This window comes from Caldanaerobius polysaccharolyticus DSM 13641, from assembly GCF_000427425.1.
GTDB classification, from domain to species: domain Bacteria; phylum Bacillota; class Thermoanaerobacteria; order Thermoanaerobacterales; family Caldanaerobiaceae; genus Caldanaerobius; species Caldanaerobius polysaccharolyticus.
This window is the reverse complement of sequence record NZ_KE386495.1, coordinates 959,428-1,017,098: the sequence shown is the minus strand read 5'-3', so window position 1 is coordinate 1,017,098 and position 57,671 is coordinate 959,428. Positions and strand designations below refer to the sequence as shown.

At 38.0% G+C, this 57,671-nt stretch carries 54 protein-coding genes and 2 pseudogenes (2 of these 56 only partly in view); 7 read left to right on the top strand and 49 right to left on the bottom strand.

Annotated elements, in window-relative coordinates; all coding sequences use genetic code 11:
- The 16 genes from CALPO_RS0111485 to CALPO_RS0111410 form a co-directional block, all read right to left on the bottom strand.
- On the bottom strand, positions 1 to 75 hold the beginning of the coding sequence (locus CALPO_RS0111485) for a YitT family protein (protein ID WP_026487451.1). It extends 771 nt beyond the left edge of the window; only the first 75 of its 846 coding nucleotides appear in the window; it begins with the start codon at positions 73 to 75; the stop codon falls past the left edge of the window.
- Positions 75 to 830 carry a WecB/TagA/CpsF family glycosyltransferase gene (locus tag CALPO_RS0111480; RefSeq protein ID WP_026487450.1) on the bottom strand — a complete coding sequence of 252 codons (756 nt, stop codon included), beginning with the start codon at positions 828 to 830 and terminating at the stop codon, positions 75 to 77. The genes CALPO_RS0111485 and CALPO_RS0111480 overlap by 1 nt, the downstream gene beginning before the upstream one ends.
- On the bottom strand, positions 823 to 1,923 hold the full coding sequence (gene csaB / locus CALPO_RS0111475) for a polysaccharide pyruvyl transferase CsaB (RefSeq protein WP_026487449.1): 1,101 nt from the start codon (positions 1,921 to 1,923) through the stop codon (positions 823 to 825). The genes CALPO_RS0111480 and csaB overlap by 8 nt, the downstream gene beginning before the upstream one ends.
- A gap of 25 nt (positions 1,924 to 1,948) precedes the next feature.
- Positions 1,949 to 2,380 (bottom strand): hypothetical protein, encoded by a 432-nt coding sequence (locus CALPO_RS0111470; RefSeq protein ID WP_035172805.1) that lies wholly within the window; start codon positions 2,378 to 2,380, stop codon positions 1,949 to 1,951.
- A 75-nt stretch (positions 2,381 to 2,455) separates the two neighbouring features.
- Positions 2,456 to 2,806, bottom strand: a complete 351-nt coding sequence (locus tag CALPO_RS0111465) for a type II toxin-antitoxin system PemK/MazF family toxin (RefSeq protein WP_026487447.1) — start codon at positions 2,804 to 2,806, stop codon at positions 2,456 to 2,458.
- 1 nt (position 2,807) lies between these two features.
- Complete coding sequence (locus CALPO_RS0111460; protein ID WP_026487446.1) at positions 2,808 to 3,083, bottom strand: CopG family ribbon-helix-helix protein; 276 nt, start codon at positions 3,081 to 3,083, stop codon at positions 2,808 to 2,810.
- 55 nt (positions 3,084 to 3,138) lie between these two features.
- Entirely contained in the window at positions 3,139 to 4,266 is a 1,128-nt protein-coding gene (gene alr / locus CALPO_RS0111455) for an alanine racemase (protein WP_026487445.1), read from the bottom strand.
- 62 nt (positions 4,267 to 4,328) lie between these two features.
- Entirely contained in the window at positions 4,329 to 5,846 is a 1,518-nt protein-coding gene (locus CALPO_RS0111450; RefSeq protein WP_035172593.1) for a bifunctional ADP-dependent NAD(P)H-hydrate dehydratase/NAD(P)H-hydrate epimerase, read from the bottom strand.
- Entirely contained in the window at positions 5,846 to 6,523 is a 678-nt protein-coding gene (locus tag CALPO_RS0111445; RefSeq protein ID WP_026487443.1) for a TIGR01906 family membrane protein, read from the bottom strand. The genes CALPO_RS0111450 and CALPO_RS0111445 overlap by 1 nt, the downstream gene beginning before the upstream one ends.
- A gap of 100 nt (positions 6,524 to 6,623) precedes the next feature.
- Positions 6,624 to 6,971 (bottom strand): DUF6514 family protein, encoded by a 348-nt coding sequence (locus CALPO_RS13885; protein WP_035172592.1) that lies wholly within the window; start codon positions 6,969 to 6,971, stop codon positions 6,624 to 6,626.
- 153 nt (positions 6,972 to 7,124) lie between these two features.
- Positions 7,125 to 8,093 (bottom strand): Ig-like domain-containing protein, encoded by a 969-nt coding sequence (locus tag CALPO_RS0111435; protein WP_026487442.1) that lies wholly within the window; start codon positions 8,091 to 8,093, stop codon positions 7,125 to 7,127.
- Between the two features lie 41 nt (positions 8,094 to 8,134).
- Positions 8,135 to 12,103, bottom strand: a complete 3,969-nt coding sequence (locus CALPO_RS14515; protein WP_026487441.1) for a glycosyl hydrolase 53 family protein — start codon at positions 12,101 to 12,103, stop codon at positions 8,135 to 8,137.
- A 30-nt stretch (positions 12,104 to 12,133) separates the two neighbouring features.
- A complete protein-coding gene (locus CALPO_RS0111425; protein WP_156940185.1) occupies positions 12,134 to 13,186 on the bottom strand; it encodes a glycoside hydrolase family 53 protein in 1,053 nt (350 codons plus the stop codon).
- A 103-nt stretch (positions 13,187 to 13,289) separates the two neighbouring features.
- Positions 13,290 to 14,855, bottom strand: a complete 1,566-nt coding sequence (locus CALPO_RS0111420) for an ABC transporter substrate-binding protein (protein ID WP_051585975.1) — start codon at positions 14,853 to 14,855, stop codon at positions 13,290 to 13,292.
- Between the two features lie 22 nt (positions 14,856 to 14,877).
- Positions 14,878 to 15,777: a carbohydrate ABC transporter permease gene (locus tag CALPO_RS0111415; RefSeq protein ID WP_026487438.1), complete on the bottom strand. Its 900-nt coding sequence runs from the start codon at positions 15,775 to 15,777 to the stop codon at positions 14,878 to 14,880.
- A gap of 15 nt (positions 15,778 to 15,792) precedes the next feature.
- Positions 15,793 to 16,752, bottom strand: coding sequence for an ABC transporter permease (locus tag CALPO_RS0111410; RefSeq protein WP_245589967.1), 960 nt, complete (start codon positions 16,750 to 16,752; stop codon positions 15,793 to 15,795).
- A 231-nt stretch (positions 16,753 to 16,983) separates the two neighbouring features.
- Between CALPO_RS0111410 and CALPO_RS0111405 the strand changes: the two genes are divergently transcribed.
- Both CALPO_RS0111405 and CALPO_RS13875 read left to right on the top strand, forming a co-directional pair.
- On the top strand, positions 16,984 to 18,516 hold the full coding sequence (locus CALPO_RS0111405; RefSeq protein WP_026487436.1) for a response regulator transcription factor: 1,533 nt from the start codon (positions 16,984 to 16,986) through the stop codon (positions 18,514 to 18,516).
- A gap of 28 nt (positions 18,517 to 18,544) precedes the next feature.
- Positions 18,545 to 20,320, top strand: a complete 1,776-nt coding sequence (locus CALPO_RS13875; RefSeq protein WP_051585974.1) for a sensor histidine kinase — start codon at positions 18,545 to 18,547, stop codon at positions 20,318 to 20,320.
- Between the two features lie 8 nt (positions 20,321 to 20,328).
- Here the strand turns inward: CALPO_RS13875 and CALPO_RS0111395 are convergent, their stop codons facing one another.
- From CALPO_RS0111395 to CALPO_RS0111350, 10 genes and pseudogenes are all read right to left on the bottom strand, one after another.
- Positions 20,329 to 20,787, bottom strand: coding sequence for a DUF441 domain-containing protein (locus CALPO_RS0111395; protein WP_026487435.1), 459 nt, complete (start codon positions 20,785 to 20,787; stop codon positions 20,329 to 20,331).
- A 181-nt stretch (positions 20,788 to 20,968) separates the two neighbouring features.
- Positions 20,969 to 21,367 (bottom strand): annotated as a pseudogene (locus CALPO_RS13870) (sugar O-acetyltransferase); the annotation flags it as partial.
- Positions 21,368 to 21,484: 117 nt separating this feature from the next.
- Entirely contained in the window at positions 21,485 to 21,802 is a 318-nt protein-coding gene (locus tag CALPO_RS0111385) for a PadR family transcriptional regulator (RefSeq protein WP_026487434.1), read from the bottom strand.
- A gap of 5 nt (positions 21,803 to 21,807) precedes the next feature.
- On the bottom strand, positions 21,808 to 22,560 hold the full coding sequence (locus CALPO_RS0111380; protein ID WP_026487433.1) for an RDD family protein: 753 nt from the start codon (positions 22,558 to 22,560) through the stop codon (positions 21,808 to 21,810).
- Between the two features lie 265 nt (positions 22,561 to 22,825).
- Positions 22,826 to 23,305 (bottom strand): GNAT family N-acetyltransferase, encoded by a 480-nt coding sequence (locus CALPO_RS0111375; protein ID WP_026487432.1) that lies wholly within the window; start codon positions 23,303 to 23,305, stop codon positions 22,826 to 22,828.
- Positions 23,306 to 23,342: 37 nt separating this feature from the next.
- On the bottom strand, positions 23,343 to 23,822 hold the full coding sequence (locus tag CALPO_RS0111370) for a GNAT family N-acetyltransferase (RefSeq protein WP_026487431.1): 480 nt from the start codon (positions 23,820 to 23,822) through the stop codon (positions 23,343 to 23,345).
- 147 nt (positions 23,823 to 23,969) lie between these two features.
- Positions 23,970 to 24,155 (bottom strand): hypothetical protein, encoded by a 186-nt coding sequence (locus CALPO_RS0111365; protein ID WP_026487430.1) that lies wholly within the window; start codon positions 24,153 to 24,155, stop codon positions 23,970 to 23,972.
- A 604-nt stretch (positions 24,156 to 24,759) separates the two neighbouring features.
- Entirely contained in the window at positions 24,760 to 25,368 is a 609-nt protein-coding gene (locus CALPO_RS0111360; RefSeq protein WP_026487429.1) for a glycerol-3-phosphate acyltransferase, read from the bottom strand.
- A gap of 46 nt (positions 25,369 to 25,414) precedes the next feature.
- Positions 25,415 to 25,972: a nitroreductase family protein gene (locus CALPO_RS0111355; RefSeq protein WP_026487428.1), complete on the bottom strand. Its 558-nt coding sequence runs from the start codon at positions 25,970 to 25,972 to the stop codon at positions 25,415 to 25,417.
- 93 nt (positions 25,973 to 26,065) lie between these two features.
- The gene (locus tag CALPO_RS0111350) at positions 26,066 to 26,305 is read right to left on the bottom strand and encodes a type I restriction enzyme endonuclease domain-containing protein (protein ID WP_026487427.1); all 240 of its coding nucleotides are present in this window, start codon (positions 26,303 to 26,305) and stop codon (positions 26,066 to 26,068) included.
- A gap of 199 nt (positions 26,306 to 26,504) precedes the next feature.
- Between CALPO_RS0111350 and CALPO_RS0111345 the strand changes: the two genes are divergently transcribed.
- Positions 26,505 to 27,017 (top strand): ferritin family protein, encoded by a 513-nt coding sequence (locus CALPO_RS0111345; RefSeq protein WP_026487426.1) that lies wholly within the window; start codon positions 26,505 to 26,507, stop codon positions 27,015 to 27,017.
- A gap of 79 nt (positions 27,018 to 27,096) precedes the next feature.
- Here CALPO_RS0111345 and CALPO_RS13865 read toward each other — a convergent pair.
- From CALPO_RS13865 to CALPO_RS0111325, 4 genes and pseudogenes are all read right to left on the bottom strand, one after another.
- Positions 27,097 to 28,061, bottom strand: a pseudogene (locus CALPO_RS13865) (IS30 family transposase).
- Positions 28,062 to 28,805: 744 nt separating this feature from the next.
- Complete coding sequence (gene glmS / locus CALPO_RS0111335) at positions 28,806 to 30,632, bottom strand: glutamine--fructose-6-phosphate transaminase (isomerizing) (RefSeq protein WP_026487425.1); 1,827 nt, start codon at positions 30,630 to 30,632, stop codon at positions 28,806 to 28,808.
- A 223-nt stretch (positions 30,633 to 30,855) separates the two neighbouring features.
- Positions 30,856 to 32,199: a phosphoglucosamine mutase gene (gene glmM / locus CALPO_RS0111330; protein ID WP_026487424.1), complete on the bottom strand. Its 1,344-nt coding sequence runs from the start codon at positions 32,197 to 32,199 to the stop codon at positions 30,856 to 30,858.
- 57 nt (positions 32,200 to 32,256) lie between these two features.
- Positions 32,257 to 33,072 carry a Cof-type HAD-IIB family hydrolase gene (locus tag CALPO_RS0111325; protein ID WP_026487423.1) on the bottom strand — a complete coding sequence of 272 codons (816 nt, stop codon included), beginning with the start codon at positions 33,070 to 33,072 and terminating at the stop codon, positions 32,257 to 32,259.
- 85 nt (positions 33,073 to 33,157) lie between these two features.
- Here CALPO_RS0111325 and CALPO_RS0111320 point away from each other — a divergent pair, with 85 nt between their 5' ends.
- Positions 33,158 to 33,628: a general stress protein gene (locus CALPO_RS0111320; protein ID WP_026487422.1), complete on the top strand. Its 471-nt coding sequence runs from the start codon at positions 33,158 to 33,160 to the stop codon at positions 33,626 to 33,628.
- Between the two features lie 46 nt (positions 33,629 to 33,674).
- Here the strand turns inward: CALPO_RS0111320 and CALPO_RS0111315 are convergent, their stop codons facing one another.
- From CALPO_RS0111315 to CALPO_RS0111225, 19 genes are all read right to left on the bottom strand, one after another.
- Positions 33,675 to 34,217, bottom strand: a complete 543-nt coding sequence (locus tag CALPO_RS0111315; protein ID WP_026487421.1) for a 2-oxoacid:acceptor oxidoreductase family protein — start codon at positions 34,215 to 34,217, stop codon at positions 33,675 to 33,677.
- Positions 34,217 to 34,963, bottom strand: coding sequence for a thiamine pyrophosphate-dependent enzyme (locus CALPO_RS0111310; RefSeq protein ID WP_026487420.1), 747 nt, complete (start codon positions 34,961 to 34,963; stop codon positions 34,217 to 34,219). The genes CALPO_RS0111315 and CALPO_RS0111310 overlap by 1 nt, the downstream gene beginning before the upstream one ends.
- A 2-nt stretch (positions 34,964 to 34,965) precedes the next feature.
- Positions 34,966 to 36,024 carry a 3-methyl-2-oxobutanoate dehydrogenase subunit VorB gene (locus tag CALPO_RS0111305; protein ID WP_026487419.1) on the bottom strand — a complete coding sequence of 353 codons (1,059 nt, stop codon included), beginning with the start codon at positions 36,022 to 36,024 and terminating at the stop codon, positions 34,966 to 34,968.
- A gap of 18 nt (positions 36,025 to 36,042) precedes the next feature.
- Positions 36,043 to 36,258 carry a 4Fe-4S dicluster domain-containing protein gene (locus CALPO_RS0111300; protein ID WP_026487418.1) on the bottom strand — a complete coding sequence of 72 codons (216 nt, stop codon included), beginning with the start codon at positions 36,256 to 36,258 and terminating at the stop codon, positions 36,043 to 36,045.
- Positions 36,255 to 36,926 (bottom strand): hypothetical protein, encoded by a 672-nt coding sequence (locus tag CALPO_RS13860; RefSeq protein WP_051585973.1) that lies wholly within the window; start codon positions 36,924 to 36,926, stop codon positions 36,255 to 36,257. The genes CALPO_RS0111300 and CALPO_RS13860 overlap by 4 nt, the downstream gene beginning before the upstream one ends.
- A gap of 103 nt (positions 36,927 to 37,029) precedes the next feature.
- Entirely contained in the window at positions 37,030 to 38,217 is a 1,188-nt protein-coding gene (locus CALPO_RS0111290; protein ID WP_026487417.1) for a CdaR family protein, read from the bottom strand.
- Entirely contained in the window at positions 38,210 to 39,040 is an 831-nt protein-coding gene (gene cdaA / locus CALPO_RS0111285) for a diadenylate cyclase CdaA (protein ID WP_026487416.1), read from the bottom strand. Before cdaA ends, CALPO_RS0111290 begins: the two co-directional genes overlap by 8 nt.
- A gap of 116 nt (positions 39,041 to 39,156) precedes the next feature.
- The gene (locus CALPO_RS13855) at positions 39,157 to 40,623 is read right to left on the bottom strand and encodes an IS1182 family transposase (protein ID WP_035172585.1); all 1,467 of its coding nucleotides are present in this window, start codon (positions 40,621 to 40,623) and stop codon (positions 39,157 to 39,159) included.
- A gap of 122 nt (positions 40,624 to 40,745) precedes the next feature.
- Positions 40,746 to 41,159, bottom strand: a complete 414-nt coding sequence (locus tag CALPO_RS0111275) for an adenine nucleotide alpha hydrolase family protein (RefSeq protein WP_026487415.1) — start codon at positions 41,157 to 41,159, stop codon at positions 40,746 to 40,748.
- A 68-nt stretch (positions 41,160 to 41,227) separates the two neighbouring features.
- Positions 41,228 to 42,211, bottom strand: coding sequence for an AmmeMemoRadiSam system radical SAM enzyme (gene amrS / locus CALPO_RS0111270; protein WP_026487414.1), 984 nt, complete (start codon positions 42,209 to 42,211; stop codon positions 41,228 to 41,230).
- Complete coding sequence (gene amrA / locus CALPO_RS0111265) at positions 42,208 to 43,614, bottom strand: AmmeMemoRadiSam system protein A (protein WP_026487413.1); 1,407 nt, start codon at positions 43,612 to 43,614, stop codon at positions 42,208 to 42,210. The genes amrS and amrA overlap by 4 nt, the downstream gene beginning before the upstream one ends.
- 149 nt (positions 43,615 to 43,763) lie before the next feature.
- Positions 43,764 to 44,333 (bottom strand): ANTAR domain-containing response regulator, encoded by a 570-nt coding sequence (locus CALPO_RS0111260; protein ID WP_026487412.1) that lies wholly within the window; start codon positions 44,331 to 44,333, stop codon positions 43,764 to 43,766.
- A 24-nt stretch (positions 44,334 to 44,357) separates the two neighbouring features.
- A complete protein-coding gene (gene glnA, locus CALPO_RS0111255) occupies positions 44,358 to 45,689 on the bottom strand; it encodes a type I glutamate--ammonia ligase (protein ID WP_026487411.1) in 1,332 nt (443 codons plus the stop codon).
- Positions 45,690 to 45,837: 148 nt separating this feature from the next.
- On the bottom strand, positions 45,838 to 46,572 hold the full coding sequence (locus tag CALPO_RS0111250) for a GltB/FmdC/FwdC-like GXGXG domain-containing protein (protein ID WP_026487410.1): 735 nt from the start codon (positions 46,570 to 46,572) through the stop codon (positions 45,838 to 45,840).
- Positions 46,569 to 47,837: an NAD(P)/FAD-dependent oxidoreductase gene (locus CALPO_RS0111245; protein ID WP_026487409.1), complete on the bottom strand. Its 1,269-nt coding sequence runs from the start codon at positions 47,835 to 47,837 to the stop codon at positions 46,569 to 46,571. The genes CALPO_RS0111250 and CALPO_RS0111245 overlap by 4 nt, the downstream gene beginning before the upstream one ends.
- A 2-nt stretch (positions 47,838 to 47,839) precedes the next feature.
- Positions 47,840 to 48,283 carry a 4Fe-4S dicluster domain-containing protein gene (locus tag CALPO_RS0111240; RefSeq protein ID WP_026487408.1) on the bottom strand — a complete coding sequence of 148 codons (444 nt, stop codon included), beginning with the start codon at positions 48,281 to 48,283 and terminating at the stop codon, positions 47,840 to 47,842.
- 13 nt (positions 48,284 to 48,296) lie between these two features.
- Entirely contained in the window at positions 48,297 to 49,802 is a 1,506-nt protein-coding gene (locus CALPO_RS0111235) for a glutamate synthase-related protein (protein ID WP_026487407.1), read from the bottom strand.
- A complete protein-coding gene (locus CALPO_RS0111230) occupies positions 49,799 to 50,920 on the bottom strand; it encodes a class II glutamine amidotransferase (RefSeq protein ID WP_026487406.1) in 1,122 nt (373 codons plus the stop codon). Before CALPO_RS0111230 ends, CALPO_RS0111235 begins: the two co-directional genes overlap by 4 nt.
- 171 nt (positions 50,921 to 51,091) lie before the next feature.
- On the bottom strand, positions 51,092 to 52,441 hold the full coding sequence (locus CALPO_RS0111225; protein WP_245589949.1) for a citrate/2-methylcitrate synthase: 1,350 nt from the start codon (positions 52,439 to 52,441) through the stop codon (positions 51,092 to 51,094).
- A gap of 176 nt (positions 52,442 to 52,617) precedes the next feature.
- Here CALPO_RS0111225 and CALPO_RS0111220 point away from each other — a divergent pair, with 176 nt between their 5' ends.
- From CALPO_RS0111220 to spoVB, 3 genes are all read left to right on the top strand, one after another.
- Positions 52,618 to 54,369, top strand: a complete 1,752-nt coding sequence (locus CALPO_RS0111220; protein ID WP_026487404.1) for an ABC transporter ATP-binding protein — start codon at positions 52,618 to 52,620, stop codon at positions 54,367 to 54,369.
- 11 nt (positions 54,370 to 54,380) lie between these two features.
- Positions 54,381 to 56,174, top strand: coding sequence for an ABC transporter ATP-binding protein (locus CALPO_RS0111215; protein ID WP_245589948.1), 1,794 nt, complete (start codon positions 54,381 to 54,383; stop codon positions 56,172 to 56,174).
- Between the two features lie 61 nt (positions 56,175 to 56,235).
- A protein-coding gene (gene spoVB, locus CALPO_RS13850; protein WP_051585972.1) for a stage V sporulation protein B crosses the window boundary here: on the top strand, positions 56,236 to 57,671 show its 5' portion. Its footprint extends 103 nt past the window's final position; the window shows 1,436 of its 1,539 coding nt (coding positions 1-1,436); the start codon lies at positions 56,236 to 56,238; its stop codon lies off the right edge, out of view.

Genomic DNA, 57,671 nt, shown 5'->3' with positions numbered 1-57,671 from the left:
AGCAAGGGCTGTAAGCAACGTGCCCAATGAGATACCTATAAAATCAAAGATTTTTTGCCTGATGTTTTCTTTCATTACATCACCTTTTTGCGCTCTTTTAAAATTTGTACCATAAATCGCGGAAGTGCCAACATTCTTTTATACCTCCACGGTTGTGTTACTAAGCGATATAACCACTCTAATCCCAATACCTGGAACGCCCTAGGCGCTCTTTTCACTTTACCGGCTAGCACATCCAAACTCCCGCCAACTGCCATACAAACACCTGAATACAGCTCTCCCTTATACTTGTGAATCCATTTCTCTTGCTTCGGCACGCCCATACCCACAAATAACACGTCTGGCGCTTTTATGTTTATCTCCTCTAATATGACGTCTTCATAATCAGGAGAGAAATACCCATGGTAAGCACCAGTAACCTTAATCCCTTTATACATCTGCTCTACTCTGTTTTTTGCCTGCTCAGCTACACCAGGTTGTCCGCCTAAAAAGCAAATAGAATAATCCTTTTGGTGGCACAGCTTTATTATTTCCATCATCAAATCATACCCAGCCACACGGCACTTCAACGGTTTCCCCAACAGCTTAGACGCAATAACCACTCCTATGCCATCAGGTATATTAAGATCACCGTCGTTTAAAATTCCTTTTAATTCTCTATCTTCCTGGGCTTTCATAATCATTTCCGGATTTGGCGTATAAACAACACGGCATCTTATATCGTCCAATTCCAGTATAAATTTCTCGATTAAATTCACCGCCTCTTTTATATCTATATTGTCTACAGGAACACCTAAAATATTAACGACTTTTCTTTGTCTCTCAATCATTAACCCATCTCTGCCTTTCCAGCACTTTGAAAGCAATTTTGTTGTTTTCCATTGCTTTTAACCTCAATTCCTCAGACTTTCTCTTAAGATAATCAGATATCTCTTTCCTGTGCATAACTACATCTAGATACTGGTTAAACAGCCTTTCGCCATTCACTTCATCGACGTGATTAAGGTATTGCTGGCCTATTATCCCGAAAAAATTATCTATTTTAGGATCATAAGATATTCCAATGACAGGTACTCCATTTAATACAGAGAAAATCATCGCATGTAATCTCATCCCTATCATGTAATCAAATTTGCTCACAATGCCTAATATTTCATACACATCATAACTTCCTTTTACCACATAAGACCTGTCAAAGCAATTAGCTATCTCCTCGCATACGCACAAATCCTCTCCCTTTTGCATGGGCAAAAACACTATGTTAAAATCCTCTACACCCCTTGCTCTCCTTACGAAATCTTTAAAAGCATTTTTCACATTGTTAAAATTATTCCATTTGCGTATAGAAACACCCAGTATTTTTTTATCTAACGGTATACCTTCTCTCTCGTAGATTTTCTCCACATTTACGTAATCGGGAACTTTTAAAAGAAATGCTGGGTCCGCAGTTATAAATATATCCTTTTTTACACCTATCTCATCTAATTGGCATTTTGACAAAAAATCCCTCACTGTTATCACTTGCACCTTATTGCTGACATTTCTGACCAGCAACCTATTGAAATAGCTTCGTATAGGTCCTACGCCGTTAGCGTAATACACCACCGGTTTTTTTAAAAGCCATGCCATGTAAATTATGGTGATGTAATACAGAATGTTTCTGGTACTCGTAATATCCTGTAATAATCCACCACCACCGCTTATAAGCATATCTGAACAGGAGAGGGTTGTCCATATGCTTACTAAATCCATGCGATTTATGGCCCTGACGTTATGTATCTTTTCTGTTTCTTTTGGATTGTCGGATAATACGACGATATCTAAATCCGGTTTCTCACTCCTCATCGAATTTACAATAGCCCTTAAAATCGCCTCATCTCCTGTATTTCCAAATCCGTAATACCCCGATATCAAAACCCTCATCAATACCCTCTCCATCAAAAAATTTTCACTTTATCGTATATTTACCCCTTACCATCACTATTACTGTATCGCTTATCGCTTTTATTCCTCTGCCGTCAGATCTGGGGGTTATTAAAAGATGATTTAAAGGCACCGTAACCCCATTTTTTAAATCCTGTCCACTGGTGACGTCGGAAAGCCCATCAGGACCTGCTATTATCGAAGATTTTCCCGTCCTTACAATAACTTCAGTCCCTGCATTTAAAATAAGGCTTTGAAACTTTTTCAGATATACAATATCAAGATTCTGAGGTGCGCCTTGAACCTGAGAAATTTTACTGTCCACATAGCTCTTGGTTACCAGAGGATCTTCTTGGCTTCCCGGCTCTGTTGTCCCCGCAAAGCTATCTCTATAAAACCACAAAAATCCCACTAATACGACAATTAATCCCACATATACAAACTTTTTAATTTTCAACTTAAATTCCCCCCTAACTACATCTATTATATCAGCAAAACACAAAAAATTAAAGGACATTCATATAGAATATCCTCAAAAATCTATCAATCCCATACTTATCTGAATTGCTTCATTGACCTTTTCCATTACATCACTTTCCAGATGCCCTATTTTTTCCCGCAACCGCTTTTTGTCAATAGTTCTAACCTGCTCTAACAATATTACAGAATCCTTGGAAAGTCCTATATCTGTACCCGTTATCTCGACATGAGTGGGCAGTTTTGCCTTATTTATCTGAGATGTTATCGCAGCAACGATAACAGTAGGGCTGTACTTATTGCCTATATCATTTTGTATTATCAGAACTGGCCTTACACCTCCCTGCTCGGAACCGATTACAGGGCTTAAATCCGCATAAAAAACGTCTCCTCGCCTGATAACCATATCAATCACACTTTGACAATTTTATTTCGTAAGTGGTAATACATTCATTTTCAGCCGTAAACCCTAACTCCGCCAGTTCCATATTTATTGCAGCCATTTCCAGATAACCTTTTTTCATGCTCTCCCTTATTCGCATTTTCTTTTTCTCTTTTATATAAAGCTTCATCGCCTCACGTATAAATTCAGACCTATTGCAATTCTCTATAGACGCAATATGATCGACTTCCTCTAACAAGCTCTCAGGAAGACTGACAAGAATCCTCTTATTGGCGCCCACTCTACTGACCTCCTCATACTGATATATTTCATTATATACTACACTATATATTATGTCAACTGTCAATATAAACCCTGGGAACCCTTCTCCCTACCATACACAGTATCTCATAGTTTATAGTGCCCAACTGGCCAGCGATTTCTTCAATTGTTATCTCGTTACTACCACTCATGCCGAACAGAACCACCTCATCTCCCACTTTAACGTCATTTATTTCTGTGACGTCTACCATCATCTGATCCATGCATATCGTACCTACCACAGGAGCAAATCGCCCCTTTACCAAAACCCTTGACTTGCCTGTCAGCATCCGGGTATAGCCATCGGCATAGCCGATTGGGATTGTAGCTATTACACTTTTTCTCTTGGTTTCAAACCTCCTTCCATAACTTATATACGTACCTGGCTCCACCTCTTTGACGTGGACTACTTTAGCTTTTAAAGACATCGCAGGCTTAACAGAAATTGATCTAGTTACATCTTCTGAAGGGTAGTGGCCGTATAAGATTATACCTGGCCTTATCGCGTCTAAGCTCATATCAGGTAGATCTAATATTGCTGCACTATTGGATACGTGTTTTAACGGGATTTCTAACTGCCCTTTCAAGCTATTTAATAACTGGCAAAAAATCCTGTATTGTCTGTAAGTATATTCTTTATCTCTCTCATCGGCAGAAGCAAAATGAGTAAAAATACCTTCTACTTGTATACCAGGCAATGACGACATCTGCAGTATTTCTCGCCTTGCTCTTTCATAATCTGTATAGCCTATTCTGCCCATGCCTGTGTCTATTTTTACGTGGATTTTTGCCCTTTTATGTCTTGCAACGGCTTCTTCTGATAACATCTTCGCGTAATTTAGGTCAAATACGGTTTGCGTAATATCGTATTGTACTACATACTTAAGTTGCTCTACAGGGGTATATCCTAATATCAGTATAGGTACCTGTATACCGCATTTCCTGAGCTCAATGGCTTCGTCTAATATCGCTACTGCCAGGTATTTTACGCCCTCTTGTATGAGGACCTGGGACACGCGCTTAGAGCCATGCCCATAAGCATCAGCCTTTACCACCGCAATTACTTCTACCCCTTCTTTTAAGTGCGCTTTAATGTTCCTTATATTGTATCGGATATTGCTCAAATTAATTTCAGCCCATACCGGTCTTAAAAATTCATTCAATTTTTTTCTCCTCTCTTACGCGATAAATATATATGTCTATGTACTTGAGTATATTCCTACTATCATTTAATTTTTTGCAATTTTCTAATGGCTTCAGGTATATACCTTATTATATCACCAGCTGTCATTCCATATTCGCCAACTTTTTCTTTCGCTATGTCTCCAGCCATTCCATGCAAAAAAACACCTCCCGCCGCTGCCGACACGGCATCGCACCTTTGAGCAAGGAGCCCAGCAATTATTCCTGTAAGAACATCACCTGCACCAGCTGTAGCCATCCCAGGGTTGCCATTAGTATTTAACACAATTCCTTTTTCTGATGCGATAACCGTTTTTGAACCTTTAAGCACGGTCACGGCTTTATACTTTTGGGAAAATTCAAAAGCAACGCCTATCCTATCACTTTGAATCTCATCCACTGTAGTGCCAACAAGTCTCGCCATCTCTCCTGGGTGCGGTGTTATTATGAAAGGCGCTTTTATAGACCTCAGGAGATCTTGATTTTTTGACAGATAGTTTAAAGCATCTGCATCTAGTACCATCGGCTTATCGCAGATTTCAATAACTTTTGATACCAACTCAGCTGTTAAGTCTGATTGTCCCATACCAGGGCCCATCGCTATTGCATCGCAATTTACTATATGCTCATGTAGATCCTCAAACCTTCTGTAACCTACCTTGATCACTTCCAAGGCCATACCTTCTACAGTTTCCAAGACCTCTTCAGGAACGGCAAGGTAAACCAGACCAGCTCCCGATTTCAGGCAGGATACAGCAGCCATAACGGCAGCGCCTGTCATACCTCGTGAACCGGCAATTATTAATGCTTTCCCGTAATTCCCTTTATGGGAATCCTCAATTCGAGGGGGAAAACACCTCAAAGCCATGCTCTCATCGTTTAACATCACCTTAATATCCTGCACGTTTATAGCTTGCTGAGGTATTCCTATATCGCTGACAACCACTTCTCCTGCCACTTCTGTCCCTGGATGTACCACAAGTCCTATTTTAGGCAATTGAAATGTTATTGTCAAATCAGCTTTAACGCACGAACCGTGTATCTTCCCCGTACTGGCCTCCACTCCTGAAGGGATGTCTACAGAAACCACGCGCTTTCCTGAGTTGTTTATGATCTCAACGGCTTCCCTCACAATACCTTTAATCTCGCCTTTAAAGCCAGTGCCAAAAATAGCATCTACGATGACATCACAATCCTTTACAAACTTTTCTGCAAATTTAAGATTTTCCTTTTGTAATACCTCCATAACGTATACGCCCATTTTGAGTAAAATGTCAAAATTTGTTCTCGCATCGCCTTTTATAGAGTTAATAGCGCTTAAAACAAAGACTTTTACATCGTACCCTTTATTAAATAAATGTCTGGCAATAGCAAATCCATCGCCACCATTATTTCCGCTACCTGCGAAGACAACAGCAGACTTAAATTTCCATCTAGAAATAATGCAGTCTACCACAGAAAGAGCTGCGTTTTCCATTAAAACTATACCAGGTATACCCAGCACCTCTATAGCGTATTTATCTATTTCTCTCATCTGTTCACCAGTTGCAACCTTTACCATCAACGCTTTCTCCTTTCAACACCCAAGATCCTACACGCCATTACGGCTATTATCAGTTCCGCAGTGTAATACGCTAGCACGTAAAAAGCCGCATCGCTAAAAAAACCCTGAGGAAACAGATTAACCAGCATCTCCTTTGAAGGATCTAAAAGCCACAAATCGTTATTAAAAAATATTAAATGAAAATAAGTAAAGTACCTGTCAAAATCCATGCTTAACAATATAAAAACGATGCCTATCATACCAATGGAAACAACGGCTACCCACTTCATAAGTTGATACAACTTAGTTCTTGCCGCAACAACAAAATACACTACAGACATAATCAACAGCACTGTAAAACTATTTCTCACTAAAAAACCCTTTGCGAACAAGTCCTTTACGTCTTTCATATGAGCAATTTCACGCCTATCAAATAGAGGCTTTACCTCTCCTGCCACTTTAACCGTTACATCTATATCGTCTCTTTTTCCTAAAAGATAATCCCTTATATCTTTTGAAATCACCATCAATTGCTCTTGGGATATACCTGTACTCTCAGATACCCTGTACTTCTTAAATTCCGCTTTATAAAAACTATCGCTAAAAGCCACTACTTGCAAATTTGACAAAATAAATGTTACCGCAAACGACAGTACAAATAACATAGCCATAACAGAAAAAACTGCTTTTCTCATAATAACCTCCAAGGCTTACTCCTATATTTTTTATTATAGCATAAAATAATAGTCCACATCACGTGGACCAGTATTTTTTATCAAATAATTAATTATATTTCTATATCGCCATATCTATACTTCTATAAGAGTGGTCACTAATGCTATCAAAGGCGTAGAGCTCAAAGTCATCTATGTACATCTCTACAATATCATCCAACACTTCGTATAAGTGGTAAGGCGAAAGGGCTAAACCGGCAAATCGGTCAACAAGTTGTTCCACTTTATCCCTGTACGGACTGATCTTATCGTAAACCTGAGAAAACTCCCCTCCATCCTTATCAATAGCTGTAATCTTTATACCATACGCCACAACAATCAACACACGGTTCTCAGCAGGTACCCTAACCCGGCTCTCAACCAGCTCGTATTCGTAACTTAAACCTTCACCGATATAAAGCTTGTACAAAATAACTTCCCCCTTTATCAACAATAAGTTAAATCACAGTATATAATTCTACTTACTTTAAAAAATTCCTTCTTATTTTTCAGAATTTTTTTTCGACTTTATTTTACACATATCTTCGACAAAAAACTAGCTGTTGACACAAATTGTCAACAGCTAGTTTTTTTCAAGGATTTGCCTAGCTATTAGTTTCATATCAATCAAATCTACTATTCCATCGTTATTGATATCAGCAACTTTTGCACTACTCCAATTGACATCTTCTGATTTTGTTTGATAATAGTACATTGCAACTGCTAAATCTCCAACATCAAATAAACCATTATTATTTAGATCCATAGACTTGTAATTGACTATTACAGTAGCCTGTGCTCGATACACTGTCCCGCTTACAGTACCATAAACATTAAAAGAATGAATTTGTTGATAATCCAGCGGATCTATCGCATCCCATGTGACATCTACCTGTTTCGTAGAACCATCATTATAAACGGCTGTTACGACAGAAGGAAGTTGTGGCGGATTATTAATCACTGTATTTACGGTAATAGGTTTTATAGAATTAATTGTAGGTGAAGCACCAATCTCACCTACCCTTATAAATGCAAAGTCATCAAAAGTACCCCAATAAGGCGCGTTTGAATCTACTTGAATTCCTATTGTACATGTTCCGGTGGTAACTTCTATATTATTTATTGAATATTGTACCCATTTACCCCAACCCGTGTTAGTAATACTCGCCGTTAGTTGTGGTCCACCGTAATTATTAGCAAACAACTGAATATTTGCCTTGTTTTCCGATGGATCGCCCTCTGCATAAACAGTTAAAGAATATTTACCAGGTGGAATATTTGTAATAGTTTGTGTTACTTTCAATGTATAGCTTGACCCATAATAAATAGCAAGAGAGTTATTACCTGATTTTATTTCTTCAGCTTTTCCAGAAGAATTAATAGAAGCTATATTACTTTGGCTTTGATCGACAGTCCAGCTATCTAAACCTGATTCAAACCCCGGATTTTGTACAAGATTTACAGGATCAGCCCACACTACATTCGTAGGTGAGTTTACAACCATCAAAAACATCGTTAAAATAAACGACAAAAATTTAAAAAGTTTCTTCATATGACTCCCTCTCTCATTCAATTGAACTGATGATACCCGTCCTATTTTTTAATTACTCTGTATATAATTGTAGCAGCTTCAGCCCTAGTGGCGTTATCTTTAGGTGCAATCCTATTGGCCCGACCACATACAATTCCTTCCTTAACTAGCGTAGCTATACTTTCTTCCGCATACTCAGATATATAATTTTTATCTGTAAAATTGACTAAATCATCAGTTGTTCCTGTGGACTGTAATTTTCCTATTGCCTTAAGTGCTCTAAACGTTAATACCATCATATCCTCTCGCGTAATAGGTTCAGTTGGATCAAATTTCTTATTGCCCACTCCCGTAACTATTCCAAGTTTTTTCGCAATCCCTACAGACTCATAATAATAATCTGTCTTATGAACATCGTCGAAATTTTCATCAACTTTAGCAGTTAAACCAAGCGCTGATATAAGCATTGACAAATATTCCGCTCTAGACACCTTCCTAGCCGGGCTAAATGTTGTTTGTGACGTTCCGCTTGTAATACCTTTAGATGCAAGAACTTCTATCGCATTTTTTGCCCAGTCATAATTGCTTATATCATTAAATGTTTTATGAATAAATGCGACTGCATATTTTCCTAAATGTGTTGCTGTAAAGATCAACTTTCCTGATACAGGGTCATATTTAGAGTTTGGTACAGCTATAGCTTTTTCATTATCATTTATGTATAATGCAACGATATGATCTTGATCTTTTAACTCTTCTGCAGTTGGCTTATAAGGAATGGATATGGCAACGGGCGCATCAGGATTGTTCCATAATATATTTGCGCTATCCACTTTTACACTCAAGTCTATCACAGGTCTGGTGCCAATCTGTGTCATTACAGATGCGTCAAATTTTGTCTTGTCTACATTTTTAATGCTCAATATTATATCCTTTGCTCCTTTAACTTCAGCTGAACTAAACATATTAATAGGTATAGTAATTGTAGCAACATCCGTTGCAATTTCAACTTTTTGTTTTTCTATCTTTGAAGAAAAAACAGAGGCGGGTAATTTAATATCATACTGTGTTTGTCCGTCAATTTTCGGTACATCAATTACAGCTGTTTTCACATTGTATTTATCTATTGGGGCATTTTTTAAAGCATTATTCAAATCACTAACGCTAATATTTACCGTTGGAATACCCGTAATAGGATCAATCACAGGTGTTACAATTATTTTCCATGAATCTATCGAATTAAAATTACTTGTACTTCCTTGGCTTTTTGTAGCTGCCCCTTCATTGTCAATCCACCCCTTGCTTTCTACTTTTATATTTACACTTGATAAATTAGGAAATATTACATTTCCCTGGGGTGCAACACCTAATTGTGCATCTGCGACAAATATAACTCCATTTGCAGGTTGCGAAACTTCCTTGGCACGAAATGTAAGCTTCATTACACTAGAATTACCAGTTAGTCCTCCAATATTAATACCTATAATACGAGCAGTCCCCTGTATATTGTCATACACATTGTCTATTACTATAGATTTGCCATCACTATCTATCTTCAAAAGCTCAAATAAGTTCGGATCATAATTCAACGTAATATCTTGAGCATATATAGGCTGTAAAATACCACTTATGCCTATTTTTAACGTAAAATTATTTCCTGGCTCTACCAAAGTAGGAGATGTCAACGTTACAGAAGCTGTTCCACCTACAGCAATGGTCCTGCTGGTTAACGCCGCATCTACTGTAGTACCACCTTTCGTTGTGATTTGGAGCTTAGCTTCTGTTACAGCTATATTACTATATGTTAGTTGATCAACTGTATTTGCTCTGAATGTAAGATTGAATAAATTTTTACCTACTGTTAGTCCTTTGCTGTTTACTGTGTCTATAATCACAGTTCCTGGCGTATCACTGTATATCCTGGAGATTACAGTATCATCATCCGACTTAACAGCTTTTACAAAATCAAAAATCATTGGATCATAACTTAGCGTAATTTCCTGAGCATAAACAGCTTGCGAGACGTCTTTTAAACCATAACCTATTTCAAACGAGTCTCCAGAGTTAACATAAGAGGGCGTTGTCAACACTGTTGATACAGAACCTCCTATCGGACTTCCAGAGGCATCGACTTGAATTAGCTGTACATCATCAAGATTTCCCCAATTACCACTGTTTCCGTCAATGGTTAAACCTATCGTAATTTGACCATTTGTAACCTCAATTAACGAAATAACAGGATGTTGCCAAACAAGCCATCCAGAATTATGAATATCGGCAGTTAATCGAGGACCGCCATAATCACTTGCAAACAGCTGTAAACTGTTCTCCCCTCCGCTACCGTCGACATATGCACTTAATTTATAATAACCATTTTTTAATCCAGTTATTGTCTGTGATATAGTGACTGTAAATGCACTATCATTCCAGTAATTTAATGAATAGCTTCCTGAGTGCGCATTAGCAGCATTCTTATCTATCTTTACAGAAGAGATATCCCCTGAGATATTCCAATGTGATAATGATCCTTCTTCAAATCCCGAATTTTGTACATAGTTTATTATATTCGTTACAGTAATAGTAGCGATAGCCTTAAACTTGACGCCAGGAATTGTACCTGTAACGGTAAAACTACCAGGACGTGCATATTTATCAGGATCAATACTTTCCCATGTTACAGAAGCTTGCCTAACCGATTCATCATCATAAACCAGATTTACTGTAGTCGGAAGTGTCGGTGCTTGACCAACTTCTGTCGATACGTTTACAGGCTCTATAGATAAAATCCTCGGAGCTACGCTACCTTGAGCACCTGATACAAGATTAAAAACATCTATTGAAGGAAGCGCGTTGCCCTGAAAATCGAACATAGCCTGATTTTCCCAAGCATTACCTTCGTCAGTCTTCCATCCTGCACCAGCAACTGGAATCCAATCTGGTTCCCAGTAAAAAACGCCAAGTCCCTTATTGTCGGGTACCTGTGAAACAACCTCCATTATATTCCTTACTGCAGTAGCTTGACCTTGCACAGAAGCTTTATAGCCACCTATAGCTTCTTCTTTAACACCAAAATTGTTTTCAGTTGTGTCTGCATTATCTAAAGTAAACGCATATGCAGTTTCAGCAATAACCACATACTTATTATAGCGTTGACTTATATCATTTATATTGTATTTCAATTCCTCAAGGGTACCGCTCCAATATGGATAATATGAAAGCCCTATTACATCAAAATCCGTAAGTCCCTGTTTATATATCAAGTTATCAAAAAAAGAACGATAAAGTGCATTATCTCCACCCCTTGATAGGTGCAGCATAATTTTTATCTTTTTCTCAGGATCATTTTTGTTTGGATCATTATCCCTTACAGCTTTAATTCCCTGCTCTAATAATGCTGCAAGGCCAGAATAACCGCCAGAACCTGTTCCTGAAATCTTGCCATCAGGCCACAATATACCATTATCTATTTCATTTCCTATCTGAACCATATCTGGGATTACACCATTATTTTTAAGATCTCTTATAACTTTAGCTGTAAAATCATATACATCTTGCTGAAGTTTTTCTCCGCTGTCATTTACCCAAGCAGCCGGTTTGTTTTGTTTACCAGGATCAGCCCAGAAATCACTATAATGGAAATCAAGAAGAATCTTTAATCCTAAATCTTTTGCTCTTTTTGCCATGTATATTGTTCTCTCTTCGTCATTATTTCCTCCACCCAACCAAATTCCATTAGCATCCTTAGGATTGTTCCAGATCCTCAACCTAATCCAATTTACTCCATGGTCTTTTAAAATTTTAAGACAATCCTTTCGTACTCCACTGTCATAAAATTTTCCACCATTTTGTTCTATCTGCGCCAACATCGATACATCAGCGCCTTTTATAAAATCAGATCTAAGACCTCTAATAGGATTTACATAAATTTTTGAAGAGGTTGATTGAACATTTGCATTTGCTACATTTACTGAAAAAAATATTACTACAATTACTATAGCCAATACTATAAAACTTTTAGTTTTATTTGTCATAAGCATTCCTCCCCCTTAATAAGCTAGTATCTAAAATTCCTTAAACACCTGTAAAGCCTTTAGCGCATTACCTTCAAAATCAAATAACGCTTGGTTATACCAATTATTGATTGATATTTTATCTGCTTTATTATTTGGTACCTTTATCCAATCGGGTTCCCAGTAAAACACACCCTTACCTCTACCTTGAGGTATACCTTTAACAATTGCAATAAGGTCTCTTACATACCTGGCTTGACCTTCTGGTGTAGCTTCATACCCTTCGTGCAGTTGACTGGAATCATTAATAATACTCTGAGAACCTTCTACTGTGTTTATTGCAAAAGGATATGCGCATTCCACTACCACAATGTCTTTATTATACCTTAAAGCAAGATCGCTAATGTTATCCTTAAGCATCGATAAGGTCCCGTGCCATAAAGGGTAAAACGACAAACCGATTACATCAAATTCAACGCTTTTTGAAATCAGGTTATCGAAAAACCATCTACTTGTTTCATTGTCTCCTCCTCTATCTATATGAATCATAATCTTTATCCATTGTTTTGAGTCTAAACTGTCTTCCACACCATTTACACCAGCCTTAATTAAATCAGTAAACTTATCCCACTGTTCATCACCGTTATTTTCGCGGCTGAGTTTAGCGTCAGGCCATAACATTCCCCATGTAATTTCATTACCTATTTGAACCATATCCGGCAAAGTACCTTGATCTTTTAAAGCGCATATTACCTCTTTCGTGTAGTTATAAACAGCATCCTTAAGTTCATTGAAAGTCAAGTTCTCCCATGCTGCAGGCTTATTTTGCTTTGCTGGATCGGCCCAAAAATCCGAATAGTGAAAATCCAGTAGAAACTTGAATCCAAGTTTTTTCAAACGCTTTACCATTTCAAGCGTTGATTGCTTATTACAATACTCAAAAGGAGGATTATTCCAAATTCTAAGCCTTATATAATTGATTCCATTATTCTTTAAAATTTCTAAGCAGTCTTTTAATTGCCCATTTTCGTAATATCTAGCGCCACAATCTTCCATAAGTTTTAACCAAGATACATCTGCCCCTTTTATAAATAAGTTTTCCAAAAGCCTCATCTCCTAATCCTTAGTTTATCAAAAACCAATCATATCGAGGTGACAGATGTTATATATCTGCCACCTCTGGTATAATAACTAATCTTTTTCTTTTCTACTTATGCTCTTTCATATATTGATCCGCTTGTTTTTGAATTTCTTCTAGCACTTTATATAAACCAGCTGCTTTTAACTTTTGCCTATAAGTTTCGATTCCTTTAATTGGGTCTGATATCATCCCAAGGTTTAGCGGAAGCCCATATTGAGTAACGACATTGTTGATCGCTGCCATTTCATTTTTTACTTTTGAATCGTCAAAGGTAAAGCCTTCTAATGGATGATGAACAAGATCCTCTTTTGTCCATTTATCAGTTAATTGTTTTACTATTTCAGGCTGATTGGCATCTGTACGATTTATATGCGTATGCCATCCCCAAGAAGAATTATTAATTTCTGAAAAATTAACTGAACCTGGTAAAAGTTTATATTGAGTATCACCCACTGGTTCCCAATGAACTCCTTTAATTCCATAAGTCGCTAAATCATGTATGTCACGATCATATCTTAAAAGGTCTATAGCCATTAACGCTCTTTCGGGATTTTTTGAATTGGCATTTATAGCTATACCATTATTTGTATATGGATTAATTAATTTCTTAACCCCGGGGTGTATATCTACAACTCGTGCTTTCCATTCTGGATGCTCTTTATTCATTGTAGTAACATCAGCTGAAACTGTTCCAAGGTTCCATACCATGGATGCGGCCCTTCCCGCTTTAAAAGCATCATCTCTAGTTTCTTTACTGGAAATAGAATTTTTAGACCATACACCTTTAACTGCCAATTCTCTCATTTTTAACACATAATCTTTAAATTCTGGAGTGTCAACTATAGAAAGTATTTTTCCCGAGCTATCAGTTATTTTATATACAAACAATGGCTCTGATCCCGTACCACGTACCTGAGCAAACTCATTTCCTTCTAACAAATACGGCCATTCAAGATTTTGTCCACCGCCATTGACTATAGGCACAATGCCCTTTTCATTTTTCAAAATAGCATCATAATATTTTTCTAGATCTGCTTCGCTTTTTATATCAGATATGCCGTATTTCTCCATGAGATCTCCTCTTACGCCGATAACATTATATCCATATTCCTTTTGATCATTAGGTACCATATATATTTTCCCGTTTACTTTTGCTTGATCCCACGCAAGCTTAGGCTCATATTTCCATGTATTTGGTGCATATTTTTGTAACATTTCAGGTGTCAATTCTAAAAATCCACCACTAGTAGCTATCTGATTGTAAAAACACCATCCTGCTGCAGTAAAAATTAAATCAAAATCTTCACCAGAGGAAAACAGCAATGGGTATTTACTATTTAAATCTCCCCAAGGTATAAATTGGACATCTAATGTTGCATTAATTTTCTGCTTCATCAACTTATTTACTTCAGCATAAACACGTTCGAAATCTTTTGGTTTATCTCCTAAAAGATACATTTTAAGTGTGACAGGACTTAAACCATTTTTCCCATTACTGGTACTTACACTTGTCCTGGTTTTTGTACAACCAGTAAATAGTGAAGCTATAACCAAAACTAATGCAAGCACAAGACTTATTTTTTTTAAAATTTTTCTCACTTTTAAATGCCTCCCCTTCTTTAATATTTTCATATAATAAACCCCATAACGGGATTTATCCTTTGACAGCTCCAATTGTAATACCTTTAACGAAATATTTCTGAATAAAGGGATATAGGAGTACTATAGGTCCTGTAACTATAACTGTAAGTGCCATCTTTAAAGATTCACTCGGTAAACTTATATTCACACTGATACTACCTCCTGTTTGAGACACTATATTTTTATAAGCTTCAATATTATTAACTATCTTATATAGAAAATATTGTAAACTATATAAGTTTTCATTTTGAATAAACAACATCGAATCATACCAATCATTCCAATAACCCAAAGCGATAAAAAGGCCTACTGTGGCTAGAGCTGGTTTGGCCAACGGCAATATTAATTTTATAAATATGGTGAAATCTCCTGCGCCATCAATTTTTGCAGATTCGGTTATAGCATCGGGTATACCACTCATATAGCTTTTCATAACTAAAATATTAAAAACATTTAATAAGGGCGGTAATAAAAGCGCTAAGTAGCTGTCTTTTAAATGTAAATACTTTACCATTAAAATATACCAAGGCACCAGTCCACCATTAAACAAAGTAGTAAAATAGAAGTAAAAAGCAAATTTGTTTCTCCACTCAAAATCCTTTCTTGTCAACACATACGAAGTCATAGATGTAATAAATAATCCGAGAAATGTTCCAATAACAGTTAAACTTATAGTGACCCCATAAGCTCTCAATACCGCCATTGGGTTTTGTAATGCAACTTTATATGCCTCTATAGAAAAATCTTTTGGAAAAAGGCTAAAACCATACTTTAAAATATACTCTTCCGAAGTAAATGAACCTGAAACGACTATTACAAAAGGTATTAAACACCATAGAGTCACAAAACCTACGGCAATATAGGCAATAATATTGAATATCTTTACATCCAATGGTATTTTCCCTTTTGCCATATATCTCACCACTTTCTAAAACAGCGAATAATCTTTATCATACTTTTTAACTAAAAAATTTGCTAATAATATTGTTACAAAACAAAACACAGATTGATAAAATCCCGAAGCAGCAGCCATACCAAATTCGTTAGTCTGCAAAAGTGACCTAAAAGTAAATGTATCAATAACATCTGTAACATCAAAAAGAGGTCCATTATTGCCAACAAGTTGATAAAACATTTGAAAATCGCCTCTAAATATATTACCTATAGCCAATAATATTAATATTATCATCGTAGGCACCAGACCAGGAATAGTTACATAAATGATTCTCTGAAATATATTAGCTCCATCTATTGCTGCGGCTTCATATATTTCTTGATCTATACCCATAATCGCAGCTAAATACAGTACACTTCCATATCCAACATTTTTCCATGCATTAAATAAGATTATAATGAAAATCCAAGCAACTGGCATAGAATATATATCAACAGGTTTAAAACCTACAAATTTTAATAAAGAATTAAAAATACCGTGTTCATAATTAAAAAAATTATAAACGATAACACTTACTATAACCCACGATATAAAATAAGGAAAAAACATTATCGATTGACTCACCTTTTTAAAATATTTTCCTCGCATTTCAGATATAAATATAGCCATAGCAATCTGAAGAATAGTATTTATTACAATAAACGCTAAATTGTATAAAATTGTATTTCTCGTGACTTTAAAGGCCTGCCCGGATATAAAAAAGAACTTAAAATTATCAAACCCTACCCAAGGACTACCCCAAATACCATCTCTAAAATTAAACCTTTTAAAAGCTAATACTACACCTGTCATTGGTATGTAACTAAATATAAAATAATATATCACAGCAGGCAAAAGCATTAGCAGCAAAGTTTTATATTTTTTAACTTTGTATAAAAAACCTTTTTTCAACCTATTTTGTGTTTTAATTCTGTACAAAAAATTTTCTTCCACCAATTTTCTCTCCTCCTCTTTGTCGCGCTAGTTGCTATATGTTCTGGTATACGTTTTACCACATTTGCTAATTTAAATTTAGCATTTTTAAACTTTAATTAAAACCGTAAAATATTTTAATATTAGTAAAATATTTTACGGTTTTAATAACAAATTGATGTAATCTTAGAAAGGTTATATAATATTTGTGCATACACTTATCCTCATTAAGGTGTCAAGGGAGGGATTTCAATGTTCAACATACTTATTGTAGATGACGAAGTTTTCACACGAGAAAGTATAATTGAACAAATTCCCTGGAATAAATTAGGTATCACAGAGATTCAACAAGCTTACGATGGAGTAAATGCACTTGAAATCTCTTCTAGATTCAAACCTGATATACTATTAACAGATGTGAGAATGCCACGTATGGATGGTATAGAACTATCTTTCAAATTAAGGGAAATTTATCCTTCCTGTGAAATCATTTTCATGAGTGGGTATTCAGACAAAGAATATCTTAAATCTGCTATAAAACTTAAAGCTATAAGTTATGTTGAAAAACCAATAGATATAGAAGAATTACAAACTGCGATTAAAAATGCAATCGCTGTAAAATCAAAAATGTTAAAATTAAATGAAAATATCAAGAAACATATAGCACTTCAAGTAATCACTCAAAATATTGATATTAATGAGCTTAAAGAGCTTTTAGGGAACTATCATTTTAACCAGCTGAGTAAATGCTATTTTATTACAATTTTAATTAATATTGTAAATGTAGATAAAATAGATCAAAAAGCCGTGCTTACTAATATAGAAAAAATAGCTACAAAAAATGATTTTGGAAGCATCTCATGTTTTAAAGATGAAAAAATTATACTCCTTCATCTGTATCACAATGACGAAAGAAAATTTATAAAAGAACAAATAGAAGCGTTATGTTATAATATTTCTCAATTTTTAAAACAATATAGCAACTTTTTTATATGTGTTGGTAAAAAAGTCAGTGGCATTCTTAACATTTTTGAGTCGTATCAAGTTGCATTAAACAATTTATGCAAAACTTTCTTTTATGATTATTGCTCTATAATCAACTGCAATAATAATGAAGGATACATTTATAGTCTTGATAAAAATGTCATTGAAGATTTTTACAAATACCTTTCACAAGAAAATAAATACGAAAGCATTTTTCTAATAAAAAGACTTACCTATGAATTAAAAAAATGCACCAATACTCCTGTTAACTATATAAAAGACATATACTATAGACTTTTCTTGCAATTAACGAAGTATGCAAACGAAAGAAATATAAATTTAATACAAAACGATTTAAACAATACAAGCACATTTGAAATATTTTCTTCATTTTGCAACATTATGGAAATGGAAGAATACCTTATCAAAAAAATTGAATTTGTTTTTAATTATCTAGCTCAAAAATGTGAATATAACACAGTTTCGCGAATAATAAAATATATTCATGATAATTATACAGATGTAAATTTATCATTAACAACAATTAGCAAAAATTTTTATTTTTCTCCTGCCTATGTCTGTAAAACATTTAAAAAGCAAACTGGCAAAACTATAAATAAATACATAACAGAATTGAGATTGTATAAGGCTAAAGAGCTTTTAAAAGATCAAAATATTAAAATAAAGGATATTGCCATTAAAGTAGGATACTCTGATGAAAATTATTTTACAAAATTATTCAAGAAAGATACAGGGTTAACACCTTCAGAATATAGGAGAAAGATTCTTTCAACTTATTAAATAAATTCAAAGAGGAGGCAATTTCACTGTGAATAAAAGGATTTTTTCAAGATTAAAATTAATGCAGAAATTTTTGTTATCTTACTTTATGCTTATAGTAATACCTCTTATGATCTTAACTCTTTTTACGTACAAACAAGTATCCAACATTGTAAAAAACTATATTACTTTCTCAACTGCCCAAGCTATTGATCAAACTTATTCTTTTCTCGCCTATAAATTATATAAAATATCTCAAGTAATAGATATAATACGTAATGATGGTAATTTAACTACTATACTTGCTAAAAATCCAAGTTCATCCAATATCCATGAGCAGATTGCAGATATGACATATTTACGTCAATTTCTTTCCTCTTTACAAGATAATGTCGATATTTATCGAGTAAGGCTTTATTCATTAAACGAATTTATTTACTCTAGCGAAAACGTCAATCTATTTAGCATTGAACAAGCAAAACAGTCAAAATGGTTTTCTATTTTAGAAAAAAACAATGAAAAATATCTATATTGCCCTAGTTCCTATCTTGAAGATATCAACATAATGAACCCGCAACTACTTTCAGTAGCCGCAACTATAAAAAACCCTAATAATTATCATGAGAACATAGGGTACATCCGTGTAGATTTTCAAAAAAAAATAATTGATGAGATTCTTAAGAAGGCAAATACAATTAAAGATAGCCTTACATATATACAAAATTCTAAAGGTGATATTGTAGCATCTTCAGATAATTCTCTTTTAAAAAAATACAAAATTGATAACTCTCTAGCAAGCAAACTTTCTTATCAAGGTGGAACATTAAAATTATTAACGATAAATGGTAATCAATGTCTTATAGCAAGTTCTCTTATTAAAAATACAGATTGGTATATGATAACAATTATACCTTATAGCAAAGTTCTTTCTGGAAGCAATGCAATAAGAAACGAATTGTTTTTAATAATGATAATCATTGGTACAATAGCGTATTCGCTTGCATATTATTTTTCAAATTCAATAAACAGAAGAATATCGAAATTAATAATTGGAATGAGAAATGTCCACGATGGTAATTTAAATATGTTTATTAATGACTCAAGTGAAGATGAAATTGGTGAGCTTATTAAAAATTATAATTTTATGATTAGCAGGATGGCAGTACTTATTGAAGAACAGTACAAATTAGGTAAAGAAATAAAAAATGCAGAACTTAAAGCTTTACAGGCACAAATAAACCCTCATTTTTTATATAATACTCTTGATATGATCAGTTGGATGTCATATAAAAATATGAATGAAGAAATAAGAAGGGTTGTTAAAAGCCTTGCTAAATTTTATAAGCTTAGTCTAAATAAAGGAAAAGATATTATTTCTATAAAAGACGAATTAACTCATGCTGCTCTTTATACTGAAATTCAAAATATGAGATATTCTGGAAGAATTCTATTGAAGATAATGGCAGACGAACGCATATACGAATATAGCATTTTAAAAATTACATTACAACCTATAGTTGAAAATTCTATACTGCATGGAATCCTTGGAAAAGGAGAAGGAAATGGAACGATATCAATAAACGGTAAATTAGAAAATGATGAAATAATATTATCGGTACAAGACGACGGTATAGGGATTCCAAAAGACAAAATTGATAAAATTCTGTCAAATGATTTCGAAAGTGAAGACGAAAACGGGTATGGCCTTAAAAACATAAACCAAAGAATAAAATTATATTATGGCGAGAAATATGGTCTATCTATTAAAAGTGAATATGGCAAAGGAACTACTGTCGAAGTCAAAATTCCTGCAATTAAAATGTAAATCTGCATCTATGTTATATGAAACAGCTTCAAACACAGCGCCAGCATCCCAGCGGTAATCAAAGGCCCTACAGGGACACCACCCAAGAAGGCAGCAGCAACTACTGCACCTAAAATCATAGCAGGCATTATTTCGCTATGGCCTTGAACTGTAAGGTATTTCAAACCAAGACCGCTTAAATATGTAGTAAAAAGCGAGAGAAGTAAAGCGATTACGCCAATCCAAGAAGTAAAAACATTCCTGATATTTGCAAGAGTAATACTTCCATTGGCAATGGGGATTAAGATAGCAGCAATAAGCAAAACCAATCCCCAAAATACTCCGTTTCTCTCAATAACTGGAAAAATATATTGGTCAATTTGTAATAGCTTAACAATCAAAAGTGTACATGCAGCGATTGCTACAGAATTAGCTTTGCCTAATACTGCGACAATTAATATCGCCAGAATTATGATCGTCGACTCCACTTCAATCATCTCCTAATGAGGATTATATTATATACAAAATATATTTATTACTCATGTTTCTTCACTTTACACTTACTCAACAATTATTGGTTACTACTAATTTTTTGCCATTAGTATTTTCGATTACCCCCATTGTACCATATCAAATGTCGTTAATATCCATACTATCACTCTCCTTTTATTATCCTTTTATTACTCCCGGACATATTATTGTTCCGCCACCAATCCAGACATTGTTTCCTATAACAATTGGCTTAGCAAATTCTTTGCCATATAATCTTTCCTTTGGGTCCGTAGGATGCGCAGCGGTATATATTTGGACATTTGGCCCTAATAGTACATTATCTCCAATTTGCACCTTATTAACGTCAAGTATAGTACACCCAAAGTTGGCATAAAAGTTCTCACCAACCTCAATGTTATATCCGTAATCACAATAAAAGGGGGCTTCAACATGGAATGAACCTTTTGCATTAATTAATCGCTTTAAGATTTCCTTTCTTTTTTCTTTTTCACTCGGCCTTGTATGGTTAAACTCAAAGATCAAATCCCTTGCATACTCTCTATCTTTTACTAATTCTTCATCTCCTGCACATTAAAACTCACCTGCTAACATTTTTTCTTTTTCACTTTTCATTATATTCTTCTCCTTTTATTATCCTTCATTTTCTCATGATAACTCATTGTAGCAAGAATGCTATTCTAAAGGAATTCCAAATGATACTACGCTTTTTACAATAGAATGCCATTCATCAATCATTTGAGCAAGATACTCTTTTCCTTTTTCTGTAATTCTATAATATTTTCGGGGAGGGCCATTATGTGAATCTCGCATGGTTATCTCTGTATATCCTTCTGCATTAAGTCGACGAAGAATTGTATAGACTGAACCCTCATAAACATCAGGAAAATGCTGCCGAATTACTTTCATTAACTCATACCCATAAAGCTCATTACCTTTTAACTGAAATAGGATACACATTTCAAGAACTCCTTTTTTCATCTGCGTACCCATAGTGGTTACCTCTTTCCTGGACATTCTACAACACAAGTATGTGCAATTGTATCATGTATAGTATAGTGTTTTTTTGATACTGATGCCCATATCAATGAAATGATAGAAGGTAGTATTTCCAATATAGACGGTAATATAGAGCCTAACATAGAACCTAACGTATTTATTAAATATTTACCAATCCATTCACGTACAATTAGTTGAACAAAATTTGCATTCTCCCCATTAACTGAAACAACTCTTATTTTCATGATTCTTTTACCTATTGTATAACCCTTAAAGATAAACATACATAATGGATTAATCAGAAAAAACCAAAAAACTGACGCAATTATTGCAATGCTCCAGAAAGGCTGTATCCGTGAAATCCACTGATGGCTTGAAATATTTACGGTAGATAAAAAAGTTGGTACCATATTAAAAAGCATTTGTGGCCTAAAATATAAATCTATCGCAGTACGCGGTATAAGCCAAATAAAAGGTAAACCAGCAACAATTATATCTATTATTAGTGCAAGAATACGCTTGTATACAGGAGCATAGCATATAGACAATTGTTTATTTTCTTCTTCTATTAGTGAGTGAGCAATTTCTATAGGATCTCCCAGTTCCGCACTTATTTCTTCTTCAGTTTTTCCCTCTTCTATTCCAGTTAAAAAAAAGCCCTCATAATCAGAAAGAATATCTTTTAATTCATCATCCTTTATTTTGCCTGATAAATATTTCTTTAGCAATTGTAAATACTCGGCTTTCTTCATATTTCAATCCTCCAAAGTACTATTTATTAAATAGTAGCTATTTCAATAATAACACACTACTATTCAATGCACAATAGTATTTAAAAAATTTTAACACAATATACAAAACCTAAATATTATCTTCATATAATATCACCATAACGAAATTTACCCCCAAATTATATTGCGACGCTAATACTGACAGTGTTATGTGGTGGGCTATCTCCTAATGTTAAAAAATATATTACTTCCTTTACAACATAATAAAATATGCCTATTAAAACTACTATAAGTTTAATTCCATTCTTCTATATCTCGTTGTCATCCCCATTGTTTCATAAAATTTAATTGCATCTTTATTAAATTCCCATACAGCTAATTGTAATGATGAGACCCTTTCTGATTTTGCGTAATTTACAATATGTTGAAACAATAATCTTCCAATACCCTTGTTCCTATAACTGGACTTAACACAGAATTCATCTATAAAAGCAAATCTTTTCGGAACTAGCACTGGTATGCTTTGCGTAACCATAATTTTTATCATGCTATATGCTACCAACTCTTTGTTATTGGTATTTTCGACTACAAATAATTTTGCATTATCAGTATGCAATAAATCGTCAAAATGCTCTTTTAATAATGGATTGTCCATATCCATAAAAACATCCGGTCTATTTTTAACATGCAATTTATGTACTTCCCTAGCAAGGTTATTAATGTCATAATAATCATCACTAATCGCTTCTCTTATTACCAAATTCATAAAATCCCTCCTCATTGTACTGACCCCAAAATAATGCTTATTTGAAAAGATTCAATTCAAATTCAATTTCATGCTTTAAAGGTATGTTAAAATTACCTAGTATCGGAATGGATGGCTTTAATTTTCTCGAAATATCCAAAGCGTTATGATATATGCGTACCATATCAAATCCACGTTTTTGATAAAAACGCATGGCGTTAATATTATCATTTGTTGTAATCACTTTTATTTTCGTGCATTTTTCTATAGTTGCCACCTCGATAACTTTATTTACAAGAGCAGTTCCAATACCTTGATTCTCCTTAAGACTATCTAAAGACATGATTTCACATTCATTATTCTTAATCCTATATGTAACTAATCCAATAATCGTTTCATTTTCATATACAACAAAACCCTCTAATACTGTCATATCAACTATTTCTCCTCTAACAACCATCTCAGTAGAAAACCAACGAGATTTTATGAAATCATTTATTTGTTGACGATTTTGGGGTGATATAGTTCTAATATCCACATTATCACTCTCCCTTGTATACCAAAATAAGAAGTATGTGTAATATAAAGAGATCTTCAAGAACTGGCCAATTCGTTTTTTTAGTAAATTTGTATACTTCTTTTAACAAACTAATCATCATTTCTGTTTCTTTATATATCTTTCTATCTATGAAAACCAAGCGATCTCTATAGAACCAACTCTTGCAATATTGATACCGATGACAAAATCATACATTCTCTTAATAAAATAATCAACAGTAGCAATACTTAAAAATTCAATTGATGGAATACCCCAATCTTTTATTCCATCTATGGGCCTGTCAATAATCTCTAGATCAGCATTAGCTATCAAATAAATATGGTTTCTTAACCCTGTTCTGCATAATTTTAATCTTTCATCATCTTTATTAAGCAGTTGAATCGGCTGTGACAGAAAGCTGCAGGAACAGGTGAGAATAAAGAAATGACATAAACATCAGATTTAAGGTTTATATGAAAAGGCCCTATTAATTATCAACACATATACACCTGTTCCTCAAATTTATTTTTTCAAAAGTCTTGTGATGTCCGTAAGCAGCCTTACCAGAATCGTCCTCCTCAATACTATTTATATAATCTGCTGATCTGTTAATAATATCATTAACTACCTGTTCTTCTAAGATTGCTTATCTAAAAAACTGCTTTTCACTAAATAAACAGAAAGACTTTTTTCCCTTTACGGAACGACTTTAATTTTCACGGAAAAACTTCAGACATCTTGGTTTTAAGGCATTGTGATTGTACTATCTGCGTTTTCTTTCTTCCATTTTAGGAAGTTCAGCAATTTGCCTGACTCTCGCCGCTAGCGACCTCAAAATTCCTTTATTATGACTAGAAACCATATTATATATACAATACATACCCCACAATATACCCCACATGCGCAAGATAGCAGCCCCAATTTATCATCCCTTATTCTACTTGGCTAGTTTTACCCTTAAAAAAAAGGCTATATCGTTTTTTCTCTTGTATAACAGCACAACAAAATTAAACAACCACAGCAAAAGCAAATAACTTTCAAAATTACCCATAATCAGTATAATCCCCAAAATAACAAACCCTAAAATATCCAACACTGCATCCACTTCGGGCAGCGAAGGTTTTCCTTTGTTATACATTCTCTCAGCAAGTTTTAAAATACCAAGAATAACAGCATACATAAAAGACCCTTCAAAGCGAGTAGTTGCACTCCAAATCCCAAAGGTAGCAGCTAATGCTTTACCGCCTTTAAACCTCAAAAAAGGAGAAAAAGCATGACCTAAAATAGGCATTATTGCGATAACAGCAATATTATTTCCACTAAAATGCCCTTTTTCAATAAAATATACAAGAGGAAAATAGCCTTTCATAAAATCAAGAGCAGCACCTATTATACCAACTTTAAAACCCGCAGCACACCAAAGGTTAAAAGCGCCAGGATTTCCATCCCTAACTTTCTCCAATCTTTTGCCAACAATAAGTCCTAACCAATAAGAAAACATCAACGAACCACAAGCAAGTTCTATAAGTCCCGGTATAATAATCATACATTATTCCTTCCCTAAAAAGAGTAACGAGTTTTCTTGCCTAATCTTAATTAATGATTTTTACTACCCCATCTTTTCTGGGTGAACGCTCTGTCGGTTCTGCCGCCTTGTATCCAAACACAGCGGCAGCATATGGAATGTATTCGTCAGGTACTCCCCACTCTTTTTTTAAGGTCTTCCCCTCCTCAGAGGTAAACAAGTCTTTAACTACCGCATGCACCCAGTTTGATCCTATCCCCAAAGATGCAGCCGTAATCATCATATTGCCCATAGCAAGCGTACAATCGTAGATGGTTGTAAACATATCATCCTGGCCGAAAACGATAATAAGTGTTGGCGCTGTTTCAAGAGGATTAGGCCTCCTTTGCCCTGGTGGAGGAGCGGGCATATTTTTTGGTCTATTTCTTTGTAAAATTACATTTATTATCTTCAATAGCACATCTTTGCTTTGTATTACGACAAAAAGCCAAGGCTGCTTGTTCATACCAGGCGGAGCATACCTACCCGCCAAAAGAATCATTTCCAATTCTTCAGCTTTTATTTGCTCGGGCTTATACTCTTTTATGCTCCTTCTGCTCAAGATTGATTTGATTGTTTCATTCATAAATTTTACACCCCCTATCTAAATATATATAATACAATAATTTATACATTTAATGAACATTAATTTGCTGTTATCGTATTGATATAAATCCATCTATGCCGCATCTTCAAATAGGGCTACAGCCTGTTCAATAACCATTTTTACTATATTGTCTAGTTCTTCCTGGTCTTTAAAAAAGCACTGTCCTTCGGTCTTATTCTTTATTATCCTCACCAGCTCCCTGGCAATTTCTTTTGCTTCGTCATTTAAAATCGCCTCTTTCCCCTGACTAACAATATCATAAAATGCAACCTCCTCTTCTGTTAAATCCATTTCTTTTGCCCTTTCATCCAAAATTATGAGATCAAACTATCTATGTTTTTGAGACCTTCCGCTTATCCCTTTGCTGTTCACTATGAACTTGAGCCTTAATCTTTTTCCCTTATTTCTTTCCACTCCTTATATATAACTTGAACGCAATTGAACATTGATGAATAACATATTATTAAAACTGTCTACCCATTTAAGTAAGTCCAAATTTAGGAGGTATAAAATGAGTTACACTAATCCATATGGCCAGCCACAAGGAATTGCGATACTTGTTACAAATAAATTAAGGGAGATATTAATAGCTGAAATTGATGCTATAAACGGTTATACTAACCATATTGCAAATTCAAACATGGAAGACATCAATGCAGTTTGGGAAAGTATCATGGGAGATGAAAAAAAACACTATGGTATGATTCTTTCATTGCTTCGTAAATATGACCCAGTACAATATCAAGCATATAAAGATCATATTGGCGATAAATTAGGCCCTAAGTCACCTATGCAAACATATACACCAAATTACGATAAACAGATAATCTTAAATAATGTAAGAGAAGACATAAAAGGCGAATTTGAAGCTGTTATCCTATATGAACAGCATTTAGCTAGTATCCCATATAATGATGTCAGGTATGCATTGTACTCAATAATTAATGAAGAAAAGGGGCATGCCGAGCATTTAACACAGCTATTATTAAAATATGATACAGATAAATATAACGGTCTTAAATAAAAAAATATTAAATTATCTTAAATTGCAATATTAAATGCGACACATTTTTTGGAAACCCGAATGATGTTGGATTTCGAAATCATGAATTTTGAAACTCAGAAGTTAGCCGTTCTATTTCCCTGAAAAAGAGCTTTGCTGGCTGGCGGTAACCAAGGATTTTTCTGGGCAAGGTATTACACCAATTCTGCGCCCGCTCAATTTGTGAAAGCGACAATTCACTGATAGCTGTTCCCTTGGAATCAACCGCCTGACTAGACCATTGTGCCGCTCATTAGTGGCTCGTTCCCAGGCGGAATAGGGGTGAGCATAGTAAATATCAATCCCATGGACGTTTAAATTGGCAAACTCACTACCGTTATCCGCAGTGATGCTCTTAAACACCCGAGAAAACATAAGACCATACTGGCTTTTTAGCTGCTTTAACGCTTCATCCACTGCCTCAGCAGTTTTGCTTGCCAATGGGAGGAGCAGGTGGTAGCGAGTTTTTCTTTCCGTTAGGGTCAGCAGAACATGATCATTAGAGCGTCTTCCGAGAACAGTGTCGATTTCCCAATGGCCGAACTCCTCACGCTTTTCAATGCTATCAGGCCGCATTGCGGACTTTAAGCAAGCAGCGGTCGATATAGTTGTATAGGGTTTTGGTGCAAACCATGGACGAAGGGTCAAAGAGTTTTTCTCGCCGAGCAGCTCCTACAACAGCATCAGGGGACCATTTGACTTGAAGTATCTTTTGCTCAGGATTTGGAGGAAGGATTCAACTTGGAGGATCTTACTTTTTCGGCCACAGAAAGAGCGGTTCTTCTCATATACCGCCTGGCCGGTTTCAGGGAAGTATGCTTCATATGTAGTTAGATCTGTGCGGCGTTGAGTTGTGGTGCCACGTTTTATTTCGCGGTAAATGGTGCTGCGATGACGGCCAAGTTTTTTAGCGATTTGAGTTGGTGAGAACCCTTCTTTTAAAAGGGCGCAAATTTTACCTCTTTCATAAGGTGTAAGGTGTTTAAAAGTACGAGGTAATGTGGTATACTCTTGAGTAAGAGCCATAGCTGAAACCCTCCGTATGTGTTAGTTTTTTACCAATCAACATCATATCGGGTTTCATGCTATGGTTCAACTATTTTTTGGTGTCGCATTTAATTTTACAATTAACCTTTCTTTATCAGTAACATAGAATTCTCCATGCAATCTTTAGTAAAAATTATTTTTCACTCCAGTTTTAATCTCCCCTTACTTCTCAATTTAAATATAACAAGCCGTTATTCTTCATAAAATGGCTTATATCCCTCAATTATTCTCCTTTTCACTTAATTAACAGAAAGACTTTTTTCCCCTTTTGGAACGACTTTATTTTTCACAGAAAAACTTTAACTAAAAACAGTTTCCAAACTTGATCCTTATCTCCTTTTCCCTTAACCCTAACTATGTTAACTTAAAAAAAACTCTTTCCATTCCCATCCCCTCCACCCCGCATAAAATAAGGATGGGGTTTTATGGGAGGTAATAAAGTTTTTCTGTGAAACAGTATTATTTCTCCTATAAATTCCCAAATACCCTTCCAATTTGTGTGAAAAAAGTTGTTCCGAATGGGCAGGGTCAAGGATAAAAGGAAAAAGGGATAAGTGGCGTAAATCTCAAATTTTTCGAGGCCTTACCACTTATCCCTTTACTACTCCGTGTGGACTTAATCCTTAATCCTTTTCCATTATTCCTTCCCAAACAGAACCACTTTTTTCGCATGGGGAAAAGGTATAAATGAGAAATACAACATCAACACCTGGTCATTACCAATTATTCCACCGTGACGCTCTTGGCCAGATTGCGAGGCTTATCCACATCGCAACCCCTGGCTACAGCCATGTAATATGCCAAAAGCTGCAGCGGTATTACCGCTAAGACCGGAGCCACCTCTTCTGCACAATCCGGAATGTAGATTACATCATCAACTGCTTTTTCTACTTCTCTCATACTCTCAGGCGCTACAGCGATTACATGAGCACCTCTGGTGGTAACTTCTTTTATATTGCTTAACATCTTATCGTAAAGGTGTTTCTGCGTTACCAATGCTATGACCAGCGTTCCATTTTCTATTAGTGCCAGAGTACCGTGTTTCAATTCACCGGCAGCGTAAGCCTCTGAATGGATATACGATATTTCCTTGAGCTTTAACGATCCTTCCATCGAAACAGAGTAGTCTAAACCTCTTCCCAGGAAAAACACATCTTTTGCCGTATAGTTATTATCGGCCAATTTCTGTACAGTATCTTGACTATCCAGTATCTTTTGAATTTTTTCGGATAATTGCCGCAACTCTGATTTTAACATCTCTGCATAATCTTCTGTTATGGTTCCTCTTTCCAATCCCAGCTTTATGGCCAGGAGGTACATCGAGACAAGCTGAGTAGTATACGCTTTAGTAGAGGCCACTGCTATCTCAGGACCAGCCCACGTATAAAGCACGTCATCTGCCTCTCTGGCCACCGAACTGCCTACAACATTAGTGACAGCCAATATCCTGGAGCCTTTCTTTTTTGCTTCTCTCATCGCTGCCAAGGTGTCAGCCGTCTCTCCGGACTGGCTTATCACCACCGTCAAACTGTTTTCATCAACTAGGGGATCCCTGTACCTGAATTCTGATGCTATATCGGCTTCTACTGGGATCCTGGCCAGGTTTTCTATGAGATTTTTCCCTACCAAGCCCGCGTGATAAGCAGTTCCACATGCCACAATAAAAATTTTATTGATTTTATTTATATCTTCCCTGGACAGCTTTATATCGTCCAGCTTTACATCGCTGCCTTCAGGCAATCTGCCAGCAAGTGTGTCCCTTACGGCTTTGGGCTGCTCGTTTATCTCTTTAATCATGAAATGCTGGTATCCGCCTTTCTCAGCTGCTGCCACATCCCACTTTACCTCAAAGACCTCTTTTTTAATCTCTTTTCCAAAGCTGTCCATCACCGTGACTTTATCTTTAGTCAAAACCGCAATTTCTCCGTCTTCCAGAATATAGACATTTCTTGTGTACTTCAGTATAGCAGGGATATCTGAAGCCAGGTAATTGCCGTCTTCTCCAAGACCTACTATAAGGGGGCTATCCCGTCTTACCGCAATGACCTTATCAGGCTCATAAGTAGAAAGGATAGCAAGAGCGTAAGACCCTTCTAATCTGCTTACTGCATTTATAACAGCGTCCAAAATATCCCCTTTGTAAAAATAATCTATCAGCTGAGCGATGACCTCTGTATCCGTATCTGAAACAAATTTATAACCTTCTTGCTGAAGTCTCTCTTTTAAGTACAGATAATTTTCAATTATTCCATTGTGAACCACTGCAATAGTACCCTTTGAATTTACGTGAGGATGAGCATTTATATCAGAAGGCTCGCCATGGGTCGCCCATCGGGTATGGCCTATGCCCACAGAGCCTGCAACGCATTCCCTTTTTATCAAATCTTCTAAAGCCGTCAACCTGCCTTTGGTCTTGCGAATTTGTAGCTTGCCGTTCTCGTACAAGGCTACTCCAGCCGAATCATATCCGCGATATTCCAGCCTCTTCAGTCCTTCCAACAATATCGGCGTCGCCTGTTCATCGCCGATATACCCAACTATTCCGCACATCTGCAATCTCCTCCTGTAATTTATCACCACTCGACCTGGTTTAGGCCGCAATTACTTGCGGTTTTGTCAGGTCTTTAACGGCCGTGGTCAAACCGCAGGGCACCCGCCGAATGCTCGATAAACCCTGTCCTCGTCAACCTGATGTCACATTACACCAGGCCCAGGCGCTTATAAAATCCTAAAACTAACATATCTTTTCTCCCTAGCATCACCCCTTTCTAATTTAGCCCAATCGCTGCTCTATAAAAAGAGCCAACCTTTTTGCCTCTGCTTTGAGAACATCGAGATCTTTACCCTCAAGCATAACCCTTATAAGAGGCTCTGTACCCGAAGGCCTTATAAGCACCCTCCCTTCTCCTTTGAGCATTTCCTCTAAATCTTTTATTTTTTCGGATATTTCCTCGTCTTCAGCAAAAACATGCTTTTTACTTTCACTTACTCTAGCGTTTACAATCACCTGGGGGTATACCTCCATCACACTGGCTAAAGAGGATAAAGGTTGTCTTTTTTCCACCATCACTGACAACAAATTTAATGCAGTAACAAGGCCATCGCCTGTGGTATTGTGGTCTAAAAATATCACATGGCCTGATTGCTCTCCTCCTATGGCGTAATCCCCTCGCAACATCTCTTCCAGCACATATCTGTCTCCTACTTTAGTTTTTACTACATCAATTTCATGGCTTTTAAGAGCGATATCCAATCCCATGTTGCTCATTACAGTAACTACTACCGCGTTGTTTCTTAATTTACCTTTCTCTTTCATCGCCAGTGCACAAATCACCATCACTTTATCGCCGTCTACGACTTCTCCTTTTTCATCTACCGCTATAAGCCTATCAGCATCTCCATCAAAAGCCAGACCTACGTCTGCACCTACCTCACGCACATAATCTCTTAGAGCTTTTATATGGGTGGAACCGCAATCTCGATTTATATTCGTCCCATCAGGTTTGTCGTTAATGGCAAATACCTCCGCCCCTAGGTCTTTAAGCAACCGGGGTGCGATCTTGTAGTTAGATCCATTGGCACAGTCCACTGCTATTTTCAAACCATCTAATCTTATATCAAATATACTCTTTAAATAAGCAATATAAACGTCTTGTGCATCATCCATGAAAACCCTGTGGCCAATGTGGCGTCCAACAGGTCTTGGCAACTCATCCTCCCCTTTTACGATTGCCTCAATCTGATCCTCCAGGTCGTCCGACAGCTTATACCCTTCTTTATTAAAGAATTTTATGCCATTGTACTCCACCGGATTATGGGAGGCGGATATCATCACACCAGCATCTGCCTCATAATGCCTTGTGAGAATGGCCACAGAAGGCGTAGAAACAATACCCACGCATAACGCCTGTGCTCCTACTGATAGTATACCTGCCACCAAAGCACTTTCCAGCAAATCTCCTGAAATCCTCGTATCCTTTGCTACAACGATCCGGGGTTTTCTCGCCCCTTCTGTAAGCACAAAAGCTCCTGCTCGGCCTAATTTGTACGCTAATTCTGGCGTAAGGTCTTGATTTGCAATCCCTCTCACGCCATCCGTCCCAAACATCCTAGCCATTATTCCGCTACACCTCATTCCTTTATTAAAAAACAATCTGTTATCTATTATATTATTTTATCGGCAATTTGTAAACAAATCACCTCTTATTACCCTTTGCAGCACTTCAGCCACGCCATTCTCCATATTTGTACTGGTTACGTACTTGGCGCAAGCCTTTAAATCGTCATCAGCATTGCCCATAGCTACGCCACAACCCGCATTACAGATCATCTCCCTATCATTGTCTTGATCTCCTATCGCCACCACTTCTTTTAAATCAATCCCTAATATTCTGCACAGCTTGATCAAGGTACTGCCCTTCGTAACCCCTTGCGGCAGCAACTCTATAAATAACCTATCCGACTGAACACATGTAAAGTTATCAGTATAATTTCCTAAACGCTTAACTAATTCTTTAGACACCTCAGCATCGCCTAAAAATAAAACTTTGACGATGTCCTTTACATCTTCTATGTTTTCAACTTCCCTACAATAAACATGGTCAATATCCATAAAAAGCCTTATGAGTTCGGTAATTTTATACACATATATTCCATGGATTGAAAAAGCTAACATCTCAACAGGGTAATCCTTTGTTTTCCATAATTTAGCAGCTATTTTATAGACATCAGGAGGCAAGAATTCACTGTACATTATCTTACCTGTCTGCGGGTGATATATCATACATCCATTGAAAAGAATTACAGGTACGTCGATATGAAGTTCTTGTATAAAAGGACTGGCTGAATCAATGCCTCGTCCCGTGGCTATGGTAAAAATTCCACCTTTTTCTCTAAATTCCATTACTGCTTTTTTTGTAACAGGCGTGATCATCCTGTTATCGTCTACAAGCGTTCCGTCGATGTCAGCAATGACCATTTTATATCTCATAGATTTCACCTCAAAGTAAATTATAACACAGGAATATTATCGCTCAAATAAGCTAATATTAAAGTGTGAAAAGGAGGCTTGTACTATGTCAAAAGTTATAGGCGTATTTAACTCAAAAGAGCAAGCAGAAAAAGCTATTTCTAGCATGAGGGAAAAGGGATTTAAAGACAATGAAATTTCTATCGTTTCAAAAAGGGAAAATGTCCAAGACAACGGTGGAGAAGCTGGTTTTGACTCGATAGCAGACGGTACAACCACAGGAGGAGTAATAGGAGGCATTGCCGGTCTACTAGCCAGTGCAGGCGCTATGGCCATACCAGGGGTTGGCCCTATAGTGGCCATGGGACCTATTGCTGCTCTCCTGACAGGAGCAGTAGGCGGAGGCATCGCAGGCGGCTTAATTGACATGGGTATACCAGCTGCTGAGAGCCGAAGATACGAAGAAGAGGTAAAAAAAGGCGGCATTCTAGTAATCGCTCAATCCGATGACAATAAAGTAAACGATGCAGCCAACATAATGAGAGCCAATGGCGCATACGACGTAAAAGCAGAATAAAACGAAAACGACAATAAAAGAGGAAATCATTCCTCTTTTATTGTACTTATATTGTACTCAAGCTTAATGCGCCCTGCTTCAGAGCTTGGATGTTTTGGGGTATGTATACGGCTTTTCTCCCTTCCATAACCTTCCGCAAAGCGCTAAACGCACTTTCAAATTTAACAACACCTGTCTGTTTAATAAAAGCACCCAATGCCACCATGTTAGCCACTCTCAGATCACCTAATTCGTTAGCTATATCGTTAGCTTTAATATACACCACGTTTACATCGGTTCTATCTGGTTTCACATCTACGAGGCTGGAATTTACAATTAAAAGCCCTCCTTTTATCAAATTCCTTTGAAATTTTTCCAGTGACGGTCGATTCATAGCTATTACCGACGTAGCTTCAGTGACCAAAGGAGAGCCTGGATCGCCATCGGTTACAACCACGTGGCAGTTGGCTGTGCCGCCTCTTTGCTCAGGACCATAGGAAGGCAACCACGAGACCTTTTTGCCTTCCAGCATTCCTGCATAGGCCAGAAGCTGCCCCATAGACATTATGCCTTGCCCTCCAAAACCTGCCATTATCACCCTCTGTTCCATTAATCCGCCACCTCCGGCGATTTAAATACCTTCAGTGGATAATAAGGTATAAGATTATGTTCTAGCCACTTAATGGATTCTATTGGCGTCAAACCCCAATTAGTGGGGCATGTGGACAAAACCTCAACAAGGGAAAATCCTATGCCTTTTATCTGGTTTACAAAGGCCTCTTTAATCGCTTTTTTCGCAACCCTAATATGTTTGATGTCGTGGACGGAAACCCTGGCGATATACTTTGCACCGTCAAGAGTGGAAAGCATCTCGCATATCCTTATAGGGTATCCGTTTACATCGGCATTTCTGCCATAAGGGGTAGTAAGGGTTTTTTGGCCCAATAAAGTGGTCGGAGCCATCTGGCCACCTGTCATGCCGTATACCGCGTTGTTGACGTATACGACCGTTATCCTCTCACCTCTAGCCGCCGCATGGACGATCTCACCGGTACCGATGGCAGCCAGGTCTCCATCCCCCTGATAAGTGAACACCACGCTATCGGGAATAACTCTCTTTATGCCCGTAGCCACAGCCGGAGCTCTTCCATGGGAAGCTTCCTGAAAGTCGCAATTTATATAGTCGTAAATAAAAACCGAACATCCTACGGAGGCTACTCCAATGGCCTTTCTCTGTATGCCCAATTCATCTATCACTTCTCCAATAAGCCTATGCACTATACCGTGGGTACAACCTGGGCAATAGTGCATTGGTTTGTCTGTCATGCTCCTGGGTTTTTGAAATACAACCGCCAACTTTAACACCTCCCTAAAATTGATTTAGCCATATTTACGATCTCCACCGGTTCAATCACCACTCCTCCAGGTTTACCTAGAAAGTAAACAGGTATTCTACCAGTCGCTGCCAGTAAAACATCTTCGTGCATCTGTTCAAGGCTCATCTCTACTGTAAGCAATGCTTTAACGCCGTTTAATTTTTCAAAAGCCTTATAAGGAAAAGGCCACAACGTTATAGGCCGCAGAAGCCCTAGCCTTATACCTTCACCTGAGGCCATGGATATAGCCGTTTTCACTATCCTGGAGGTTATGCCATATGCTACTACAACCACGTCTGCTCCTTCCGTGTTATAACTTTCATACATAACCTCATTTTGCTTTATCTTCTCGTATTTCTCTTTCAGGTGATAATTATGCCGTTCCAGCGCTTCAGGCTCTATGTAAAGCGATGTGATGAGATTAGGCTTATCTCTATTGCCCATTCCCGTGGTAGCCCATTCTTTGGACCTTGAAAGGTTATCGTCAGAAGGCTTTTGCTTGAACTCCACAGGTTCCATCATCTGCCCTAAAATACCGTCCATCAGCACCATTACCGGATTTCTGTACTTATCAGCCTGATCAAAGGCCTTGCTCATCATATCAGCGATTTCCTGAATAGAAGCAGGTGCCAGAACAATTAAGTGATAATCCCCATGTCCTCCGCCTTTAGTGGCCTGCAGGTAATCAGACTGTGCTGCTGTTATATTGCCCAGCCCGGGTCCTCCTCGCATTACATTGACAATGACACACGGTATTTCCGCACCCGCTATATAAGATATACCTTCCTGCATCAAGCTTATCCCTGGACTGCTGGAGGATATCATGACACGACCACCGGCTCCTCCTGCCCCATACACCATGTTTATAGCGGAAACTTCGCTTTCTGCCTGCAAAAATACGCCGCCGACCTCTGGCAGTCTTTTGGCCATATAAGCCGTTACCTCGTTTTGAGGGGTAATAGGGTATCCAAAATAATACCTGCAGCCACTCATAACAGCTGCCTCTGCCATCGCTTCATTGCCTTTCATCAATACCTTCATATCGTATCACCTCCAGAATCATAATCTTTCTACCTCTATAGCACAATCAGGACATATCATGGCGCAAAAGGCACACCCAATGCACTTAGGCATATCTGCCTCATCAACAGTCGAAGGGTGATAGCCTTTAGCATTTAATTTATCAGACATCTTTACAATTTTTACAGGACATACCGTGGTGCACAGCTCGCAGCCTTTACACAAATCCTGCTTAAACGTTACCTTTCCTTTCACTCGCTACCTCCTCCTCTCAACCAGCTATTAATAATGCCAATATAAAGTTTTTCTCCACCTACCCCTTCTACGTCTTCTAATATTTCCTTTTTACCTACGACGAATTTTATGGGCAAGCCCGTTAACTTAGACAGTTCACGACACAGGATGTCTCCTCTTTTTATGTCTGCTGGCGACGTTTCCTCCATTAAATGGGTATTGTTCACCAAATGGGTCGCCTTAATCCTAGACGCCCGCTCAATACCTGTGAGGTATTCATACGCCTTCAATGCCGTAGATGTCATAGGTCTGTTAGCGTTTACCACATACCACATCTCGTAAGTCATCGCGGAAAGATAATTGAAAAAGTACCCTAAAGCCAGTGCTCCAGCCTCATCGCCGCCTACATCAAAAATCGTCAGCCTATCATCCTGTAGCGATGCAAAAATTCGAGGCGAAATCGCTGGCATATCGGCATTTCTGTAATGATCTTCAGCACTAATGATATTTACGCCGAAATTTTTTAACTTTTCAGTGAAGTCCCTCGCCCTGAAATAAGGGTTTACTACATCCAGGTCCACCAAATTAACGGGCCCTTTGCCTTCTTTTATCGCTTTAAGCGCATAATTCAGCGACAGCTCTGTCTTACCTGAACCGTAATGGCCTACTACTATATAAAGCTCTTTCATACTCATCGCTCCATTTAGTACCTGCTATAAATACCAGCTACTAATATAATACACCTCTTTCAACCGGATTTCAAGCAATAAAAATGAGGTCTCAGCTGAGACCTCATTGCACGTTCACATCCGCTTTATCCGGACTTATGCTTAACACCTGTATATTTTGCGGCACTTCCACCTTTATAGGCACTTTATGTTTTCCTGACATCAACCCGGTTATATCTACATACACCGTAATATCAGAATCCTTAATGCTGTTTAGATCGCCCTCCGTTCCTTTTAAAGTCAGCCTCACTTCGGGCGTCGTGACACTGCCTTTAGCATCATCGGAACTCCTCACTATTATACCCTTTTTTACGTAATCTTTGGTCATAATCTTCTGAATATTCATATTAACAGTGACTTTGTTGCTCTCATTGACGAGGATTACGCCCTCGGGTACATCCAACCTAACCTGGACTTTAGCGCTTTTAGTATACTTAGATATATCCAAAGGCATGGTGTTCAAATTGTTCACCCTGTTGAGTATGTCATCCCTTGCCGCAATAGTTATGTAAGGAGGATCAACGCTGTAATCAACCAACCGCAAATCATCAGGCAATCCCTTGGTGAAATTTACATTGATCGGCACATCTTTCTTTTTATATATGGGAACCGTTACATCTACAATTTTAGGATTGTACTCAACGTTTTTAACTTCTTTACCGTTTTTATCTATCAGAAATACCGGCAATGACAGATTAAGGGTATCTCTTTTATTGCTTATATTAACTTGGGCAGTGGCGCTCTCGATGTTCTTAACCAAACTCTGTGGGCCTTTTACATACACCTCATCAGGTCTTACTATGGGGTCCGTATTTATATACCCCTCTCTTGGAATTCCAGTTACCCTTATGCTCACTTTAGCCTGCTGCTTTACCAGTGTATCAAGATACATCCTTATGGAACTAGGCTGGACGCTTACAATCTGGATGCTCCCAGGCAAACCTATTATATTTACAGGGAAATTATTCCATCCTCTTCCTTTAAACTCGCTCATGTCTAATTGCGCTATAATACTAGAAGAATTTAAAGCTATAATATCGTTTCTCCTCCCCTTTACCTTTACGTCCACCCTCTCCTCTTTTTTATCTAAAACTACCAAACCCGCCTGCTGGATTATGTTTTCGTTTTTTACGTTGACAGGAATATTAGACAACTCGTATGTTATAATAGGATTTTCTGTGCTAGTGACATACATCCATAAAAAAAACGCGATTATGACCGAAAATATCTTCCAGCCCAGATCTTTACTCATGCCTATTCACCCACTTAAACCAGTTATTTCCTTTAAAATCTATCTGCTTCTTTTTTAGTTCACTTAATAGCACTTCCCTAAGCGTCTTTGTATCCAGATACCTGGAAAGCCTGCCGTTTTGCGCCAGCGATATAACACCTGTTTCCTCCGAAACTATAACGCATATAGCATCTGATATTTCGGTAATGCCAATGCCAGCTCTATGCCTCGTGCCTAGCTCTTTACTTATATTGCTGTTTTGAGACAAAGGCAAAAAACACCCTGCTGCCATTACTTTGTTGCCTCTAATCAAGACGGCACCGTCGTGTAAAGGCGTATTGGGAATAAAAATATTTATGAGCAACTCACCCGAAATAAAGGATTCCATTCTAGTACCGGTATTTATTATATCGTTCAATCCTGTCTCACGTTCAATAACGATAAGTGCACCTATACTGGATTTTGATAAATATTTAACGGCCTTTACTATTTCATCTACGATTTCCACACTGCTTTCCCTGTCCGAAGCAGAAAATATAAACTTTGTAAAAACTTTATTCCTACCCAATGACTCCAGCGCATTTCTGAGCTCAGGTTGAAATACGATCAAAAGGGCTATAACTCCCACTGTCATAGCGTTTCTCAACATCCAGTTTATAGTCCTGAGCTGCAACACCTCACTGAGTTTGGTGGCTACCAATAAAATAAAAAGACCTTTTAATAGCTGTTCCGCCCTCGTCCGCCTTATTATCTGGAATACCTTGTACACTATATAAGCAATTATGGCTATATCAATGACGTCGTTAAACCTTATAGACGTTATAATGTTAATCAACTCATTCATTTCATCACTCCTACCGCTTTTCATCTCCTTCATAAATATTATAAACAAGTTTATTTTTAAATTAAATACCTGGTATTAAATTTTTAGAAAAAAATAATAAAAGGACTAAAAAGTCCTCAGATTGACGACAAACCCCACTTTTTATACACGTAAAAAGTGGGGTTTGCTTTGCGTTTGGATATAATTGTATATATTTTAGCAAATATTGGATAAAGTTCGCGCAAAGGTGTGGGATTCTTGCTCCTTTTCCATAGCCATGTCGCTAATTTTTTTAAATTCATGCATGCGAAAACAAGCATCGCCTGCATGGACAATTTCTTTATACCTCTTAACGTTGTCCATCGCAAACCATGCTTCTCTTTCATATCTGCAAATACTCTCTCTATTGTCTCTTTCCTTCTCGCATATACTTCTTTATTATATGGTGTATGCCTTAAATGCTCCGCTTCTTCTACATATCCTTCCCATACGTGCCTATATATCCTTTTTGTATAATCTCTGCTCGCTGTACATCTGTCCCTTAATGGACAGTCCTTGCATTTCTCTGGATTTGATTTGTATTCCCTATATCCTTCTCTGTTAGTCGTAACGTATGTTAATATTTCATTTTGAGGACATATGTAACAGTCATAATATTCGTCATACACGTATTGGTGTTTTTTCATAAAACCATCTTTTGTCATTGGCCTTGTGTAAGGTACTACTGGTATTATCTCTCTGTCAAGCATCGTCTTCATTATGTACGGTGTTTTATAGCCTGCGTCTACCGCTACTGCCTTGGGTTTTCCTGTGTTTTTTATCACCTCATCTAATACTTCTTCGAACATTACGCTATCATGTACGCTTGCACCTGTTACTTTTGCTGCTAAAACAAATCCATTTTTGTCGCAGGCCGTGTGAAAGGAATATGCAAAACATTTCTCTTTCTCATTTTTGTTTAACATCCCACTGTCAGGATCTGTTTTACTAACTTTTACTTCTTTTGTCTCAACTTTTTCTGTTCGCTTTAATGGCTTCTTACCATGTAATTCCCTATCTTTTGCTATTTCTTCTTCTAATTTTGCCTGATAGTTTTTACTCTCTTTTTCTATTATTTCTTTATAATACTTTCTCTTATTAGCACTCGCTTTTACATGGGTTGCATCTATGAATACTTCTTCTGGATTTATGAATTTGTGCTTTATGGCTTCTTCTAGTATCTTTGTAAATATCTTTTCGAAAATGTCTGTGTCTTTAAATCTTCTTTCGTAGTTTTTGCCGAAGGTAGAGAAATGGGGTATTTCCTCGTTTAATCCATATCCTAAAAACCATCGGTAAGCTACATTTGTTTGTATTTCCGCTATTGTTTTTCTCATTGATGGAATACCAAATAGGTACTGAATTAATACTATTTTGACTAATACTACAGGGTCAATGCTTGGGCGTCCATTGTTTTCACAATATTTGTCTTTCACTAGATCATATATGAAATCAAAATCAATTGCTTTTTCTATTTTTCTTACTAAGTGGTCTTGGGGGACTAATTGATCTATCGATATAAGTTCTACTTGGTTTCTTGCGTCATCTTTCTTTATTGTTAGCATCTTTTCCTCTCCTTCTTTTTTGTTCGTTCTTTATTTTTTACAAAAATATAAAAATCAAGGAATCCTTTTTATTATAAGGGATTCCTTGGACTTTGTCTACAGTCTGAGGACTAAAAAGTCCTTTAGTCCACAACCTCAAGGTATATATTGCTCTTCTCTATCTGTTTTTTCAACGGATTTATCACTTCACCATACCTTATAACTTCAAAGACAGAACGAAGCGACTTCCCTACTATTATTTCAGTTATGCTGTTTTCTTTTGCAAACTGCGCTAAGGTCTCATATACCCTTTTACCTGTTAGAATTGTCACTGTACCACCCATTTTTTTTGCAATGTCAAACAAATCTAAGAGTATCTTATGTTCCTTTATATCCTTTGAAATATCATCCGATTTATTGACATAAACCACGCAAAACTCGCCACCAGTCTCCTTTGCCCTTTGCGCTCCTCTCTCGATAAGCCTAATACAACTTCTTTGAGGGGTTATGCACACCATTATCCTGCTTTGAGTTCCAGGATCAAAGTTTTTAATCATCGCTATCCCCTTCCCATAAAAAGACCAACCAACTCCCAATCATATTATATAAAGAAGCTGACTATAAGTCAAATTTGAATTTTTATATTTTTACCACATCTGGAACATTTCTTCTCATCTGTTATGCCCTCAACCTCGACCCAGTCCATCCTCTTTATAAGTAGGTTACCACACTCCGGACAATAGGTGTTGCGATCAATACCCACTACATTGCCTATATACACGTAGTTGAGGTACTCTTTGCCTATCTGATAAGCTTTTAAAAGCGTTTCTACAGGGGTAGCCGGATTTTTCATTTTGTAGGCAGGATAATATCGCGTAAAATGCAAAGGAATGTCTCTATCTATACTAGCAACCCATTTCGCCAGCTCTTTTATCTCTTTTAAGTCATCATTTTCTCCTGTGACGATTAGCGTAGTCAACTCCACATGGCATCTGGCATAAGCAGTTTCCACCGACTTTATTACATCGTTCAATTTCCCTCCACAAAGCTTTTTGTAGTATTCGTCAGAAAAAGACTTCACATCTATGTTCATCGCGTCGACGTATTGAAGTATATCGTTTAAAGGTTGGATACTTATGTAGCCGTTGGTCACCATTACATTTTTTAAACCCCGCTGCTTCGCTAGCTGCGCGCATTCATAGACGTATTCATACCCCACTGATGGCTCATTATAGGTATACGCAATTCCTACATTTCCCTCTTGCATTTCCGCTATGCTTACTAATTCTTCTGGACTTATCAATCTGAAGTCTGCGCGTTTCTGTGAAATGTGCCAGTTCTGGCAAAAAGAGCATTTAAGATTACAGCCAAAAGACCCTATAGAAAGTATATACTTCCCAGGGTAAAAATGGTAAAGAGGCTTTTTTTCTACAGGATCCATAGCTATACCAGTGATTTTACCGTAACTTTCTGCTATAAGATCTCCATCAAGATTTCTTCTAACCCCGCATATCCCATATGCGCTTTCGCGTATCCTACAGCGGTGGGGGCAGAGTTCACATTGTACAACTTTGTCCTCACATCTTTCATAGTACATAGCTTTTTTCATTTATGTCTCACTACCTCAAACCTCTCAATAGTATAGCTTTCTCCACTCCTTATACCTGCTTTTCTAAGGGCTATGGAAATCTGTTTATCCACTGTATCCACGCCCTCTAAATCCGGCAACAAAAGACCCGATTTATAACCGCTCCTCACGATAACACCGTATCTTTTAGGATCCAGTTCGCTTTTTGACCTTACGGCCTCTGGTGGCATTAAAACGTCCACAGAATACTCAAGCTCGTATAACTCGTTTTTTTCTACAGGATAAAACCTAGGGTCTTCAAATCCGGCACTGATGGCGTTCATTATTATCTCCAGAGCTACGTTTTCTCTCTGTGGATAAATCGTGCCTATGCATCCTCTCAAATCGCCATTTTTATGAATCGATACAAATACCCCAGCTTTTTGTTTTAGCATCTCCTCAGGTAAACCGTCAGGCAGCGGCAACGGCTTTTTGTGTTCTACATAGTATTCAAGGCTCTGCCTTGCCAGCTTTACATAAGGATCTTCGTTTTCCCTAATGCGAGCTATCCGATTTTTTTTGATATCATACAGTGTGTCTACAAGGCTTTGTTTTCCAGGTTTTTTTACCAAAAATTCAGCTACGCCGTACCCAACTCCAAAAGGCCCTTCGTGGGATAAAACTCTGGCATCAACCTCATAACCATCCAAGACACCCAACATGACACATACGGATCTAAAACCACATTCAGCCGCTTCCTGGATCAGGTTTCTGTCCATATTAATCACGCCCACGACGTCCATTTTTCCTAGTAGATTCATCAATTTCTCGTCAAAAACCTTACCCTTAGGTGAATAACCATTGGGGCTGTCAGGGGTCAAAACGTGGGAGAGATCCCCGCTGGCAATGAATGTCACATTTTTATCGGATTTCTCCACAGCCTTTTGAATAGCAACTCCAAATTCATAGAGCTGTTCATAGGGTAAAAATCCAAAAGCCATGTGTATTAACTTAAAAAGGGTATACCGTTTAGTGACAAAGTAAAGGGGAACAATTGCACCATGATCCAGCTCTTCTGGCAGAGAATATTTTTTTAAAGCATCGCGGTCTATTTTAACAACGGGAATACCTTTTTTCTCAGCCTCATCAATCACCATATCTACTAAATCTATATCGCTTTCACAAGCTATATCTACCCCAGGAGCTCCAAACCTGGTCAGGGTTCCCCTCAAATGTGATTGCGCATTTATAGACACGGCATCTCTGAATACATACCCATGGGGAGATATGACTATAATGGTATCCGGCCTTAAATCTTTCACCTGATCTGCCACTTTATTTAAGCTAGAAATAGTAGTTTGCAGTTTCTCTTCTTCCCCTCGCCCTACATCCGGAACTATTATAGGAGGATGAGGCATCAAATACGCAGATAGAATTCTACCCATAATTACCACCTCAAAAAAGGTAAATTTCATCGTCTCTATTCTATTATACCACTTTTCATAACCGCAGATTATGGAAAAAGACGAGATCAGACAAATACAAGTTAAATATATAAATATATAAGAAATAAAAAGAGCGGCTGGAAAGCAAATTACGAATACATGATTATTATGGCATCGGCTATCTGCTCCATGGGAATGCCTTTATCCATGCTCCTCTTTCTCATATACTTATATGCGTCGTCTTCAGACATATTTTTTACTTTCATCAACAAACCCTTAGCTTTTTCTATCTTTTTGCGAGATTCCAGCGTGCGCTTTAATTGCTCAATTTCATCAAGCATTTTTGCGATTTTCTTCGAAGTGTATATTATATAATCTATAATCTGTATAAGGCTATTTCTGTCCAAACTCCTGGTTATATAAGTGAAATTGCATTTTTCCCTTAATTCTTCCATGAATTCCTTTCCAATAGTGTTAGAGATAAATAATATGGGAGAAATCCTGCCTTCTTCAAAAATCTTTATTATCTCAAAGCCGTTAATACCGATTATATTGTTATCCACTATTACCAAATCAGGCTTTAAGCTCCTGGCAAGGCGAACCGTAGAAGAACCGTCTTGGGTCTCGTATACGAAATAACCGTTTTGCATCAAAATGGACTTAAGGGTTGCACGCGTGCTATCATTGCTATCGGCTATTATAATCTTGTACTGTGCCACGACCCATACCCCCCCTACGTCCTCTCAATACTTTTGAAGGTATTTATCCAATTCCCATTGGGTCACGTATACCCTGAACTCATCCCATTCTATGCGTTTAGCCTCAATGTACCTTTTCGAGATATGGGGACCCAATGCTGACATTATCAAAGGATCCTCTTCAAGGCAGTTTAAAGCTTCTTCCAGCGTACCAGGTAAACTGCTTATATTCAGCTCTTTTAATTCGCTGTCTGTTAAATCGAATATGTTTCTGTTTACAGGAGCCGGCGGCTTTATTTTGTTCTTAATCCCATCGATACCCGCTTTTAACATCACCGCAATAGCGAGGTAGGGATTTGCAGTAGGATCCGGACTTCGCAATTCGATCCTTGTGGCCATCCCTCTCTTAGCGGGAACTCTGATCAACGGACTTCTATTTCTGGCAGACCACGCAATATGCACAGGCGCCTCATAACCTGAGACCAATCTCTTATATGAGTTCACTGTGGGATTGGTTATTGCAGTGATAGCCTTGGCGTGTTTCATTATACCTCCAATGTAATTATAAGCTATTTCACTTAATTTCAATTCCCCTTCAGGATCGTAAAATGCGTTTTTGCCATCTTTTACTAATGATTGGTTCATGTGCATCCCTGAACCTGCTATACCAAATACGGGTTTTGGCATAAAAGTAGCATGCAATCCATGTTTTTGAGCTATTATTCTAACCACCATTTTAAACGTCAATATTTTATCAGCTGTAGACAAGGCGTCATCATACTTAAAATCTATTTCATGTTGACCTGGCCCTACCTCGTGATGAGAAGCTTCGATTTCAAATCCCATTTCTTTTAACGTTCTCACCATATCCCTTCTGGCATTCTCACCTAAATCTACAGGAGCCATGTCAAAGTAACTGGCTTCATCGTGAGTAATAGTCGTCGCATTCCCCTTTTCGTCAGTGAGGAAAAGATAAAACTCGCATTCAGGTCCCACATTCATTTTAAACCCCATATCAGCGGCTTCTTTTATCACTTTTTTCAGAGCGTTTCTGGGACAGCCTTCAAAAGGCGTGCCATCAGGGTTATATATATCGCAAATCAATCTCGCTTCAACACCATCGTATTTCCACGGAAAAATCACAAATGTAGAAGGATCAGGCCTTAAATACATATCCGATTCTTCTATCCTCACAAATCCGTCTATAGAAGATCCGTCAAACATCAGTTCATTATTTAACGCCCTTTCCAGTTCTTCAATGGGTATTGTAACATTCTTCATTATCCCAAATATATCAGAAAACTGTAAATGTATCAGCTCAACTCCTCTTTCATGGGCAATTCTCAATACGTCTTCCTTAGACAAATAACTGGCCATCTAAAATCCTCCTCCATACACAAAAAGCGTACTCAGAAAAAGCATATTTCATGCCTCTGAGGACGCCCTTGCCCTTTTTTTATCACTATTTTCTTTTATGTCTATTATATCATATCAAAACGCACAGCGCAACCGCCATTTCAAATGGTCAGTGGGTATACAACTTGCCATAAGGCCTCTTGTTGTAAGGATAAAGCTTTATAAAATCTTCTTTCATTATTTCATTAAAATCCACGTTAAACAGCTTCGCGTATTCTTCTACATACGCAGATATTATGCTCATATCCCTATCGTCCAGAGGGACTTTTTTTACTTCTTTTCCCAGCTTATAATCTTCTACATCTCCCCTAATATACATGACGCCGCCGTGCATACCCGTGCCGCAAAAATCTCCTACTATATCCTTTTCTCCCCTATTGAGGCCCAGGAGTATGAGGATACCTCCTGCCATATATTCTCCAAAGAAATCTCCTGCACAACCTCCCACGACAATAGCAGGCACTTTATCCATATACTCTTTCATGTGGATTCCCACTCGATAGCCCACATCGTCTCTTACGTATATAACACCGCCTCTCATAGCATATCCAATCACGTCGCCAGCATGACCATGTACTATGACTTTGCCTTCATTCATGGTATTACCTATGGCATCCTGCCCATTGCCTTTTACTTCTATAGTGAGCCCATCCATAAAAGCCGCCATGTCGTTGCCAGGAGTGCCTTCAATGATAATCTTGGCATCCGAGCTTATGCCATCGCCTATATACCTTTGACCGTTTACATTTTTAAGATAAATTTCTTTTTCTCCCTTTTTTATCTCTTCTTTTATCCTTTCATTTAATTCTCTATAGTACATACCTGACGCATCAATAATCTTCATGCAGGCACCACCATCCCCAGCATCTTTTGCTTCCTGTATTTTTTAGGAAGGTCCACGTACCCAAAATCATCTTTTAATAATTTATCTTTAAACGATGACACATCCACTTTTTCTTTTATAAGATTGGTATATATACCCGCCCTATCGATCTTTCCAATCTCTATAAAACCAACCAATCTGTTGTCCTTTAGCACCAGTTTTTTATAAACCGTGTTTTGCTCGTCTGCCTTGACCAACACCTCATAGTCTTCGGAGGGAGGATTTATCACGCCTGCTGTTATCATGTGCACATCCTCAAAACCTATAGAATTCATGGCAAAACTGCCGTCGTAAATCATGTCACAGCCTGCCATGTTTGCACCTGCCACTTCTCCCTGCATATACGCGTTGGGCCAAATTGGTATAACCCTGTTCTGCTGCGCTAACATATCGTACGCTTCTGCCACATCTCCCGCAGCGTATATTCCCGGTATATTGGTCATCATATGCCTATCAACGATTATGCCTCTATTTACAGCAACATCAGTTCCCTCCACTACCTCTTTATTGGGTACAACGCCAATAGCTATAATTAGATTGTCGCATTCCAACATCTTTCCGTCCTTTAAAATCACGCCTTTTACTTTTCTGTCTCCAACGACTTCTTCTACGGTGTTTTGAGTGATTACGTGTATACCAAAGCGTTCCAGCCTCTTTTGCACCATCAGTCCTCCCTGGACGTCCAGTATAGCGCTAAGCACTCTATCGGCTAGCTCTACAACAGTAACGTCCACGCCCAAGTCCCTTAAACCTTCTGACGCTTTAAAACCTATCAAACCACCGCCAACTACTACGGCCTTTGAGCCAGGTTTTGCGGATTCTTTTAACCTTATTGCGTCATCCATTTTGACAAAGGTATGGATATTTTCCTTATCCAATCCTTTCACCGATGGTATAAACGGCTTGCCTCCCGTAGCCACCAATAATCTATCAAAACCTACCTTTTTTCCGTCTTCCAGCAGCACTTCTTTAGCACGGGTATCCACTTTAGTCGCTTTGCAACCAAGGACAGTAGTGACTTTATTTTTTTGGTAAAAATCCTGTTCTCTATAAATCATCCTGTCTTTTTCAACCTTATTGCCGAGGAAATAGGATATCAATGGCCTTGAATACACGTGATAAGGCTCTTCAGAGATAACCATGATCTCATTGTCTTTATCGTACTTTCTGATAGATTCTATAGCGCCTACTGCTGCAGCAGAATTTCCTATTATAACGTACCTCATCATCAAACCACCCTTTCCTCGTACACCAACGCTTCATTGGGGCAATTGGCAACACATGCGGGCGTACCTGTTTCTGCGCACAAATCGCATTTTGATGCCACCTTTTTATTTGTGTCTCTATTAATAACCCCAAAAGGACATATCATTATGCACGACCAGCATCCAACACATTTGTCGGTATCGCACGTGACCACACCTGTAACAGGATCTTTTCTCATCGCGCCTGTGATGCACGCTTTAGTGCACGGCGCTTTATCACAGTGCCTGCATTGAAGGGAAAAAGAAACCGGTTTGTCCTCCTCTACAACCAACCTGGCCACAGGTCTAGGCTGCTCCAGCTTATACGCCTTTATCACGTCTTTGGATTTAGAATGGGATGTTATGCAGTATACTTCACACAGCTTACAACCAATGCATACTTCTTCCTTCGCGTATACTTTTTTCACGCTTTTACCCCCTTTACTCTCCAGCAGCTTTTATCCCCAGGATTTCCAGCTCTTTTTCGGTCAATCCCACACCTCTAAGCATAAGCCTGTTGCCCTTAAGGCTTTCAATATCGTTTATGCCCATACCTCCGAGGATTTCCTTTATCTCGTGGCTCCAGGCGTTTATGAGGTTTACAAGCCTTCTCGCGCCAATATCGGGATTCAACCTCTTTACCAGGTTGGGGTCCTGTGTTGCTATACCCCAATTGCACTTACCTGTATGGCATTGCTGGCACATATGACATCCCAGGGCTATGAGCGCAGCGGAACCGATGTACACCGCATCAGCGCCCAATGCTATTGCTTTTATTATATCAGTGCTGTTTCTTATACTACCTGCTGCCACAATAGATACCTGGTGCCTTATGCCCTCCGACCTCAAACGGGCATCTACGGCTGCTATTGCAAATTCTATAGGTATACCCACACTATCCCTTATCCTCTTAGGCGCTGCGCCTGTACCACCCCTAAAGCCATCTATAGCGATATAGTCAGCACCGGCTCTGGCAATTCCCGATGCTATTGCAGCCACATTGTTCACTGCAGCGATCTTTACCCCTACAGGCTTCTCATAGTTTGTAGCTTCTTTCAAGGAATAAATAAGCTGTGCCAGGTCTTCTATGGAGTATATATCGTGATGGGGTGCAGGTGAAATAGCGTCACTGCCCACAGGTATCATCCTGGTCTGCGATACATCCTCACTTACTTTCTCGCCAGGCAGATGACCGCCTATCCCTGGCTTTGCCCCCTGCCCTATCTTTATTTCAACGGCTGCTCCTGCATTTAAATAATCCTTATTTACCCCGAACCGTCCTGAAGCTACCTGAACAATAGTATTAGGGCCATATTGGTAAAAATCCTTATGAAGCCCTCCTTCACCGGTGTTATAACATATACCCAGCTCCTTCGCAGCCCTTGCCAAAGAAGCATGAGCGTTATAGCTTATGGAACCATACGACATAGCAGAAAACATGATAGGCGTGTTCAGCTCTATCTGAGGAGGCATTTCCGTCTTAAGCTGGCCGTTTTCATCTACCTCCACCCTATCGGGTTTTCTGCCGATAAAAGTCTTTAATTCCATTGGCTCCCTTAGCGGATCAATGGAAGGATTGGTGACTTGGCTGGCATTTATCACCATTTTATCCCAATAAATAGGGTAATCTTTGGGATTACCCATGGATGCCAGTAAAACCCCGCCTGTTTCCGCCTGCTTATATATATCCCTTATAGCCTCTGATACCCAGTTGGCGTTATCCCTGAAAACCTGGGGATGCTTTATTATGGTAAGCGCCTGAGTTGGACACAGTGTCACACACCTTAAGCAATCCACGCACTTCATGTCATCTGCCATCATCTTATCAGCATCTTCATCGTAATAATGCACTTCAAAGGCACACTGCCTCATGCACACCTTGCAATTGATGCACCTATCATAATCCCGTATTACTTTAAATTCAGGGGTCAAAAGGCTCAGGCTCATGCCGGCACCTCCTTCGCTGATTTCTCCTCTGACTGTTCGCTTTCTACATAACCTATAACGGGTTCACCGCCTTTAGGTATCCATACCCTTTCCGGCTTTTTTATAACTTCCCTTATAGCCGACTCTTCACTGGCAACCATCATCAAATCGCCTTTGGACGCAGCTGTTAAAGGCCTCAGCTTCAATCTATCGTTTATAGCCACTATCCCCTGAGAATGGGATAATATTATGGAAAAAGGCCCATTTAAAAGCGCTCTTCCGTATACGATCTTAAGGCTTTTATACAACTTCTTATCTTTTTCATCCATCCTGTCCACGGCACGCCATAGAGGAGATGCCACTATCTTGCATGCCAATTCAAATGACAGATTGTGTTTTCTCACAAGAAGGTCAAATATATATGCCGCTACCTCTGTATCAGTCTGAAGAGTACACTTGTAGCCAAACTGCTCTAAGAACTCCCGATTTGCCTCATACGAAGACAACTCGCCATTGTGAACCACAGCAAAGTTCAAAATGCTAAAGGGATGTGCCCCTCCCCACCAACCAGGGGTGTTGGTGGGGAATCTGCCATGAGATGTCCAGATATAACCATAATAATTTTCCAACTTATAAAAATTAGAAACATCTTCAGGGTAGCCCACTGCTTTAAAAACGCCCATATTCTTGCCGCTGGAAAAAACATAAGCCCCTTTTATATTGCTGTTTACGTAAAAGACAAACCTTGAAGTAAACTCATCTTCATCCAGCTCAGCAGTATTAAGGCATTCCAATTTCGGCTTTGCAAAATACCTGTATATAATAGGTTCGTTTTCAATGCCCTTTGTCTTTCTGGTAGGTATTCTTTCTTCATAGGAGACGTTATAATTCTCCTTTAAATAGCGCTCGGTATCCTGCTTTGCCACTATGTCGTCGTAAAACATGTGAAAAGCATAATAATCTCGATATTCAGGGTAGATACCGTAAGCCGCAAAACCGCCACCCAGCCCATTGGACCTGTCATGCATCGTCGCAATAGAGTCCGTAATCATCTGGCCGGATATCCTATCGCCTTTTTTATTCAATATGCCGCTTATAGCACATCCTGATGGTATTCTCACATTCCCTTCCCTTACCATGATTTTCCCCCTTGCCATTACAAATATGCAAAATTATTTTTTGGATCTTGCAAATTATTCCTTAAAATAATAAATTATAAAACAAAAATTGCGATACATATAGGTAATATAGTAGTTAATATTATAAGTGTTTTTTTTTATTTTTGCAATATGAATTTTTAAAAATTTCATTTATCTCTGATCTAACGGAATATACGGTCTATGTCCTGAAACGCTCTTATAAGCCGGCCTTATAATCCTCTGGCCGCTTACCAATTCCTCTATCCTGTGAGCACACCACCCAGCAATTCTGGCCATAGCAAAAATCGGCGTATACAGCGACTGCGGCAGATCAAGCATCTTATACACAAAACCTGAGTAAAAATCTACATTGACGGAAATGTCCTTATTGGACTGTTTCATCTCCGCAAAAACCCTTGGCGCCAGCTGTTCAATTTTCAGGTACAGGTTAAATTCCTCTTCCATATTCTTTTCTACAGCCAGTTCTGCTGCCTTTTTCTTCAAAAGCACTGCTCTCGGATCAGAAAGGGTATACACCGCATGGCCCATGCCGTAAATCAGTCCCGACTTATCGTAAGCTTCTTTGTTGATTATTTTCTTAAGATATTCTGCTATTTCCTCATCATCATTCCAATCAGATACATGGTTTTTGATGTCTTCTATCATGCCCATTACCTTTAAATTAGCTCCACCGTGCTTAGGACCTTTTAGCGACCCGATAGCGGCAGCAATGGCCGAATAGGTATCTGTACCGGTAGATGTAACTACGTGAACCGCAAATGTAGAATTGTTGCCACCGCCATGCTCAGCATGCAACACCATCGCCAGGTCCAGTATTTCAGCTTCGGATCTGGTGTACTTGTTGTCAGGCCTTATCATGTAGAGAAAATTTTCAGCGGTGTACAGATCAGGCCTTGGCGGATGAATGTACAGGCTGTTGTTGTCATGATAATGGGATTTCGCCTGATATCCGTAAGCCACCATAGTCGGAAAACGGGCAATCAGCTCAATGCTCTGCCTTAAAACATTTTTTATGCTCGTGTCATCGGGGTTATCATCATAGGAATAAGAAGCCAGTACGCTTCTCGCCAGCTTATTCATTATATCGGGGCTAGGCGCTTTTAATATCATATCTTCCGTAAAACCGTCAGGTAATCGCCTCAAATTCCCTAAAATGTCCACAAATTCAGCTAGCTGATTTTTATCAGGAAGGTGTCCAAAAAGCAGCAGGTAACAGGTCTCTTCAAATCCAAACCTTTTATCTTTTTGAAACCCTTCTACCATCTCACTGACATCAATGCCCCTGTAATACAGGCGACCTTCTACAGGAACCCTCTCGCTTTCATCGATGGTATACCCGTGGACTTCACCTATTTCTGTCAACCCTACTAAAACCCCAGACCCATTTCTATTTCTCAACCCTCTTTTTACTTCATACTTTGTGTAGTATTCAGGGTCAATAGCGTTATTGTTTTCAGCAACAGCAGACATTTTATCCAGAAATTTGTTAAAATCAATCACTCCATACCCCTCCTAATCAATATGTTTGCAGACCGAGTACACGTGTTTATGAGATTTCCTTAATTATATAATTAAAGCAGTAAAAATTCAATAATCGATTATATTACAAATAGTTTTATTATATAAATAATTGTGATATAATAATTTAGAAAAAATCAGGGAAGGGGAGAAATCCTTTGAAAGAATACGCCGTATTAAAGGATTTTTTTATGCGCCATAAATGGCCTTATATTGCAGGCGCAGTATCATTGACGATACTAGATCTTATTCAGGCGTACATACCCAGGCTGATAGGAAACATAACCGACGGATTAAAAAACAAGACCATGCCTTATGACCAGCTTATAAAATACGTGCTCATCATACTAGCCATAGCAATAATAACTTTCATACTAAGGTTTTTCTGGAGAATAGGCTTTATGGGCACCGCCAGATGGCTGGAATATGAGATGAGGAGAGATCTTTTCTCGCACCTCTTATTGCTTTCACCAGACTACTACAATCATCACAAAACAGGAGACCTTATGGCCCATGCGACAAACGATATCCAGGCCGTCAGGATGTCCATAGCAAGGGGAATGACAAATCTAATGGACACAATTGTACTATTCACCACCAGCATTATACTGGTCATAAAAACCATCGATATAAAACTGGCAATAGCAGGGTTGATACCAGGCCCCTTTATGTTTGCGATAGTGGTCATTTTCGGCCAAAAAATAAGAGAAAGCTTCAGGAGAGTTCAGGAAGCCTTTGCAAATATGACAGACAAAGCAGAAGAAAACATAATGGGGATACGGGTAATAAAGTCTTACGTTCAGGAAGCTGGAGAAATAAAAAAATTTGACAAAGCTAACAGCCAGAATTTCCACGCCAACATGGCAATGGTAAAGTTGTCATCCACTTTCAGCTCTTCAATGCAAATTTTGTCCACCATAAGCACTGTCATAATCATCATATACGGTGGTTTTTTAGTAATAAACAAAACCATTACATTAGGCGACTTTGTAGCCTTCAATTCTTACATCGGCATGCTCCTGGGCCCTTTAACCTCGCTGGGATGGGTTATAAACATATTCCAAAGGGGAAGCGCTTCCCTAAAAAGAATAAACGCTATAATGAAAACCAAACCGGATATTGTAGACGGCCCTGACGTGGTGAACATAGAGGAATTACAAGGAAATATTAAAGTACAGCATTTGACATTTAGTTACGCTCAAAATTTAGAACCTGCTTTAAAGGACATAAACATCGAAATAAAAAGCGGAAAAACGCTGGCGATTATAGGGCGCACAGGGTGCGGGAAGAGTACCCTTGCAAATCTGCTGCTTCACCTTTACAAAGTGCCTGAAGGCACGATTTTCATCGATGGAATAGATATAAACAAAATCCCTCTAAAAACCTTGAGGGAAAACATAGGTTATGTCCCTCAAGATACTTTTTTGTTTTCATCGACTATAAAAGAGAACATAGCCTTTTCGCCAGAAGATATACCTCTGGAAAAGATACAGGATGCCGCAAGATTAGCAGGCATACATGAGGAAATCATGAGTTTCAAAGACGGATATGACACGGTATTAGGGGAAAGAGGTGTTACTCTATCTGGAGGACAAAAGCAAAGAACAGCCATTGCCCGCGCTGTCATAAAAAACCCCAAGATATTGATCCTGGATGATTGCCTTTCGGCCGTAGACGCTCAAACCGAAGAGAGAATCCTTAAAAATTTAAAGGAGTTTATGAAAAGCAGAACCTGTATCATAATATCCCACCGAATATCAGCAGTAAAAGACGCAGACGAAATAATAGTGCTGGATGAAGGCAAAATCGTCCAGAGAGGAACCCACCAAGAGCTAATCTCAATAGATGGATTTTACAAAGAATTGTATCAGAAACAACAGCTTGAAGAAAACATCGAGCAAGAAGAATGAGGTGATGGAAATTGCCAAAAGGATATATTGACGAAGAAAATCCTCAGGTAAACTTATATGACAAAAACGTTTTGAAATACATGATGAGATATGCAAGGCCATATGCAAAGCATTTTATTGCGGTTTTCTTGCTTCTTGCAATCATCACAGGTGCAAATCTAGTTGGTCCGTACATATTCAAAATGGTTATTGACGATTATTTAAACGTAAAAAACCTGGATCCAGCTATAAAATACAGAGGCGTTATACTCCTGGGATTTCTTTACTTTTTAGTGATCGTAGCCGGAGCAATATTTAATTTCTTGCAGTCTGTCCTCCTGCAGTACATAGGCCAGAAGATACTTTACAACATCAGAAACGATATATTTGCACACCTTCAACAGATGTCCCTGTCCTTTTTTGACAAAAATCCCGTGGGCAGACTGGTCACAAGAATCACCAGCGATACAGACGCCATAAACGATATGTTCACAAACGTATTGGTATTCTTAATTCAAGATATGCTCTTAATAACAGGCACTGTAATTGTAATGATCAAAATGGACTACAGGTTAGCTCTTTTATCCCTAACTGTTGTACCTCTTATCGCGGTATCTACAATAATATTTAGAAGATATGACCGGAAGGCGTACAGGATGATAAGGACGAGAATAGCGAGGATATACGCATCTCTATCTGAATACATTTCAGGAATGAGGGTAATACAGATTTTTAACCGCGAAAAGATGATATATGATAAATTCGATGATATAAACAAAGACTATATGAGGGTAAGCTTTTACCAATTAAAGATTTTTTCCATCTTCCGTCCTTTAAACGAATTCTACAGGTTCTTAGCCTTAACGATACTTATATGGATAGGCGGCGGTCAGGTACTGCGAGGATTTATAACCTTTGGTGTATTATTTGCGTTTTTTAACTACATTAACCAATTATTTCAACCCATAATTGACCTATCAGAAAAATACGACATGGTGCAATCCTCCATGGCAGCCGCTGAAAAGATATATACGCTTTTAACTACTCCAACAGGTATAAAAGACCCTGAAAAGCCCGTTATACCGGAGACAATAAAAGGTCGAATTGAGTTTAAAAACGTCTGGTTCGCTTATAATGGGGAAGATTGGGTTTTGAAAGACGTAAGCTTTACAATAGAGCCAGGACAAACAGTGGCATTTGTAGGCGCAACGGGTGCCGGAAAATCCTCCATTATAAGCCTTATTGGCAGGCTATACGACATACAAAAGGGAGAAATACTCGTTGATGGCGTAAACATCAAAGATATGCCTCAATCTGTGCTTAGGCGACATATTGCTGTAGTGCTTCAAGATGTGTTCTTGTTTACAGGTGACATTAAATCAAACATAAGGTTGAATAATGAGGAGATAAGCGATGAAAAGCTTAAAGAAGTAGCCACATACGTGAATGCCGATAAATTCATACAAAAGCTGCCCAAAAAATACGATGAGCCTGTCACCGAAAGAGGGTCTACCCTTTCACAAGGTCAAAGACAGCTCATCGCTTTTGCTAGAGCGCTGGCTTTTGACCCCACAATATTAGTCCTGGATGAAGCCACTGCCAACATCGATACAGAAACCGAACAGTTAATTCAAGATTCGCTCATTAAATTATCTAAAAATCGCACCACCATAATCGTGGCTCATCGTTTATCGACTATTCAGCATGCCGACAACATAATAGTCATACATAAAGGGCGCATAAGGGAGATGGGTAGGCATCAAGAACTGCTGGCAAAGCATGGTATTTACTACAAATTGTATCAATTGCAAAACGCTAAAATATAGCATAATTTGAGCCTCCCTGAATATAAATTAATAAGATATTATATGCCGGAGGAATCCCATATTGGTCAAAAAAAAGACGTTTATTCAGGGGGCTTTTATTTTAACAATCGCAAATTTCATAACAAGAATAATCGGTTTTATATACAGAATAATATTATCAAATTTAATAGGGGCAGAAGGCATGGGTATCTACCAGTTGGTTTTCCCCATATACATCCTTTCACTTTCGCTGGTCACAGGCGGATTTTCCGTGGCTGTATCTTCTCTGGTTTCCAGGGAATCCGCTCGCAACAATCACAGGTGTTCCTTCAATATAGTAAACACCGCCCTCAAGATCGTGATTTCACTGAGCCTCATCATTTCATTGTTTTTGTTGTTAAGTTCTAAATGGCTTTCATCCAATATACTTAGAGATAACAGGACTTTCGCCACCCTGCTTATTTTTGCACCGGCGATCTTCATCATCGCCACGTCTTCTATAATCAGGGGCTTTTTCGAGGGTATGCAAGATGTAACTCCTAATGCCATTGCAAATATCATCGAACAAGTGTCCAGGGTAATAATCGTCTTGGGTTTACTGTATTTTTTAAACGGCGTAAACATACCTTATTCGGTATCGTCGGCCATAGCCATGTTGGGCAATATAGCCGGAGAAATATTCGGCTTTTTTTACCTATCCTACGCTTTTCACAGGGAAAGGAAAATATATCGAGATATCCGTTTAAACACTAAAAGCTACTTTGGCGATATAATGGCCATCTCCATACCCCTTACAGTAAATAGGGTCATTATTAACGCGCTATCAGCCCTAGACAACATATTGATACCACAACGGCTTTTAGTAGCTGGTTTAAATAGTACACAAGCCGTCAGCATATATGGGGAATTTACGGGAATGGCAATGCCGCTTATTTTTTTTCCTTCAATAATAACCAATTCTCTTGCAGTAACGCTAATACCGGCCATTTCCGAAGCCTACTCCACAAAAAACCGCCATCTAATAAATCGGAGAGTAAGGCAAGCTGTTGACGTATCTCTTATAATAGGCTTTTTAACCATGGCAATATTCCTCTCGCTACCCGAGCCAATAGCCGGTATGCTTTATTCAGCTGACCATGTAGGGCAAATGCTATTCTGGCTTTCTTTTACCATTGCGCCTATCTTTTTAAACCAGGTATTTGCCAGCATACTAAATGGCCTAAACCTGCAGGTCATTACCTTTAGAAATTCATTTATAGCAGCATGTATAAGATTGTATTTTACATACGTGCTTGTAGCTGTACCACAGCTAGGAATCAACGGTTACATAATTGGCATAATAATAAGTTATGCGATACTAAATGCACTGGATTACACATCTCTCAAAAAGCACACAAATATATCTATAGGCCTTAATAGCTTTATATACCCGTGTCTGGCCGCCTTTTTTACGTACTTTGGGTTAAAATATTCTTTTGTTTATTTATCCTTAACAGGAATAAACAAGGCTGTAAACCT

Coding starts and splice junctions, on each gene's coding strand:
- CALPO_RS13855 (WP_035172585.1), bottom strand. CDS start 40,623: ATGCTAACAATAAAGAAAGATGACGCAAGAAACCAAGTAGAACTTATA.
- CALPO_RS0111420 (WP_051585975.1), bottom strand. CDS start 14,855: ATGAAAATATTAAAGAAGGGGAGGCATTTAAAAGTGAGAAAAATTTTA.
- CALPO_RS0111245 (WP_026487409.1), bottom strand. CDS start 47,837: ATGAGGTACGTTATAATAGGAAATTCTGCTGCAGCAGTAGGCGCTATA.
- CALPO_RS0111325 (WP_026487423.1), bottom strand. CDS start 33,072: ATGAGATATAAAATGGTCATTGCTGACATCGACGGAACGCTTGTAGAC.
- CALPO_RS0111360 (WP_026487429.1), bottom strand. CDS start 25,368: ATGATTATTATACCGGGACTTATAGAACTTGCTTGTGGTTCGTTGATG.
- CALPO_RS0111235 (WP_026487407.1), bottom strand. CDS start 49,802: ATGAGCCTGAGCCTTTTGACCCCTGAATTTAAAGTAATACGGGATTAT.
- CALPO_RS0111450 (WP_035172593.1), bottom strand. CDS start 5,846: ATGGTAAAGGTTGCAACTGGTGAACAGATGAGAGAAATAGATAAATAC.
- CALPO_RS0111480 (WP_026487450.1), bottom strand. CDS start 830: ATGATTGAGAGACAAAGAAAAGTCGTTAATATTTTAGGTGTTCCTGTA.
- CALPO_RS14515 (WP_026487441.1), bottom strand. CDS start 12,103: ATGACAAATAAAACTAAAAGTTTTATAGTATTGGCTATAGTAATTGTA.
- CALPO_RS0111315 (WP_026487421.1), bottom strand. CDS start 34,217: ATGGAACAGAGGGTGATAATGGCAGGTTTTGGAGGGCAAGGCATAATG.
- CALPO_RS0111415 (WP_026487438.1), bottom strand. CDS start 15,777: ATGGCAAAAGGGAAAATACCATTGGATGTAAAGATATTCAATATTATT.
- CALPO_RS0111375 (WP_026487432.1), bottom strand. CDS start 23,305: ATGAATTTGGTAATAAGAGAAGCGATTAGTGATGATTATTATGACATT.
- CALPO_RS13860 (WP_051585973.1), bottom strand. CDS start 36,926: ATGAAAGAGCTTTATATAGTAGTAGGCCATTACGGTTCAGGTAAGACA.
- glmS (WP_026487425.1), bottom strand. CDS start 30,632: ATGTGCGGAATAGTTGGGTATATCGGCGATGAACAGGCGACGCCGATA.
- CALPO_RS0111345 (WP_026487426.1), top strand. CDS start 26,505: ATGAGTTACACTAATCCATATGGCCAGCCACAAGGAATTGCGATACTT.
- CALPO_RS0111380 (WP_026487433.1), bottom strand. CDS start 22,560: ATGAAGAAAGCCGAGTATTTACAATTGCTAAAGAAATATTTATCAGGC.
- CALPO_RS0111320 (WP_026487422.1), top strand. CDS start 33,158: ATGTCAAAAGTTATAGGCGTATTTAACTCAAAAGAGCAAGCAGAAAAA.
- CALPO_RS0111355 (WP_026487428.1), bottom strand. CDS start 25,972: ATGAATGAAACAATCAAATCAATCTTGAGCAGAAGGAGCATAAAAGAG.
- CALPO_RS0111435 (WP_026487442.1), bottom strand. CDS start 8,093: ATGAAGAAACTTTTTAAATTTTTGTCGTTTATTTTAACGATGTTTTTG.
- amrS (WP_026487414.1), bottom strand. CDS start 42,211: ATGAAAAAAGCTATGTACTATGAAAGATGTGAGGACAAAGTTGTACAA.
- CALPO_RS0111405 (WP_026487436.1), top strand. CDS start 16,984: ATGTTCAACATACTTATTGTAGATGACGAAGTTTTCACACGAGAAAGT.
- CALPO_RS0111305 (WP_026487419.1), bottom strand. CDS start 36,024: ATGAAGGTATTGATGAAAGGCAATGAAGCGATGGCAGAGGCAGCTGTT.
- amrA (WP_026487413.1), bottom strand. CDS start 43,614: ATGGGTAGAATTCTATCTGCGTATTTGATGCCTCATCCTCCTATAATA.
- CALPO_RS0111250 (WP_026487410.1), bottom strand. CDS start 46,572: ATGAAGATTATTGATGCGTCAGGTATGTACTATAGAGAATTAAATGAA.
- CALPO_RS0111445 (WP_026487443.1), bottom strand. CDS start 6,523: ATGAGAAAAGCAGTTTTTTCTGTTATGGCTATGTTATTTGTACTGTCG.
- CALPO_RS0111230 (WP_026487406.1), bottom strand. CDS start 50,920: ATGGTAAGGGAAGGGAATGTGAGAATACCATCAGGATGTGCTATAAGC.
- CALPO_RS0111385 (WP_026487434.1), bottom strand. CDS start 21,802: ATGGGTACGCAGATGAAAAAAGGAGTTCTTGAAATGTGTATCCTATTT.
- CALPO_RS0111290 (WP_026487417.1), bottom strand. CDS start 38,217: ATGAGTAAAGATCTGGGCTGGAAGATATTTTCGGTCATAATCGCGTTT.
- csaB (WP_026487449.1), bottom strand. CDS start 1,923: ATGAGGGTTTTGATATCGGGGTATTACGGATTTGGAAATACAGGAGAT.
- CALPO_RS0111275 (WP_026487415.1), bottom strand. CDS start 41,159: ATGATTAAAAACTTTGATCCTGGAACTCAAAGCAGGATAATGGTGTGC.
- glnA (WP_026487411.1), bottom strand. CDS start 45,689: ATGGCCAGTTATTTGTCTAAGGAAGACGTATTGAGAATTGCCCATGAA.
- cdaA (WP_026487416.1), bottom strand. CDS start 39,040: ATGAATGAGTTGATTAACATTATAACGTCTATAAGGTTTAACGACGTC.
- glmM (WP_026487424.1), bottom strand. CDS start 32,199: ATGGCTAGGATGTTTGGGACGGATGGCGTGAGAGGGATTGCAAATCAA.
- CALPO_RS0111465 (WP_026487447.1), bottom strand. CDS start 2,806: ATGGTTATCAGGCGAGGAGACGTTTTTTATGCGGATTTAAGCCCTGTA.